The sequence below is a fragment of the Anaeromyxobacter soli genome (assembly GCF_022808855.1).
Classification (GTDB): domain Bacteria; phylum Myxococcota; class Myxococcia; order Myxococcales; family Anaeromyxobacteraceae; genus Anaeromyxobacter; species Anaeromyxobacter soli.
Map to the genome: position 1 here is coordinate 5,632 of NZ_JAKZLF010000023.1, position 57,671 is coordinate 63,302.

Sequence of the window (57,671 nt, forward strand, 5' to 3'; positions counted from 1 at the left end):
GGCGGGCGGGCCGCGGGTGCCGCGCCGGCGCCCGCCCCCCGCGGGGCCGCCCGCCTCGACCCCGCCCGCGTGCGGCGCGCGCGGCTCGTGGCGCTGTCGGTCCCGATGCACACCGCGCTCGTGCTCGGCCTCAAGGCCGCGGCGCGGATCCGCGCCCTCGCCCCCGGCGCCGTCCTCTGCTTCCACGGGGTCTACGCGCCCCTCAACGCCGACCTGCTCGTCGCCGCCGGCGCGGCGGCGGTGCTCGGCGGGGAGTCCGACGAGGAGCTCGTCTTGCTCGCGCGCGCGATCGAGCAGGGCGCGCCGCTCGACCGGTTCGTGGAGCGCGGCGGCGCGGCGGCGCTCCGGCGCCGGCTCGACTACCCCGTCCCGAGCCGCGAGGGGCTCCCGCCACCCGAGCGCTACGCGCGGCTCGCAGGGGCCGACGGCGCGCTCCGCCTCGCCGGCTACACGGAGGCGAGCCGCGGCTGCAAGCACCGCTGCCGGCACTGCCCGCTCCCGGCCGTCTACGACGGGCGCTTCTTCGCGGTCCCCGTCGAGGCGGTCGTGGAGGACGTCGCCCGCCAGGTGGCGCAGGGCGTGGAGCACGTCACCTTCGGCGATCCGGACTTCCTGAACGGCCCCGCGCACGCGCTCCGCGTCGCGAGCGCGATCCACGCCCGCTTCCCGGCGCTCACGTTCGACTTCACCGCCAAGGTCGAGCACCTCCTCGGCGCGCCGGCCGCGCTCCGCGAGCTCGCCGGACACGGGGCGCTGTTCGTGACCTCCGCGGTCGAGTCGTTCTCCGACGAGGTCCTCTCCAGGCTCGCGAAGGGCCACACCCGGGCCGACGCGCTCGCCGCGTTCGAGCTCGCGGCCGCGTCGGGCGTGCCGCTGCGCCCCTCGCTCCTCCCGTTCACCCCCTGGGCGACGCTCGACGACTACCTGGAGCTCCTCGATCTCCTCGAGGCGCGCGGGTGGATGCAGAACCTCGACCCCGTCCAGCTCTCGATCCGGCTGCTCGTCCCGCCGGGCTCGCTGCTCGAGGGCGAGCCGAGCATCCCGTTCGACGGGCTCGACGCCGCGGGGCTCACCTGGCGCTGGCGCCACCCCGACCCGCGCATGGACTCGCTGCAGGCGCGGGTGGCGGCGGAGGTGGCGGCCGGGTCGACCTCGGGCGAGCCTCCCCTCGCGACGGTCGCCCGGGTGAAGGCGCTCGCGCTCGCCTCGGCCGGGCGACCCCATGGCCACGTCCGCGTGCTCGCCCCGGACCAGCGGCGGGTGCCGCGCCTCACCGAGTCCTGGTTCTGTTGAGCTGAGCCCACCGCGGGGCAGTTGGCTCCGCTCGAGTGACCCTCTCCCACCGCGGCGCCGCACCCGCGCCGAGCTCCTCGACCGGGAGTCGCGCCTCCCCTGACGCCGTCGCGAGAGCAGGCGGGCTCGAGCCCTGCCGCCTGGGGCCCACCCGCCCGCCTGGGGCGGAGGATCCCGTTCCGGGCGCGTCTCCGTGACGCGCGGCGGCGCGCGCGTGACGCGGCGCGGCGCTCCTGCGGCCCCGTCCGGACCGCGCACGGGGTCGCCATTTCTTGGCATACCGATCAACCCGTGCGTACGACCGGACGCACGACGCGGAGCGCCGGTCGCCCACTTGCCGCGAGGCGGGGCGAACCGGAGGTGCTGGAGTCTCGAGACTCATGGCCGAGCGCAAGGACATCCGCACGTTGCCCGGGCCGTACCGGCGGCTCCACGACATCCTCGCCGTGCACCTCCCCGGCGATCGGATCATCGCCGATCCGCTCCGTTGCCTCGCGTTCGGCACGGACGCGAGCTTCTATCGGCTCATCCCGAAGCTCGTCGTGCAGCTCCGGTCCGCCGACGAGGTCGCCCGCCTCCTCTCCGAGACCGGCGCGCTCGGGCTGCCCGTGACCTTCCGCGCGGCGGGCACGAGCCTCTCGGGCCAGTCCATCTCCGACTCCGTGCTCGCGCTCGTCGCGGGGGGCTTCCGCGGCCTCTCCGTGCTGGACGGGGGCGCGCGCGTCGTCTGCGAGCCCGGCGTCATCGGCGCCGACGTGAACCTCGCGCTCGCGCCGTACGGGCGAAAGCTCGGCCCCGACCCCGCCTCGATCGGCGCGTGCATGGTGGGCGGCATCGCCGCGAACAACTCCTCCGGCATGTGCTGCGGGACGGCCCAGAACACCTACCGCACCGTGGAGAGCATGAAGGTGGTCCTGGCGGATGGGACCGCCCTCGACACCGCCGACCCCGAGTCGCGCGCGCGGCTCGCCCGTGCCCGCCCCGAGCTCGTGCGCGGCCTCGCGGAGATCCGCGACGAGATCCGCGCCGACCCCGCGCTCCGCGCGCGCATCGCCGAGAAGTTCCGCATCAAGAACACGACCGGCTACGCGCTCAACGCGTTCGTGGACTTCGAGGATCCGATCGACATCCTGCTGCACCTCCTCGTCGGCTCGGAGGGGACGCTCGCCTTCATCGCCGAGATCACCTACCGCACAGTCGAGGAGCAGCCGCACAAGGCCAGCGCGCTCGCCTTCTTCCCCGACATCGGCGAGGCCGCCCGCGCCACCCAGCTCCTCGCCGGCGGCCCGGTCGCTGCCGTCGAGCTCATGGATCGCGCGTCCCTGCGCGCCGTGGAGGGGAAGCCGGGGATGCCGCCCGAGCTGCGCGGCCTCGTGGAGGGCGCCGCCGCCCTGCTCATCGAGACGCGCGCCGGCTCCGCCGCCGCGCTCGAGGAGCAGATCGCCGCGTGCCAGCTGCGGATGGCGCCCGTCCCGGCGCTCTACCCGGTGAGGTTCACGCCGGTGAAGGCGGAGTACGAGCGGCTCTGGGACGTGCGGCGCGGCCTCTTCCCCGCGGTCGGCGCGGCGCGGCGCGTCGGCACGACCGTCGTGATCGAGGACGTGGCGTTCCCGATCGCGCGCATGGCGGAGGGCACGCTCGACCTGCGGCGGCTGCTCGGGGAGCACGGCTACGGGGACGCGATCATCTTCGGGCATGCCCTCGACGGGAACCTGCACTTCGTCTTCACGCCCGACTTCGGGGACGTCGAGGAGGTGACGCGCTACGCGCGCTTCATGGACGACGTCTGCCAGATGGTCGCGAGGAAGTACGACGGCTCGCTGAAAGCGGAGCACGGGACGGGCCGCAACATCGCGCCGTACGTCGAGCTCGAGTGGGGCGCGAAGGCGTACGGGCTCATGCGGCGCGTGAAGGCCCTCTTCGACCCCGGGACGCTCCTCAACCCCGGCGTGATCATCAACGGCGACCCGGGCGCCCACCTGAAGGCGCTGAAGCCGCTGCCGCGCGCGCACCCGATCATCGACCGGTGCATCGAGTGCGGGTTCTGCGAGCCGCGCTGCCCGTCGCGCGAGCTCACGACGACGCCGCGGCAGCGCATCGTGGTCCAGCGCGAGATCGCGCGGCTGCGCGTCACCGCCGAGGACCCCGAGCGGCTGCGGCGCCTCGAGGCGGACTACGCCTACATGGGCGAGGAGACCTGCGCGACCGACGGCCTGTGCGCCACCGCCTGCCCCGTCGCGATCGACACCGGCGCGCACACGAAGTGGCTCCGGGCGCAGCGGCACGCCGAGGACGGCGCGGCGGCGACCGCGGCCGCGGAGCACTTCGCGGTGGTGGGCTCGGTCGCGCGCGCGGCCCTCGGCGTCGCGAACGCGGCGCACGCGGTGCTCGGGACCACCGCGATGAGCGCCCTCGCGCGCGGGGCGCGGCGGGCGAGCCTGGGGAGGCTCCCGCTCTGGAGCACCGCGATGCCGCGGCCCGTCCGGCCGCGCCTCGCCCCCACCGCGACCGGCGCCGACCTCCGCGTCGTCTACTTCCCGAGCTGCGTCGCCCGGACCATGGGGCCCGCGCGCGGCGACGAGGCCCCGCCGGTCTACGCCGCGCTCTCCTCGCTCCTCGCCAAGGCCCGCTGCGACGTGGTCTTCCCGGACCGGATGGAGGACCTCTGCTGCGGCATGCCCTTCGAGTCGAAGGGCTTCCCCGCCCAGGCGGAGCGGAAGGGCCGCGAGCTCGAGGCGGCGCTCCTGGCCGCGAGCGAGGGCGGCGAGCTCCCGATCCTCTTCGACACGAGCCCCTGCGCCTACCGGATGAAGCACCTCGTCGCCGGATCGCTCGCCATCTTCGACCCGGTCGAGTTCATCGATCGCTTCCTCCTCCCCCGCCTCTCGCTCGCGCGCGAGCCCGGGCCCGTCGCGCTCCACGTCACGTGCAGCGCGGTCAAGGCGGGGCTCTCGGAGACCTACCGCCGCGTCGCCGCCGCGTGCGCGGAGCGGGTTGTGGTCCCCGCCGGCGTGGGGTGCTGCGGGTTCGCGGGAGATCGCGGCTTCACGCATCCGGAGCTGAACGCGTCCGCGCTCGCGGCGCTGCCCGCCGCGCTGCCCCCGGAGTGCCGGGCCGGGTACTCGTCCTCGCGCACCTGCGAGATCGGCCTCTCCGCGCACGCCGGCGTCCCCTACCGGTCGCTCGCCGTGCTCGTCGACCGCTGCGCGTCCACGCCGTCCGCGGCCCGACTCCCGGAGGCGCGCGGGCGCCTCGGCACCGCCGCCGCGCCGTCGGAGGAGACGCCCTCGTGACCCCGTCCTCCACCACGCCGCCCGGCGGCCTCGCGGCGGCCACCTCGATCGTCCCGGAGCTGCAAGCAGCCCTCGTCTGCACCCACCAGGCAGTCATCGCGCGGGAGGGAACCGCATGTACCACCAGAACTACAATCCGCTGGGGAACGCCTTCCTTTCCACGCTCGTGGCGGCGATCCCCATCCTGACCCTGCTGTACTTCATCGCGCTCCACCCGCACCGCGACGAGCTCGGGCGGCGCCACCTCGGCATCGCGGCGCCGTACGCCGCGCTCTACGGCGTCATCGCGGCCTTCCTCGTCTCGTGCCTCCCGTTCGGCATGCCGGTGACCTCGGCCGTCTCCGCGTTCGCGTACGGGTCGCTCTCGGGCTTCCTGGGGATCATCTGGATCGTGCTCGCGGCGATGTTCCTCTACACGATGACGGTGATCACCGGGAAGTTCGAGATCGTGAAGGAGTCGATCATCCACATCTCGTTCGACCGCCGCCTCCAGGTGCTCCTCATCGCCTTCTCCTTCGGCGCGATCATCGAGGGCACCTCCGGCTTCGGCACCCCGGTCGCGATCGCGGGCGCCGTCATGGTCGGCCTCGGCTTCTCCCCCTTCCAGTCCGCGGTGCTGAACCTCCTCGCGAACACCGCCCCCGTGGCGTGGGGCGCGATCGGCACGCCGATCGTCACGCTCGCGGCGGTGAGCGGCCTCGATCAGGTGACGCTCTCGGCGATGGCCGGCCACCAGCTCCCCTTCGCGTCGCTGCTCGTCCCGTTCTGGCTCGTCGTCACCTTCGTCAAGATGGAGGGCGGCACGTGGAAGGAGGCCTTCGAGGTCTGGCCGGCGACGCTCGTCTCCGGCGCCTCGTTCGCGATCATGCAGTACTTCGCCTCCGGCACGAACTCCTTCCACCTCATGACCGACGTCGTCTCCGGCGTCTTCTCCGTCGTCTGCACCGCGCTCTTCCTGCGCTTCGTGTGGCACCCGAAGACGCGCTTCCTCCTGCGCTCCGAGCGCGAGGCGCGCGCCCGCGCCGCCGCGGCGAGCGTCGGGGCGGCCGGCCGCGACACGACCGACCACTCGTGGGAGTACCCCTACACGGTCCGTCAGACCGTCTACGCGTGGCTGCCGTGGGCGATCCTCATCGCCGCGTGCGCGCTCTGGGGCATGCCGTCGTTCAAGGCGTTCCTCAACAACCTCCTCGCCGACGCGAAGTTCTCGACGACGCTCCTCGGGTCCAAGTTCAGCGGCACGCTCTCGCTCCCGGGCTGGGACATGCCCGCGCTCCACAACCTCGTGCAGCGCATGCCCCCCGTCGCCCTGCCGAACGCCAAGCCCGAGGCCGCGCGGTTCACCATCAACTGGCTCTCGGCCGCGGGCACCGGCGTGTTCGTCGCCGCCATCCTCTCCGGCCTCGCGCTCCGCATGACCGCGGCCCAGTGGAAGGACGCCACGAGCCGGACCCTCCACCGCATGAAGATCCCGGTCCTCGTCATCGGGCAGGTGCTCGGGCTCGGCTACCTCACGCGCTACTCGGGCACCGACGCGGTCCTCGGGCTCGCGTTCACGAAGGCGGGCTTCATGTACCCGTTCTTCGCCGCCTACCTCGGCTGGCTCGGCGTCTTCCTGACCGGCTCGGACACCGCCTCGAACGCGCTCTTCGGGAGCCTCCAGCGCATCACCGCCCAGCAGCTGAAGCTGAACGAGATCCTCATCGTGGCGACGAACTCGACGGGCGGCGTGATGGGCAAGATGATCGACGCGCAGTCGATCATGGTCGCGTGCGCCGCCTGCTACGAGAGCCCGAAGGAGCGGACGCACGCGCTCGGCCCGATCTTCCGCACCGTCTGGTGGCACTCGATCGCGCTCGCCGCGTTCATCGGGATCATCGCGATGCTGCAGGCCTACGTCTTCCCCGGGGTCATCCCGGTGCCGCCGCCGAAGTGACCCCCCACCGCCGAGGGGCGGCGCTCGCCGCCCCTCCGCCCGAGGCCACGTGAAGGTCGCCCTCTTCATCCCCTGCTACGTCGACCAGCTCTACCCGCAGGTCGGGCTCGCCACCGTGCGCGTGCTCGAGAAGCTCGGGGTGGACGTCGTCTACCCCGAGGAGCAGACCTGCTGCGGCCAGCCCATGGCGAACGCCGGCTTCGCCGCCGACGCGGCGCCGCTCGCGCGCCGCTTCCTCGAGGTGTTCGGCGGGTTCGAGCACGTCGTCTGCCCGTCCGGGAGCTGCGCGTCGATGGTGCGAAACCACTACGACGCGCTCGTCCCCGGCGCGCCCGGGCTCGAGGCCGTGAAGCGCGCGACCTACGAGCTCTGCGAGTTCATCACCGACGTGCTCGGGCTCGGGCGCATCGCCGGCCGGTACCCGCGCAAGGTCGGGCTGCACCAGAGCTGCCACGGCCTGCGTGAGCTCCGGCTCGGCAGCGCCAGCGAGCTGATGGAGGCGCGCTACAGCAAGGTCGCGAGCCTCCTCTCCTCGCTCGAGGGCATCGAGCTCGTGCCGCTCACGCGCGCCGACGAGTGCTGCGGGTTCGGGGGCACGTTCGCCGTCGTCGAGGAGGCGGTCTCCTGCATGATGGGGCGCGACCGGATCGCCGACCACGTGAGGGCGGGCGCCGAGATCGTCACCGGCACCGACGTGTCCTGCCTGATGCACATGGATGGCCTCGCGCGGCGGGCGAAGGCGCCCCTCGCGTTCCGGCACGTCGCCGAGGTCCTCGCGGAGGCCATGCCATGAGCGACTCGCTCCCGGTGCTCCGGTCGGGCGGGGCCGACCACGCGCAGCGCGCGGCCGCCTTCCTGCGGGACGAACCCCACGTCCACTGGCACGACCAGGCGGTCTGGTTCGTGCGGGCGAAGCGCGACCGCGCCGCGTCGGCCGTGCCCGAGTGGGAGCGGCTCCGCGAGGTGGCCTCGCGCATCAAGGCGCACACCCAGTCGAGGCTCGCCGACTACCTCGAGGAGTTCGAGCGGAACGCCACGGCGGCGGGCGCGGTCGTCCACTGGGCGCGCGACGCCGACGAGCACAACGCGATCGTCCACCGCCTCCTCGCCGAGCGCGGCGTGACCCGCCTCGTGAAGTCGAAGTCGATGCTCACCGAGGAGTGCCACCTGAACCCGTACCTCGAGGCCCGCGGGATCGAGGTGACGGACACGGATCTCGGCGAGCGCATCGTGCAGCTCGCGAAGGAGCCGCCGTCGCACATCGTGATGCCGGCGATCCACAAGAAGAAGGAGGAGATCGGGGAGCTGTTCCACGAGAAGATCGGCACGCCCGCGGGGCTCGCCGACCCGACCCGCCTCACCGAGGCCGCCCGCGGCCACCTGCGCCAGCGGTTCATGGCGGCGCAGGCGGGGCTCACCGGCGTGAACTTCGCGGTGGCCGAGACGGGCGGGATCGTCGTCTGCACGAACGAGGGCAACGCCGACATGGGCACCTCGCTCCCGCCCCTCCACATCGCGTCCATGGGCGTGGAGAAGGTCATCCCGCGGCTCGAGGACCTGGCCGTGTTCCTGCGGCTCCTCGCGCGGTCCGCGACCGGTCAGCCCTGCACCACCTACACCACCCATTTCCTCGGCCCGATGCGCGGCGGCGAGCTGCACGTCGTGGTCGTCGACAACGGGCGGAGCGCGCTCCTCGCCAGGGAGCAGTACCGCCGCGCGCTCCACTGCATCCGCTGCGCCGCGTGCATGAACACCTGCCCCGTGTACCGGCGGAGCGGTGGCTACAGCTACACGTACACGATCCCCGGGCCCATCGGGATCGTCCTCGCGAGCGCGCGCGGCGGCGACGCCCATGCGTCGCTCCCCTTCGCCTCCAGCCTCTGCGGCTCGTGCGACGACGTGTGCCCGGTGAAGATCCCGCTCCACGAGCAGATCCTCGGGAGCCGCCGCGATCTCGCCGAGCGCGGCGCACAGCCCGCCTCGAAGCGGCTCGGCATGCGGCTCGCCGCGTTCGTGCTGCGCACGAAGCTGGCCTACCTCGTCGCCGGCGCGGTGGCGCGCTTCCTCGGGCGACACCTGCCGCGCGGCGTCCTCTACGCCCGCTGGAACGTCTGGGGACGACAGCGCGAGCTGCCGCCGATGCCGGCGCAGAGCTTCCGGGAGCTCTACCGGAAGGAGCGGAGGCCGCGTGTCTAGCCGGGAAGAGATCCTGCAGAGGCTGCGCGCGGCGGCGCCGCCGCCGGCGGAGCGCGCGGAGACGGGGGGCCTCGCCGCCCCCTTCGCCGACCGGCGCGCGCAGTTCGAGGCCGCGGTCGTCGCCGTCGCCGGCGCCGCGGTGCGGGTCGCGACCGGCGCGGCGCTCGCCGCGGAGGTGGCGGCGCTCGCGGAGCGGCTCGGCGCGAAGCGCGTCGCCTCGGCAGTGACGGACGCCGGTCCGGGGAACGTGGCGCTCGACGCGCTCGGCGATCCCCACGAGCTCGAGGGCATCGACCTGGCGGTGCTGCCGGGCGTCTTCGGGGTGGCCGAGAACGGCGCGGTGTGGGTGTCCGGCGCGTCGCTCCACGACCGCGCCGTGTTCGTGGTGACGCAGCACCTCGCGCTCGTCGTCCCCGCGGCGGAGATCGTGAACGACATGCACGAGGCCTGCGCGCGGGTGGCGGCGCTGCCGCGCGGCTACGGCCTCTTCATCGCCGGCCCGTCGAAGACCGCCGACATCGAGCAGGCGCTCGTCATCGGCGCGCACGGCGCCCGCTCCTGCACCGTGTTCGTCGTCGGCTGAGGCGGGGTAGTCGTCGTCGGCCGGTGGTCGTCGTCAGTCGATGAGGCCCCGCGCCCGCGCGAGCCGCGCGAGCCGCTCCTTCAGCCGCTCGAACTTCTTCCGGAGCGTCGCGACGCTCCTCGGGTCGGCGTCTCCCAGCTGCACGAGCGACACCTCCTCCCACGGGAGCTGCTGATCCACCCGCAGCACGAGGAGCGACTGCTCCTCGGGGGAGAGCGCCTCGCGGAGCGCCTCGAGCGAGCGGAGCTGTCCCTCGAGGCGGGGCTCCGTCGTGTGGAGCTCGGCGGCGAGCGCCGAGGCCTCCCCCGTCTCGAGCCGCCGGCCGTGCCGCCGGTAGCTGTCGTTCCGGACGCGGAGGGCGGCGTGCCAGGCCACCCGGTAACACCAGCTTCGCAGGGGGGCCTCGAAGCGAAACTCCGGGAGCCCGCGCCAGAGGTCCTCGGCGAACACCGAGAACGCGTCGCGCGCGTCGTCCTCGTCCCGGATGATCGAGCGGAGATAGCGCAGGACGTGCGGCCCCAGCTCGCGCAGGACCTCGGTGGCGGCCCCCCGCACGTCGTCCGCGGCGAGCAGTTCCCGCGTCCTCTGCTCCAGCCGTCCCCCGGGTCCCACGCACCGTCGAGGATATGATGGCTGCCGTGCAGAGGAATCCGTGATGTCCCCGGCGCCCCGTCGGGGCGCACGGACCGCCGGGCGCTCAGACGGTCGGCAGGGGCGCGCGGATGTCGAGCTCCAGCCGGCGATGCCCCTCGCGCAGCGCCGCCTCCACCGCGGCCGGCGACTCGGCCTTGGCGAAGAGGAAGCCCAGGTACGCCTCGCCCTCGGGCAACGGCACCACCTCGCGCCCCACCTCGGCCGTCACGACGAGGTCGACGACGTCCGGCACCGCCCTCGCCGCCTCCAGGCCGCGCACGGCGTGGAGGATCCCGCGCCGGGGGATGGGGATCATCATCACGCCCGAGGCGCGCTGCTCGCGCCGGATCGACTGGAGCGGCAGCCCCACCGCGTGGGCGACGAGGACCTCCTCGAGCGTCAGCCCGGCCCCGAAGCGGAGCGTGCGCGAGCAGAGCCCGCCGATCGAGCGCGCCGCGATCTCGAGGACCACCGGGCCGGCCGGGGAGAGCCGCAGCTCCGCGTGCACCGGGCCCTCGCGGAGCCCGAGCGCCCGCGCTCCGTCCGCGACGACCCGCTCCACCTCGCGCTGGAGCGCGGCCGGGTGACGCGACGGCGTGACGTACAGGGTCTCCTCGAAGTACGGGCCGTCGAGCGGATCCGGCTTGTCGAAGAGCGCGAGCACCTCGAGCGTCCCGCCGCGCAGGAGCCCCTCGAGCGCGACCTCCGCGCCGGGGACGAACGCCTCCACGAGCACCTCGTGCGCCTCGTCCTCGCCGCGCGGGCGCCGCTCCGCCTTCGTGTCGCGCAGGAGCCGTGCGATCCGCCGCCAGGCCGCCACGAACCCGGCCGCATCGTCGGCGCGGATGACCCCGCGACTCGCCGAGAAGATGAGCGGCTTCAGGACGCACGGGTACGGGCTCGACCGCGCCGCCGCCTCCGGATCACCGTCGAGGTCGTGCAGGGCGAACTCCGGCACGGGTACGCCCGCCGCCCTGAGCGCCGCTCGCATCGCGTGCTTGTTCGCCGCCCGCCGCGCGGCCTCCGGCGGGTTGTGGGGCAGCCCGAGCCGCTCCGCCGCCAGCGCGGCGATGACGGCGGTGGGATCGCTCGCCGGCACGATCCCGCGGATCGGCCGCCGCGCCGCCGCCTCGACGATCTGCTCGGCCGCCCGCTCCGGCCGGCGGTAATCGAGCGGGATGAGATCCGGCTGGGCGCCGAAGGCGTCCTCGATCCGGTGGCACAGATCGCTTCCGACGACGAGCGGCACGCCCAGCCGGCGCGCGGCGGCCTGGAAGTCGTCGAGCCGGTAGCTCGTGGTGGGCACCAGGAGGAGGAGCTCGCCCGCGGGGGTCTTCATCGCGCGGAGTTATGCGACGGAGCGGGGCGGCGGGCAACCGGGAGAGGTGGTCCGGGTCGAGGTCGAGGTCGAGGTGCGAGTTTGCCCTCGGCCCTCGCTGCCGCCGTTCGGCTCGCCCTCAGCGCCTCCCCGCCGCCTCCCTCAGCTCCGCCCACACCCGCTCGACGTCGGCGCGCTCCGTGCCGGTCGCGCCGATCGACACGCGGATCATCTGCTTTCCCTTGAGCACGCTCGGCGTCACGTACGCGCGGCCACCGTCGTTCACCCGCCGCGCGATCCCCAGGTTGTGCTCGGCGAGCGCCCGCTCGTCCAGGGCGCCTCCGGGGACGTGGCGCAGGCACAGGGTCTGGAGCGGCACGGGCGCGAGCCGCTCCCAGCCGGTCGTGGCGTCCACCTGCTCCTTCAGCCACTGCGCGTTCGCGAGGTCGCGGCGGATGCGGGCCTGCATCGCGATGACGCCCTCGTCCACGAGGTGGAACCAGCCCTTGAGCGCGCGGAACCGGCGGCCGAGCGGGATGCCCCAGTCGCGGAAGTTGTTCACCACCGCGTCGTGCGCGGTCCGGAGGTACGACGGGTTCGTGCTCATGACGCGCACGAGGTGCTGCGGGTCGCGCACGAAGTAGGCGCTGAAGTCGAAGCCGATCCCCATCCACTTGTGCGGGTTGAACACGATCGAGTCCGCGCGCTCCACGCCCGCCCACATCCAGCGGCACTCCGGCAGCACCATCGCCGTGCCCGCGAGCGCGGCGTCCACGTGCAGCCACATCCCGTGGCGCGCGGCGAGGTCGGCCATCCCGGCCACCGGGTCGAGCGCGGTCGTGGACGTCGTGCCGGTCGCGGCCACGAGGGCGCACGGCCTGTTCCCCCTCGCGAGGTCCTCCGCGATGGCGCGCTCGAGGAGATCGAGCCGGAGCGCGTGCGCGTCGTCCGTCCCGACGAGCCGCAGGTGCGCCTTGCCGAAGCCGGCGAGCAGCGCCGCCTTCTCGATCGAGCTGTGCGCCTGGTCCGAGGCGTAGACGACGAGCGGCGCCGCTCCGGCCTGGAGGCCCGCCCCGTTCTGCGAGAAGCCGCTCGCCCGCTCCCGGGCGCAGAGGAGCGCCGTGAGCGTGGAGGTGGAGGCGGTGTCCTGCACGACGCCGACGAGCTCGGGCGGGAGCCCGATCATCCGGCGGATCCAGCCCATCACGACCTCCTCCACCTCGGTCGCCGCGGGAGAGGTCTGCCAGCTCATCCCCTGCGCGCCGAGGCCGGCCGCGACGAGATCGCCGAGGACGGAGGCGAGGCTCGTGTTCGAGGGGAAGTAGGCGAAGAAGGCGGGGTGATTCCAGTGAGTGATGCCGGGGAGGATGGCGTCGTCGAGCGCGGCGATCGCCTCGGCCAGCCGGCCACCTTCCGCGGGCGGCTCCGCCGGGAAGCGCGCGCGGATGGCGCCGGGCGCGACGGGGCTCATGACGGGCAGGGACGGCAGCCGTTCGCGGTAGTCGGCGACCCAGTCGACGAGCGCGTGGCCGAGCTTGCGGAACTCTTCGGGGGTCATGACCCCGAGTCTGCCCGATCGCGGGCGCCTCCGCGACGGCCGGGGGCGCTCCTCGGACGCGCAGTTTCCTTGACGCGAGCCCGCGGGCGGGGGCAGGTACGGGCGCGGAGGGACTGAAGCGTGGACGTCCTCGTCATCGGCGGCAACCGGTTCGTCGGCTGGCTCCTCGGCTTCCGCCTCCTCGCGGCGGGCCATCAGGTCACCCTCCTCAACCGCGGCCGCCTGGCGGATCCGTTCGGCGGGCGCGTGGACCGGATCGTCGCGGACCGCACCTCGCGCGATCTCGGCCGCCTCCTCCAGGGCCGCCGCTTCGACGCGGTCGTGGATCTCGCCGCGTTCACCGGCGAGGACGGCCGGCGCGCTACGGAGCTGTTCCGCGACTGCGGCCACTACGTCATGGTCTCGACGGGCCAGGTCTACCTCGTGCGCGAGGGGGCGCCCGCGCCCGCGCGCGAGGAGGACTACGACGGGCCGGTGATGGCGCGCCCGGCGGACCCGGCCGACCTCGCCGACTGGGACTACGGCCTCGGCAAGCGCGCCTGCGAGGACGCGCTCGTCGCGGCGAGCGCGTTCCCCGCGACGCGCGTGCGCATCCCGATGGTGAACGGCGAGCGCGACTACCACCGCCGGATGGAGTCGTACCTGTGGCGGCTCGTGGACGGCGGCCCGGTCATCCTGCCCGACGGCGGCGAGCACCGCGTCCGCCACGTCTACGGCGGCGAGGTGGCGCGCTTCCTCGTGGAGCTCCTCGGCCGCAAGGAGACCTTCGGGAAGGCCTACAACGTGGCGCAGCAGGAGACGCCCACGCTCGCCGAGCTCATGGCGCTCCTCCGCCACCACCTCGGCAGCGCCGCGGACGTGGTCGCGATCCCGTCGGAGCGAATCCGGGCCGCCGGCCTCGACCCGCTGCGGGTCTCGCCCTTCAGCGGCCGCTGGATGTCGTTCGTCGACCCGAGCCGCGCCTGGAACGAGCTCGGCTTCCGCCACGAGCCGCTCGAGATCTACCTCGGGAAGATCGTGGCGAGCTTCCTCTCCCACCCGCCGTCGGACAGGCCCGAGGGCTACTCGCGGCGCGACGTGGAGAGAGCGCTGGCCGCGCCCGGCGTCGGCCCCACCGCCTGACGCGCTCGAGTCCGCCCCTCGCGGGAGGGTCGGGCGGCGTCAGCCGGCCTGGCCCGCGGAGCGCTCGCCGGCCTGCGCGCGCGTCACGGCGCGGTGCCGCAGGATTCCCAGGCCGCCCGTCGCGACCTGACGCGCGCCGCCGCCCGCGCGCGCGACGGAGCGCGCCAGGCCGGGCCGCTCGGCCGCGACACGCCGGTAGAGCCGCTCGTGCTCGGCCACCATCCGCTCCACGGACAGCGCCTCCTCCACGAACCGCCGCCCCGCCTCGCCGAACGCGCTGGCACGGGCGGGCTCCGCGAGCACCTGCAGCATCGACGCCGCGAGCGCCGCGGGCGCACCCACCGGCACCACGAGCCCGCGCTCGCCGTGCCGGACGAGCTCCGCGTTCCCGCCGGCGTCGGTGACCACCATCGGCAGCCCCGCCGCCATCCCCTCGATCACCGCGTTCGAGAGCCCCTCCTGCGCGGACGACAGGACGCCGAGGGTCGCGCGGGCGAGCACGGCCGGGACGTCGGGGCGCCGGCCGAGGAAGAAGGCGTGACCGTCGAGCCCGAGCCGCGACGCGAGCGTCATGAGCCCGTCCACGCGGTCGCCCTCGCCCACGAGGAACGCGGCCAGGTCCGGGCGCTCGCGGCGCGCGATGGCGAGCGCCTCGAGGAAGTCCTCCTGCCGCTTCACCTCGTGGCGCATGTTCGCGACGATCACGGCGACCGGGCGGCCGCGCACGTCCGGCAAGGGCAGCGCGAGCCGCGCGGCGCGCGCCGCGTCGAACGCGTCGAGGTCGATCCCGTTCCGGACGAGCGAGACGCGGTCGGGCGGCACGCGCTCGTCGCCGATCACGAGGTCGAAGATCGCGCCGCAGTTCACGATCACCGCGTCGGCCGCGTGCGACAGCCCCGCGAGGACCGCGCGCTGCGCGGGGCTCTGGAGGTGGCCCAGGTCGAGCCGGCCGACGATCACGCCCGCGCCGGCGAGCCGCGCCGCGGGCACCGCGACGAACGCCGAGTAGAAGTCGTGGGCGTGGACGACCTGCACCCCGTCACGCCGGAACGCCCGCGCGAGCTCTCCGACCGCCCGGAGGGCCCTGCGGCTCGCGAGCGAGCCGCCGAGCGGATGCCCCTCCGGCGTGAGGCCGAGCCCCTGCACTCGCGGGAGGAGCGGTCCGCGGAGCTCGAGGGCGTGCACCGAGAGGCGATGCCTCTTCATGAGGCCCCGCACCAGCTCGAGCAGCTGCACCTCGCCGCCGCCGATGTCGAACGAGTTGATGATCTCAGCGATTCGCAACGGCGGTCCCCCTCACGGATGAATTCTCGGCACGCGATCCACGGCCTGCCCTTCCCGAAGATGGTCCTTCCTTTCGCGGCGTCAGCAGCCGAGCGTTCATGTCGGCAGACACATGCTCCGTGGAGAAGTCTACGCATCCCTGGAGGGGGAGGCCCCGTCGAGCGCGACCGCAGCGCCGCGGCCGGCGCCGCGCGTCGCGATCCTGACGAGCCTTTACCCTCCGTCCGTCGGCGGCATCCAGAGCCACACCTTCTCCCTCGCGCGGGCGCTCGCCGCGAGGGGCGCCGAGGTCCACGTCGTCACGCGGCGCTCGCCCGGTTGCCCGGCGCACGCCGTGGAGGGCCGCCTGCACGTCCACCGCGTCGGGGCGCCACCGGGAGCGCCGGGGCCGCTCGCGACCCTGGCCTACGTGGCCGCCGCGGCGCGCCGCGTCGCCTCGCTGCGGCCGCGCGTCGACGTCGTCCACGCGCACCAGCTCCTCTCGCCCTCCTCCGCCGCGCTCCTCCTCTCGGCGCTCACCGGTACGCCCATCCTCCTGAACCCCCACGCGTGCGGGGCCATCGGCGACGTGGGCGTCCTCTCCGCGACCGCGCTCGGCCGGCTGCGGCTCCGCGCGACCGTCGCGCGCGCCGACGCCTTCGTGGCGATCAGCGGCCCGATCCACGCGGAGCTCCGCGCGGCCGGCGTGCCGCCCGAGCGCATCCTCTCGATCCCGAACGGCGTGGACCTCGAGCGCTTCCGGCCCGCCGCGGCGGAGGAGCGCGCCGCGCTGCGCCGCGCGCTCGGGCTCCCCGCTGGACCGCTCGTCGTGTACGCCGGCCGGCTCTCCCCGGAGAAGGGCGTGGACGTGCTCGCCCGGGCGTGGCCGCGGGTCGTCGCGCGGCTGCCCGAGGCGCGGCTCTGGATGCTGGGCGACGGCGCCGAGCGCGCGCGCCTCGAGGAGCTCGCGCGGCGCGAGGGGGTGGAGACCTCGCTCGCGCTCCCGGGCCCTGTCGCCGACGTCGCGCCTTTCCTCCGCGCCGCCGACGCGGCGGTGCTGCCCTCGCGCACGGAGGGGATGCCGGTCGCGCTCCTCGAGGCGATGGCGTGCGCCGTTCCGGTCGTGGCCACCGCGGTGGGCGGGTCCGCGGAGGTGCTGCGCGACGGGGTGACCGGGCGGCTCGTGCCGCCGGAGCGTCCCGGGGCGCTCGCGGACGCGCTCGTGGAGGCGCTCCGCGATCCGGCAGCGCAGGAGCGCGCGCGCGCCGCCCGCGAGGAGGTCGCCGCCCGCTACGGGCTCGACCACGTCGCGGAGGTCTTCCTGGAGGTCTACTCGCGGCTTCGCCGGGATCCGGCCGCCGCCGGGGGATGAGAGAGCGGATGCCCCACACCGAGCCGAAGCCGCGGCGCCGCGGGCGCGTCGCGTACCTGATGTCCTGGTTCCCGGCGCCGACCGAGACCTTCATCCTGCACGAGATGCTCGAGCTCCGCCGCCGGGGGCTCGAGATCGACGTCTACCCGCTCCTCGGCGCCGCGCCCGGGCCCATGCACCCCGGCGCGGACGGGATGCTCGCGCACACGCGCTACCACCGCGGCCTCTCGCGTGAGGTCGCGGCGGCGCAGCTCCACTGGCTGCGCCGGAAGCCCCGCGCCTACCTGCGCGCCTGGGCGCGCGCGATCCGCGGCAACCTGCGCTCGCCGGGCTTCCTCGCCCGCGCCCTCGTGGTCGTGCCCCGCGCGGCGTTCATCGCGCGGGAGGTCGAGGCGGGCGGCCACGCGCACGTGCACGCCCACTGGGCGACGCACCCCGCGCTCGCGGCGCTCGTCGTGAAGGAGCTCACCGGGACGGGCTACAGCTTCACCGCCCACGCGCACGACCTCTACCTCGACCGCGCGATGCTGGAGGAGAAGGTCCGGGAGGCGCGCTTCGTCGTCACGATCTCCGAGTACAACCGCGCGCTCCTGCGCGAGCTGTACGGCGAGGAGGCCGCCGCCAAGACCTCCATCGTGCGCTGCGGCGTCGATCCCGCCCGCTTCCAGCCGCGCGCGCAGCCCGCGCGCCGGGGGCCGGCCGTCATCGCCTGCGTCGCGGGCCTGCGCGACTACAAGGGCCACCGGCACCTCGTGGACGCCTGCGCGCTCCTGCGCGAGCGCCGCGTCGCCTTCCGCTGCGTCCTCGTCGGCGACGGGCCCGAGCGCGCCGCCCTCGAGAGGCAGATCGCGGCGCTGAAGCTCGGGGAGGTCGAGCTCCTCGGCGGGCAGCCGCAGGACCAGGTGCGCGCGCTCCTCGCCTCGGCGGACGTGCTCGTGCACCCGAGCGTCGTCACCGCGGCCGGGATGATGGACGGGATCCCGGTGGCGCTCATGGAGGCGATGGCCGCCGGCTGCCCCGTCGTCTCGACGCGGGTCTCCGGCATCCCCGAGCTCGTCCGCGACGGGAAGACGGGCCTCGTGGTCGAGCCGGGCGACGCCGCGGCGCTCGCGGACGCGATCGAGCGGCTCGTCGGGGACCCGACCCTCGCGCGCAAGCTGGGGCTCGCCGGGCGCCGCGCGGTGCTCCGCGAGTTCACGCTCGCGCGGAACGGCGAGCGGCTCCTCCGCCTGTTCGCGCCGTTCGTCGGGGGCGCCGCGGCGCGGCGGCCGAGGAAGACCGTCCCGCGTCCCGCCGAGCCGAACGAGCCGATCTCCCTCGCCCGTCCCGCCGTCCGGGCGGAAGCGGGCGCCCCGCGCACCGTCACGCCCGGCGCCTAGGGCGTGGCGCGCTGCGGCGCGGGGATGCCGCGCGGCGTCGTGGGAAGGGCCGGCACCGGCTCGGCCAGAGCCGCCTTTCCGGCACGCCTGCGCCCGCCAGGGACGAGCCCGCGGGAGCGAGGTCGCTCGACCACGCGTGCGCCTCCACGGCCCGTAACGGGGCTCTAACGCGGCGGGGCAGCCCATCGGAGGATGCCCGCCCGGGAGAACCCGACCATGCCCGCACGCCGCTCGCCGTCGCCGCAGACGCTGATCTTCGAGAAGGGCTACGAGCCGCAGCGCTCCGAGGGCGCCGCGGTGCCGCCGCTCTTCCGCACCTCGACGTTCATCTTCAAGAAGGCGGTCGAGGGCAAGCGAGCCTTCGAGCTCGCCTACGGCCTGCGCCAGCGGGAGCAGGGCGAGAGCCCGGCGCTCATCTACACGCGGGTCAACAACCCCAACAGCGAGATCCTCGAGGACCGGGTCACGGCGTGGGACGGCGCCGAGTCGGCCGCGCTCTTCTCCTCGGGGATGGGAGCCATCTCCTCGACCTGCCTCACGCTGCTCCGCCCCGGAGACACCCTCCTCTTCTCCGACCCGATCTACGGCGGCACGGAGTACCTCTTCCGCAAGCTGCTCCCGGAGTTCGGCATCCGGACCGTGCCGTTCCCGGCCGGCGCGACCGAGGCCGAGCTGGCGGCGGTGGCGGAGTCTCACCCGAGCACCCGGGTCATCTACCTCGAGTCGCCCGCCAACCCGACCATGGAGCTCTGCGACGTGCCCGCGGCGCGGCGCGTGGCGGACCGCTGCTCCACGGGCGGACGGAAGGTGAAGGTGCTCATCGACAACACGTTCCTCGGGCCGATCTTCTCGCAGCCGCTCGGGCTGGGCGCCGACGTGGTGCTCTACTCGGCCACCAAGTTCTTCGGCGGCCACTCGGATCTCGTGGCCGGCCTGGCCATGGGGAGCGCCGACGTCATCAACGCCGTGCGGGCCACGCGGACCATCATGGGATCGATGTCCGATCCGGACACCGCCTGGCTCATCACCCGCTCGCTCGGCACGCTCCAGCTGCGCATGGAGCAGCAGCAGGCCAACACCCGACGGCTGGTGGAGCTGCTGCGGGGCCACGCCCAGGTGAAGCGGGTCTACTACCCGGGCCTCGAGGAGATGGGCGCGCGCCAGGTGGCGCTCTGGAAGCAGCAGTGCAGCGGCGCCGGCAGCGTGGTCAGCTTCGACGTCCACGGCGGCGAGGCCGAGGCCTACCGCGTGCTCGACGCCGTCCGGCACATGCGACTGGCGGTGAGCCTCGGAGGGATCGAGACGCTCATCGAGCATCCCTGGTCGATGACGCACGCCGACATGACGCCGGAGCAGAAGCTCCAGGCCGGCTTCGGCCCCGCCATGATCCGCCTCTCGGTGGGGCTGGAGGATCCGGCCGACCTCGTGGACGACCTCGCGCAAGCGCTCGAGCTGGCCTGAGCGACGCGGAAAAAGCGACGGGCCGTCAGGATGTCCTGACGGCCCGTCTCACTTCAGGGAGTTGGTGGACCCGACCGGGATCGAACCGGTGACCTTCTGAATGCCATTCAGACGCGCTCCCAGCTGCGCCACGGGCCCAAAGGTCTTCTATTTTCGTCGCGGGAACTCGGCCTCGAGCTCCGCGATCTCCTTCTCCTGCCCCGCGAGCTTCTCCTCGAGGAGTCGCACCGCGTCCAGGAACACCGTGAGCTCGCCGGGGACCTCCGCCCGACCCATCCGGACGAGCACCGCGAAGCGCTCGCCGAGCTCCCGAGAGGCCTGGTCCAGCGCTCGACGGGTAGCGGAGCGATCCAGCTTCCGCTTCCCGATCTGCGAGCGGAGGACGACCCGATCTCGCAGCGTCTCGAAGAACCTGACCGGCTGCACCTCTCGCCCCCCGCGGCCCTGGTGACCGCGAGGGAGCGCAGTCATTAGCGCGACGGCGCGGGCGGCGTCAAGGACGTCTTGACGCGTGACGCGCGGAGCCCTCCCGAGGCGGTGCGGGCGCCGGATTCACGCCGTGCCGCGGCAGCGTCACCTCGCGTCCGCGCGGCCCGGCGCGACCCTCCAGAACACGTCGATCCGCGGGCCCCCGGCGAGCGCTGCTCCGCCTCCCCGTGGCACCCCCGTTGCTACCCTGGGAGGCGAGGTGCCCATGCGCTCCCTCATCGCAGTGCTCGTCGCCGGACTGCTCTCCGCGCCCGCCCCCTCGAGGGCAGACGACCCGGCGCCCCCCCGCGCACGCCCTGCCCCGAGCCGCGCCGCCCCGGCGCGCGGCGCGGCCCAGCCCCGCCCCGCGCCCCCGCGGGCCGGCCAGCCTCGCGTCGGGCCCTCCGGCGCGCCCACCCGGGCGACCCAGTCCCCGTACTACGGCACCCGGCCCGCACCCCCGCGCGGCAGCGCCGCGGTCCGCCCCGCGCCGCCGCCCACCGGCACGGTGCCGCCGAGCCACCGCCCGGCGCCGGGGCCGTATTCTCCTCGCTACCCCTACTCCCCCTACTACCCATACTATCCGTCCTATCCATACTACCCGTACCCGGCGTACGCCCTCGGGATCGCGCCGTTCTGGTGGGGGCTCGGCTGGGGGTGGGGCTACTACCCCATGTACCGGCCCTACGTGCCCTATCCGCCGGAGGCCTATCTCCCACCGCCCGAGGGGAGCCCGGACCGCACGACGACGCTCCTGTCGCTCCAGGCGGCCGGCCACACGCGAGGCGGCGCCGGCGTGCTCGACCTCGTCATCGAGGGGCGTCACCTCGGGTTCCACGCCAGCATCGGCGCCGTGGGCCGCGACCGCCTGCGCGGCGCGATGACCAACGACGCGGCCACGCTGGGGTGGGGCACGATGCACGCAACCTGGTCGTTCCTGTCCGCGCCCTCCTACCGGATGCGGCTCGAGGTCGGCGCGTCGATGCTGTCGATGCCCGACTCGGGCGGGCTCGTCGGCGAGCCGTACGCGGGGACGATCGCGTTCGGGCCGGACGTGGGGGTGTCCGGCCACCTCGGCCTCGTCGGGCCGTTCGGCGTCGAGGGTCACGCCCGCGTGACGCCGACCCCGGTTCCCGTCACCGACGCCCGGCTCGCGGCGGCGTTCCGGGGCGGTCCGCTGGCGCTCACGCTCGGCTGGCGGGCGATCGACGTCTCGGGCGATCGGAAGGACGGCCCGCAGCTCCACTTCTCGGGGCCGGAGCTCGGGCTGGCGCTGCGGTTCTGATCGGGCGGACGGCCCGGACCGGGCAGGGAGCCGGAAAGCGCGACGGCGGGCACGGCCCGGAGGCCGCCCCGCCGCTCGTGAAGCGAGCGCCGTCGCGCGGCGCGCTACTTCTTCGCCTGGCCCTTGGAGGCCTTCTGGCGACGCTTGCGGGCCTTCCACTTCCGGCGCCGCTCGCTCTTCATCCGCATGTGCTTGCTCTTCGAGTTGGCCATGGGGCCTCCGTGGGTCGGGTCGTGTCGACCGATGGGGAAAAGTCGTCCCGGCGACGGTGTATCGCACGCCGGGGCCGGGCGCGCCAGAGCGTCAGCGGTCCGGCGTCTCGCCGCCGTCCGGGCGAGGGGCGCCCTCCCCCGTCGCTGCGCCCTCCGCCTTGGCCTCCTGCGAGTCGCTGCGCGCGTCCGCCCGCTCGATCCTCGCCGGCGGCGGCGCGCCCGCAGGCCGCGTCGGCCGCGGCATGCCCTCGGCGCCCCGAGCCGCGCTCGGCTTCGCGACGGCGGCGGGGATCCTCGGCGCCGCGCCCGGCTCTGGCTGCGGCCGGCGGCCAGCCGGAGCGGGCTCGGCGCCGTGACGCGACGTCCAGTGCTGCACGAGCTCCTTCACGTCGGCGAGCGGCAGCGCCCGGGAGACGTGGCCGTTCGCGCCGTCCATGTCGCGCGCCATGCAGAGGGAGTTGAGGATCGCCTCCTCGGTCGCCTCGATCACGGCCTCGTAGAGCGGATCGAGCCGCTGGTCGAGGAGGATCTTCACCCGGTAGACCATCTTGCGCGACTCGCGCGGCACCTTGTTGGCCGTCGAGAACGCGAGGACGATCTCGCCCGAGCCGTGCATCGCGGTCGAGCCGACGCGGCCGATGCCGAGCGCGGCCCGCTTGGCGAGCCGGTTGAGCTGGTGGGTGATGAGCGGCGCGTCCGTCGCGATCACCGCGATGATGGAGCCGTAGTTCTGGCTCCGGCGCGGGGCCGAGCGGTACCGCGCCTCGAGCACCTCGCCGACCGGGAGCCCGCCCACGCGGAGCTGCCGCATCACGCCGAAGTTCGACATGACGAGCACGCCCACGGTGTAGCCGCCGAGCACCTCCGGGAGCTTGCGGCTCGCGGTGCCGATCCCCGCCTTGAAGTCGCAGGTGATCATCCCCGTCCCGCCGCCCACGCTCCCCTCCGCGACCGGCCCGTCGCTCGCGGTCCGGAGCGCCTCGGTCACGTGCTCCTCGTGCACGTGCCGGCCGGCGATGTCGTTCAGCCAGGAGTCGTCGCACTCGCCGACGAGCGGGATGATGACGTCGTGCTCGTGCCCGATGCCCGGGAACCGGTCGATCATCCACTTCACGGCGGCGTCCGAGACCGCGCCGACGGAGAGCGTGTTGGTGAGGAAGATCGGCGTCTCGATGAGGCCCCACTCGAGGAGCTGGGTCATCCCCGAGACCTCGCCCGCCCCGTTCAGGATGAAGCCGCCGCCGACGACGCGCTCCTCGAACACGTTCGCCGGGTTCGGGAGGATCGCGGTGACGCCGGTGCGCACCGGCGCCTTCCCCACCTTGAGCGGCCCCGCGGCCCCGCGGATGATCGTCGCGTGGCCGACCTTCACGCCCGCGACGTCGGTGATCGCGTTCCAGCGCCCGGTCTTGTAGCGCCCGAGCGGGATCCCCAGCTCCCGCGCGCGGCGGCGCGGCTCGTTCGTCGGGCGGTCGTCGGGCATCGCCCGCGATTATACGGGCGGCGCGCCCTCGCCGGGCGTCCCGGAAGGCTTCTCCGAGCCGTTCGACCCGTTGGCGGCGCCCGCGACCGCCTGCGCGTGCGCGCCCCGCTCCGCCACGGCGCGCTCCGCGAGGGCCTCGCGCTCGGCCGCCGCCTGCGCCCGCCGGGCCCGCTCCCGCTCTCGCTCCCGCTCCTGGTAGCGCCGGATCGCGAACGCGAGGATCTCGCCGATGAGCCCGCGGTAGTCGATCCCGGCGGCCTGCGAGATGAGCACGAGGTCCGACCACCCGGGCGCGAGCCCCGGCAGCGGGTTGCACTCGATGAAGTAGATCCGGCCCTCCGCGTCCATGCGGAAGTCCACCCGCGCGATGTCGCGGCAGCCGAGCGCGGTGAAGCACTCGCGCGCAGCCTTCTCGAGCCGGTCGAGCTCGCGCGGCGCGAGCTTCGCGGGGACCTCGTAGCGGATGTGCTCGTTCCAGTCCTGCTTCATCTCGAACGAGTAGATGGGCGTGGGATCGCTCGCGTCGAGGAAGACGATCTCCATGGGCGGCAGCACGCGCGGGCGGCGCTCGCCGAGGAGCCCCACCGTGAACTCGCGCCCGGCGACGTACGCCTCGACGAGCGCCGGCTGGCGGTACTTCGCGATGAGCTCGCGCGCGACCTCGCGCAGCTCGACCTCGTCGCGCACGATGGACTTCTTCGTGACGCCCTTCGAGGTCCCCTCCGCGACGGGCTTCACGAGGAGCGGGAACGAGAGCTCGCGCGGGAGCCGCTCCTTCCCGGTGTGCATCACCACGTAGTCGGGCGTGAGCACCCCGTGCGTCCGGACCATGCGCTTCGCGAGCGCCTTGTCGAGCGAGACCGAGAGCGCGGCGGGATCCGACCCCGTGTACGGGATGTCGAGGAGCTCGAGGAGCGCCGGGACCGCCGACTCGCGGTTCCGGCCCCGGAACCCCTCGGCGATGTTGAACACGACGTCCACCGGCGTCGCCGCGAGGACGAAGGGCAGCTCGGTCGTCGCCTCGAGATCGACCACCTCGTGGCCGTAGCTCGCGATGGCCTCGCGGATCGCCTGGAGCGTCTTCGGGGAGTCGTACTCGGCCTCCTCGTCCCCCTCGCCCGACGGGTCCGGCGTGAGCCGCTTCACGTTGAAGGTGAAGCCGACCTTGAGCCGCTCGGTGCGCCTCGGGCGGCCGCGCCGTCCGCGCGGCTCGGCGATGTTGAAGCGGCGCGTCGCGCTCTGGATGACCGCGCCGAGCACGGCGTCGTCGTGGAGCCCCTCGAGCGCGGCGGAGGCGTAGATGCCCGCCCCGGGCTCGAGGGAGGGCAGCGCGTTGATCTCCAGGAAGTAGATCCCGCCGTCGTCGCCGAGGCGCAGGTCGATCCGGCCGAGATCGCGGATCCCGAGCTGGCGGTAGACGGTCTCGCAGAGCTGCTGGATCCGCTCGGCCTGGCTCCGCTTCACCTTCGCCGGCGCGCGCACGGACACGTACCGGTCGAGCTTGGTCTTGAGCTCGTAGTCGTAGATGGCGTACCGGCGGGAGGCGGTGGCCGCCTCGTCGATGACGTACTCGACCGGCTGCAGCACGCCGTGCCGCTCCGGCGCGGCCGCCTCGAGGAACGGCACCGTCACGTCCCGCCCGACGATGAACTCCTCCACGAGGAGCCCCGCGGGGTAGCGCCGGAGGGACTCGCGCACCACCTCGTGGAGCCGCAGGGCGTCCTCGACCACCGAGTCCTGCGTGATGCCCTTCGAGCTGCCCTCGAAGTTGGGCTTCACGATGACGGGGTAGCGCAGGGCGTTGGGCTGGAGCTTCTGCGCGTCCTCGAGGTACTGCCAGCGCGGCGTCGTGACCCCGTGCTGGGCGAGCACGAGCTTCGTGAGCTGCTTGTCGAGCGTGAGCGCGAGGGCGTAGGCGTCGGAGCCGGTGTACGGCATCCCGAGCTCGTCGAAGAGCGCCGGGAAGAACGCCTCGCGGAAGCGGCCGCGCCGCCCCTCGGCGGTGTTGAAGATGAGGTCCGGCCCGAACGCCTCGAGGCGCGCGACGGTGCGCGACGCCGGCCCGGAGACCTCGATCCGCTCGACGCGGTGGCCGAGGCGCTCGATGGCGGCCGCCAGGGCGTCGACGGTCTCGCGGGTGTCGAACTCGGCCTCCTCCTCGGAGTCGGAGAGTCGAAGGTTGTGCGTGAGCGCGATGCGCATCGTGGGCCGGCTCCTGGAAGGAACTAACGGGGGCTGCGCCTCCGCCGCGGCGGGCTCGCCTCGCTCGCTGGCGGTTCGCGGGTCATGCTCCTAGGCGGCCGACCGGGCCGCGCCGCCGCGCGTCGCGCTCGCGGAGGGCGGCGGCGCCGGCGTGGCGGCGAGGTCGGGCGCCACGGCCGCGTCCTTCGCCAGCACCTTCCCGTCGACCACCTGCGTGTCGGCGAAGATGTCGCCGATCCGGACGCCGAGCCGGTCCGTGTAGATCATGTACGCCTCGAAGGCGACGATCGGCACGCCGGCGACGAACAGCACGGGCCAGAGCAGCGGCACCGCGTAGAAGATGGCGACGAGCGCGAACGGCGCGTTGCGCAGCATGGACTCGCGGTAGCCGGCCGGCGCCCGGCGCGGCACCACGACCGTGCGCACGCCGAAGATCTTCTTGCCGATGGACTGCCCGGAGAGCAGGCCGTCGGCGACGAGCAGGTAGAGCGCGGCGAGGAGCGGCCCCACCTGCGGCGACGCCTGGGCGAGGACGAGCGCGAGGGTGAAGTCGGCGAGCCGCGCGAGCGCGCGGAGCGACAGGTCCGCCTTGGGGTACGGGCTGCCCTCTCGCCTCGCGTCGCGCATCTCGCTACGCGCTCCCCCGCACGAAGAACAGGTAGGCCATCGCCGGGCGGTGCGACCCCTCGCGCATGACGAAGTGCACCGACTCCAAGGCGAAGCCCTCCGCGGTCCAGCGGTTCAGCGCCCCCTCCAGGCTCTCCTCGCCGACGGGCGAGACCTCGACGACCTTGTACGAGGCCGCCCCGCCGGGCTCGTCGGGCTGGGACGCTCCGCGGGTCACCCGCGCTTCCCGGTGAGGAGGTGCGCGGCCTCCTTCGCGTAGTAGGTGAGGATGAGGTCGGCGCCGGCGCGGCGGCAGCAGAGCAGGGTCTCGAGCACGACCCGCGCCTCGTCGATCCAGCCGCGCTCGGCGGCGGCCTTGATCATCGCGTACTCGCCGGACACGTGGTACGCGGCGACCGGCAGCTCGAAGCGATCGCGGATGAGCCGCACGATGTCGAGGTACGGCACCGCGGGCTTCACCATCACCATGTCGGCGCCCTCGGCGACGTCGAGCGCCACCTCGCGGAGCGCCTCCCGCCAGTTGCCGGGGTCCATCTGGTAGCCCTTGCGATCCTTGGGGATGCCCGGCCCCTCGCGCGGCGCGCTCTCCGCGGCGTCGCGGAACGGGCCGTAGAACGCGCCGGCGAACTTCGCGGCGTAGGAGAGGACGGGCACGTCTCCGTACCCCTCGGCGTCGAGCGCCGCCCGGATCGCGGCGACGCGGCCGTCCATCATGTCCGACGGGGCGACGATGTCGGCGCCGGCGCGGGCGTGCGCGACCGCCTCCTTGGCGAGGAGCGGCAGGGTCGCGTCGTTGTCGACCGAGAGATCCTGCCCGGGGCCGCCGGCCTTCGGCGCCTTGAGGATGCCGCAGTGGCCGTGGTCCGTGTACTCGCACATGCACACGTCGGTCATCACGACGAGCCCGGGGACCTTTGCCTTGAGCGCGCGGATCGCCTGCGGGACGACGCCGTTCTCGTCGTAGGCCCCGCTGCCGATCTCGTCCTTGTGCTCGGGGATCCCGAACAGGATCACGGAGCGGACGCCCGCCTCGTACCCGGCCTGCGCCTCCGCGACGAGCTCGTCGACCGACAGCTGGAAGACGCCCGGCATCGACTTCACCGGGTTCCGCACGCGCTTGCCGGGGAGCACGAACAGCGGCCAGACGAGGTCGTCGGGCGCGAGGTGCGTCTCGCGGACGAGGCTGCGCAGCGCCTCGTTGCGGCGCAGGCGGCGGGGGCGGTCCTGGGGGAAGGGCATGACGGTTTTCTATCGCAGACTGCGGGTTTGGACAAAGAAGCGCGGCCTCGCCGGCTAGGGCCGCTCCCGGGGGTTCACCTGGCGCATCACGAGGCCGCTCTGGAGGCGCGGGTAGAAGAGCGTGCTCTTCTGCGGCATCGTCTCGCCCGCGTCGCCGATCGCCTCGACCTGCCACATCGGCGTGGGGTTCAGGAGGAACCCGAGCTGATGCTCGCCGGAGAGGACCCGGTTCACCGCCTCGCCCGCGTCGCGGACGTAGGTGAGGTTCTCCTGGTTCTCCTGCGCCCGCGGCGAGAGGCCGAGCAGGTGCTGGAAGACGATCGAGTGCAGCACCGTCACGTCGAGCGCCCGCAGCATCTGGTTCGCGGGCAGCTCCGCGTCGGAGAGGTCCACGTCGTCGCGCAGCGTGACCACGCGCGCCTTCTGGTCCTCGGCGGAGAGGAGGATGAAGGTGCTCGCCTTGCCCCCGTGCTCGGCGAGCTTGGAGATGGCCCAGGCGCGGCCCGCCGGGCGGCGGATGTCCTCGGGGAGCGTCTCCACCGTGAAGTAGCGCTCGAGCCGCTCGACGAAGCGCGGGAGGGAGAGGTCCTTCAGGCCGAACAGGAGCCGGTGCGTGGGGAACAGGAACAGGCCCGGGTCGTTCATCGGGCACAGGAACATGAGGATGTAGTGGTGCCCGCCGTCCGCGGGGAGGCCGGGGTTCGCCTCCTCGAGCTGGCGCTGGTACACGAGCGCCGTCTCGTAGCGGTGGTGCCCGTCGGCGATGAAGACGCGCTGCCGCGCGACGAGCTCGGTGAGCGCGGACACGAGCGCCGGGTCCTCGGTCCGCCACATGCGGTGGTGCACGCCGTCGTCGGAGTCGGTGTCCGCCACCGGCTCCGCCGCGGTCGCCGCGTCGAGCGTCCGCGCCGTGACCTGCGCCTCGTCCCGGTACAGGCCGAAGATGGGCGAGAGGTTCGCGCCCACGTGCCTCAGGATCTCGAGCCGGTCCGCCTTGGGCGCGACGAGCGTCTTCTCGTGCGGGACGATGATGCCCTCGCGGAACTCGTGCAGCCGCACGGCGGCCATGAAGCCGCGCCGCTTGAGGCGCCGCCCATCCGGCGACCAGAAGCTCTGCTCCAGCGGGTAGAGCGCCGGGGTGGGGTCGCGGCGCAGCACGCCCTCGGCGAGCCAGCGGCGGAAGTACTCCGCGGCGCGCGTGTAGCGGTTCTGCGCCGGCCCGTCGCCGGGGCGCTCCTCGCCGAGGGTGATGTGGACCACGTTCTCGGTGCTGCGCCGGAGCAGCTCGTCGCGCTGCTCCTGCGAGATGAGGTCGTAGGGCGGCGCGATGAGCTGTGCGAGCGCGCGGCCCTTCGAGGCGGCGTATCGGATTCCGTGAAACGGGGCGATCTCCGCCATGGGGGTGGGACGCTAGATCAGCGCCCCGCGGGGTGCAAGGCGCCCGAGGTGACCGCGCGCATCCGGAGCAGCCCCCTTGCGTCAGTCGGCCGCGGCGCGCACGGCGTCGAATGGGATGGCGCCCTCGCGCAGGAGGCGGACGCTGTCCCCCTCCACCTCCACGATCGTGCTCGGCAGCCCGCCCGGCGTGCGCCCGCCGTCGAGGACGTGGTCGATGCGCGAGAGGAGGTCCGCCGAGAGGTCTCCGGCGTCGGTCGGCGGCGCCTCGCCGGAGAGGTTCGCAGACGTCGACACGATGGCCCCGCCCGCCCGCCGGGCGAGGGCCCGCGCGACCTCGCTGCCGGGGACGCGGATGGCGACGGTCCCGGCGCCGGCCGTGACCGCGGGGTCGAGCCCCGGGAGCGCGGGGAGCACCAGCGTGAGCGGCCCGGGCCAGAAGCGCGCGGCGAGGCGGGCCGCGATGCCCGTGAGCCCGGCGACCGCCTCCACCTGGCCGACGTCCGCCGCGAGGAGCGGCAGGGGCTTGCCCTCCGGGCGGAGCTTCGCGCGGGCGAGCCTGCCGAGCGCGGCCTCGTCGCGGGCGAGCGCGCCGAGCCCGTAGAACGTCTCGGTGGGATAGGCCACGAGGCCGCCGCGCCGGAGCACGTCCGCGGCGGCGGTGACGCGAGCGTCGAGATCGGCGGGGAGCGGCGGCACGGCCTCGAAGGATAGTCGGGCCGGAGCGGCGCGTCAGCGCGCCCCGCGCCGGAGCAGGACGGCCGGGATCGTCTGGGCGACGATGCGCAGGTCCCGCCACAGCGACCAGCCGTCGATGTAGGCGAGGTCGAGCTCCATCCAGCGATCGAACTCGAGATCGGAGCGGCCCGAGATCTGCCAGGTGCAGGTGATCCCGGGCTTCATCGAGAGGCGCCGGCGCTGCCAGCGCTCGTAGCGGCGCACCTCCTCCGGGAGGGGCGGGCGCGGGCCGACGACGCTCATCTCGCCGCAGAGCACGTTCCAGAGCTGCGGGAGCTCGTCGAGCGAGGCCCGGCGGATGAAGCGGCCGACCGCCGTCACGCGCGGATCGTCGCGCATCTTGAAGACCGGCCCGTCCGCCTCGTTGTGCTGGCGCAGGGCGTGGAGCTCGTCCTCTGCGCCGACCCGCATCGAGCGGAGCTTGTACAGGGTGAACTCGCGGCCGTTGAGGCCGACGCGCCGCTGCCGGAACAGCACCGGGCCCGGGGAGTCGAGCCGCACGGCGAGCGCGACGAGCGCGAGGACGGGCGAGAGGACGAGGAGGCCGAGGGCGCTCAGGACGACGTCGAAGGCACGCTTCGCGAGGAGCGGCAGCACCTCCTGGGGACCGGACGCGAGGGAGAGGAGCGGGATCCCGTCGAGCTCCTCGATCTCGAGCTGCGCGTCGATCGCCGGGAAGAGGTCGAGGGCGATCTTCACCGGAACCCCCTGCTCCTCGCACAGCGCGATGGCCTCCTCGACGTCCCGGAGCCGATCGCGCCCCACCGCGACCACGACCAGATCCAGCACGTGCAGGTCGAGGATCTTCCCCATGTCCTCGATCGCGCCCAGCACCTGGGCCCCTCGACGAACCGCTCCGTCCGGCTCGACGATGTACCCGCAGAACCTGAGCCCCCACTCCCGCCGCGTCCCGAGCCGACGCGCCATCGCCACCGCGAGCGGCCCGCTGCCGACCACCGCGAACGCGCGGGTGTTCCGGCCCCGCCGGCGGACGGCGCGCGCGGTGGTCCGGAGCACCACCCGGCTCGCGGCGAAGAGCGCGAGCGCCGTCGCGAGCCAGATCCCGAAGAGCAGGCGCGAGAGCTGGTGGTCGTGCGCGATGAACGTCCCGGTGCCGAGGAGGAGCGCGAGGGTGACCGTGGCGCGGCCGAGGCGCAGCACCTCGACCCCGAGCGAGCGCGTCCTGTACGCGGCGTACACGTGGGAGGCCCCCGCGGCGGGGCTCCACAGGAGCAGCGCGGCCGCGACCCACGCCAGGTAGCGGTCGGGCGCGTAGAGATCCGGGAGGGTGCCGGGCAGCGCGCTGCGCACCCAGTACGCGAGGCCGAAGGCGAGCACCAGGAGCCCGAGATCGAGCCCCCGAAGCCCGGCAGCGACCGCTCGCGCGCGCTGCTTCAGCATCAGGCCACCCGCTCCGAGCCGGGTGGCTTTCCCCCGGGCGCGGGGCGGCGCTCCGCGAGCCGCGCCTCGAGCGGGATGCTGCGCGTGTGCTGCGTCGAGACCCAGTCGCGCTTCCCGATGCGCAAGAGCCCGCGCACGAGGATGGGCAGCCAGGTGGAGTTGAAGATCGCCGTGTACGCGTAGCGCACGAACGCGCGCGCCGGCATCCCCTCGGCGCGCATCGCCGCCATGGGGAACACCGCGTAGCACGCGAGGAGCGCGCCCCAGGCGGGGAGCGGAACGGAGAACGCCGCCGCGAGCGCCGAGCCCCGGAGCGCGGCCACCCCGTGCACCGCCGCGACGCCGGCCGCGAGCACCGCCACCGCGGAGCGCGAGGGCTGCACGCACGCGATGGCGCCGTCGAGCGCCGCCTGATCGCCGTGGCGGAGCGCCCGCGCGAGGAGCGGGAGGAGGTGCCGCCGCGCGACGTCCCAGCGGCCCTGCATCCAGCGCGTCCGCTGCGCGTTCGACGCCCTCATCGTGAGCGGCTTCTCGTCGAACGTGACGGCGTCGTGCGCCCACTCCACGCGGATGCCCTCGCGGAGGAGCCGCATCTGCAGCTCCGCGTCGTCCGTCACGCAGGCGGGATCCGGCGGGAAGGCGTGCAGCGTGGACGTCCGGATGCAGTAGCCCGTCCCGCCGAGCGCCGCGGACATGCCGAGGTTCTCGCGCGAGAGCTGGAAGAGGCGCGACGACACCGAGTAGCCGGTGGAGATCGCCTTCGTCACCCAGCTGTCGTCCGGGTTCTTCGTGTCGAGGTAGCCCTGCACGACGTGCGCGCCCGCGGCGAGCCGCGCGTTCATGACCGTGAGGAAGTTGGGGGACATGACGTTGTCGGCGTCGAACACGCAGATCGCGTCGGGGGTCCAGCGCGACGCGACGCGCTCGAGCGCCCACCGGAGGGCGTGACCCTTCCCCGTGCTCCCGGGCTCGTCGCGCTCGAGCACCTCGTCCGCGCCCGCGGTCCGCGCGCGCGCCGCGGTGTCGTCGCTACAGTTGTCGGCGACGACCACGACGCGGAACATGCGGCGGGGATAGTCGAGCTGCGTGAGCGCGCGGACCGCGTCGCCGATCACCGCCGCCTCGTCGTGCGCCGGGACGACGACGACGAAGCGGTGCAGCGGCTCGACGGCGGCGCTCTTCCGGCGCGGGAGGAAGCCACACAGCGCGACCGCAAAAGTGTAGACGCCCAGCACGAGCAGTCCCCACTCGAGCGCGTGCAGCAGGATCATCGTAAGTCTCCCTGGGGCGCCGCCCCGCGCTCACGCGGCCGGGCGCTCATCGCGACCGCCGGCGAGTGTGATCGAGAGCTGCCTCCACCGTCCCCAGGTCTTTATATCCACACGTCGCTACTCTTGGTAACGTTTGGCGAAATGCGCATCCTGATCGTCTTCGGAACCCGTCCCGAGGCGGTGAAGCTCGCTCCCCTCGTACACGATCTCCGGCAACGCCCCGGGGCCCACGTGGAGGTATGCCTCACGGGGCAACATCGGGAGATGGTTACCCAGGTGGTCTCCTTCTTCGGGGTTGACGTCGATCACGACCTCGAGATCATGCGCACGAACCAGACGCTGTCGGACGTGGCCGCCCGGACTCTCACGGGGGTGGATCGGCTGCTCGAGTCGCGCCGCCCGGACTGGGTGGTCGTCCAGGGCGACACGACCACGTGCTTCGCGACGGCGCTCGCCGCCTTTCACCGCAAGGTCCGGGTCGCACACGTCGAGGCGGGGCTGCGCAGCGGCGACCGCTGGGCGCCGTACCCCGAGGAGATGAACCGCGTGCTCACCGCGCGGCTCGCCGACCTGCACCTCGCGCCGACGGCGCGCGCGAAGGCGAGCCTCCTCGCGGAGGGGATCCCGGAGGACCGCATCCGGGTGGTCGGCAACACCGGGATCGACGCGCTCCTCCTCGCGATCGAGACCCTCCGTGAAAAGGGGCTCGACGAGATGTACGCGGCGCGGTTCCCGCTGCGCGCGGAGCGCCCCCTCGTGCTCGTCACCGGCCATCGGCGCGAGAGCTTCGGGCGACCGTTCGAGGAGCTGTGCGAGGCCATCCGGGACGTGGCGAGCGCGAACGACGTCGAGATCCTCTACCCGGTGCACCTCAACCCCAACGTCCGGGAACCGGTCTTCCGCATCCTCTCCGGGCTGCCGAACGTGCACCTCGTCGAGCCGGTCGAGTACCCGGCGCTCGTGTGGCTCGCGCGCCGGAGCCGCTTCATCCTGACGGACTCCGGCGGGATCCAGGAGGAGGCCTCCGCGCTCGGGAAGCCGGTGCTCGTCATGCGTGACGTCACGGAGCGGCAGGAGAGCGTCGAGGCCGGCGTGTCGCGGCTCGTCGGGACGAGCCGCGAGGTGATCCGCGAGGCCTGCACCTCCCTGCTCCGGGACGGCGCCGCCTACGCCCGGATGGCGCGCCGGGTCGATCTCTACGGCGACGGGCGCGCGAGCGCGCGGATCGGCGACGCGCTCGGGCTCTCGCCGTCGGGCGTTCCGGCCGAGTGGGCGGCGGCCTGAAGACGGCGATCCGCGAGCGAGCGCCCGTGCGCGTAGGCATCGACTTCACCTGGCTCCGCCCCGACCGCCTCGCCGGCCCCGAGCGCCACGCGATCGGCCTCGCCCGCGCGCTCGCGGCGCTGGCGCCGGGAGAGCTCGTCCTCTTCACCCGGCCGGACCCGCCGCCGAGCATCGCCGAGCTCGAGGTCGAGCAGCGCGCCGCGCCGCTCCGCACGCGCGTCGCGCTCGACCAGGCGTGGCTCCCGCTCGCCGCCGCCGGCGCGCGCGTGGACCTGCTCCACTCGCCAGGCTCCCCCACCCCGCTCCTCTGGCGCGGGCGCTCCGCCGTCACCGTCCACGACGCGACGCCGTGGCTCGAGCCCGACGCCCTGCCCGCCGAGCAGCGCTGGTACGCGCGGCCGCTGTACCCGCAGGCGCTCGCGCGCGCCGCCGCGGTGTTCACGCCGTCGGAGGCGGCGCGGGAGGAGCTCGTGCGCGCGACGGGGGTCCCGCGCGAGCGCGTGCACGTCACGCCGAACGGCGTCGACCCGGTCTTCTTCGAGGCGCGCGCGCCGGAAGGCCCCCGCGCGCCCTACCTGCTCGCGGTCGGCACCCTCGAGCCGCGCAAGAACCTGCCGGTCCTGCTCGACGTGCTCCGGCTCCTGCGCCGCGAGGGGCGCGACCTGCGCCTCGTCATCGCGGGGCGGCGCGGGCTCACCCAGTCGCTGCCGCTCGGCGATCTCGCCCCGCACGTGCAGCTCGCGGGGACGGTCCCGGACGACGAGCTGCCCGCGCTGTACGCGGGCGCCGCCTGCTTCGTCATGCCCTCGGTGCGGGAGGGGTTCGGGTTGCCCCTCGCGGAGGCGATGGCGGCCGGGACGCCCGCGGTCGCGAGCGACATCCCCGCGCTCCGCGAGGTCGGCGGCGAGACGGTGCGCTACGCCGCCCCGTCCGACCCCGAGGCCTTCGCCGCGGCGATCCGGACGGCCCTCGACGACCGCGAGGGCTCGCGGCTGCGCGCCGCGGCCGCGCGCGGGCGCGCGCGGCGGTTCCGCTGGGAGGACACGGCGCGGCTGACGCTGGAGGTGTACCGGAGGGTGACGGGGCGGCGGTGACTTGCCCGCGGAGCAGGTGCACGGGCGCCGAGCGACGCCGCCCCGACGTCCTCCCTATCAAGGGTCCCAAGGGATCGGGCACTCGTGGCAAAGTGCCCGCAGCATGAGCTCGACCGTGACCTCCCCCCCGCCACCAGGCCGTCGCGAGGAGCAGAGCGTGTCGCACGACGCCGAGCAGGCCTCGGCCATGGACCCCGGCGGCATCGAGAAGGAGCTCGCCGAGGCTCGGCTCGCGCTCGCCCGCGAGCGCGCCCGCACCTCCCGGCTCCGCGAGGACCTGGAGCGCACCGGGGAGCGGCTTCGCCGCACGGAGGCGGAGCTCGAGGGGATCCGGACCAGCACGGCCTGGCGCGCGGCGCGGGTCTACTACCGCGTCCGGGACGGGTTCTGGCCGCTGCGGGTGGCGCACGGCCTGGCCCGGAAGGCGAAGGCCCGCCTCGGCGGGATGCGAGCGGTCGGGGCGGCGGCGCGCTCGCTCCTGCCGGACGGCGGGGGACAGGTCGTCGGGCTCACCCTGGGGCGCCGCGGACGGGTGAGCGTGGTGCTCCCCGTCTACAACCAGGCGTCGATGCTCGCGGAGTCCATCGAGAGCGTCCTCGCCCAGACGTACCGCGATCTCGAGCTCATCGTGGTCAACGACGGGTCGACCGACGGCGTCGAGCCCATCCTCGAGCGCTTCGCGGACGACCCGCGCGTCGTCGTCGTGACCCAGCCGAACCAGAAGCTCCCGTCCGCCCTCAACAACGGGTTCGACTTCGCCACCGGCGAGTTCTACACCTGGACCTCGGCGGACAACGTGATGCTCCCGCGCCAGCTCGAGGTGCTCGTGGGGTACCTCCGCGCGCATCCGGAGCAGGCGATGGTCTTCTCCGATTACCAGGCCATCGACGATCGCGGCCGCCCGCTCGACGATCCGCTCTTCCGGCCGCAGAACCAGGACCCGCACGACCGCAGCCGGATGCGCCTGCCGCGCGAGGTCACGGTGGAGAACCTCCACCGGAGCGGCGACAACTTCATCGGTGCGAGCTTCCTCTACCGGCGCGACGCGGCCCGCGTGGTGGGCGCCTACGCCGAGGACACGTTCGGCGGCGAGGACTACGACTACTGGCTGCGGATCCACGCGCTGTTCGGGATCGGCCACGTGGAGGAGGTCCTCTACCGGTACCGCGTCCACGAGAACACGCTGAACGCGCGCGCCCGCGAGCTTCGCATCGCGGAGAGCGTGCACCGCCTGCTCGACCGGCACGGCGAGCGGCTGGCCGCGCTGGCCTCGAGCCCCGCCTGGCTCCAGCTGGGCGTCGAGATCCCGGGCGCGCGGAGCGTGGCGGCGGGGGCGACGCCGGACGTCGTCGCGTACGCCCTGTCGCGCGCAGGCGATCCCGCCGTGCGCGAGCGCGAGGACTCCGACGACGCGCTGCGGGTGTGCGTGGTCGACCTCCCGCTCGACCAGGTGGACGAGGCCGCGGCGAGGCGCGCCGAGCTGCTCTTCGCCGCCGACCCCCTGGTCGCGGCGCACCTCGATCGCGAGCTGCCCGGCGGCGTGTTCCTCCTCGATCCCCGGCGCGAGCCGGAGCTCGCCCGCCGCATCGCGCAGCTGCGCCTCTTCGAGAAGCGCTGCGCGCGCGCGCCTCGCCAGCCGCCGGCGCGGGTCCTCCCCGTGCGCGAGCCGCTGCGCGTCGGCTTCCAGGTCGACGGGATGGACCGCGGCGGCCTCGAGCAGATCGTCTCCGACCTCGTCCGCAACCTCGATCGCTCGCGTGTCCGTCCGACCGTCCTCGTGCACGCGACGGAGTGCGGCCTCACCGGCCGGGCGCTGCAGAAGGACGGCGTGGACGTGGTGGTCACGGGCGGCGTCGAGGGACGGCTGATCGCGGCGGCGCAGGAGCGTCAGCTCCAGGTGGTGAACCTGCACCACAGCGTCGCCGGGCTGACCGGTTATCGCGGCCTGGGTCTCTCGACCGTGTACACCGTGCACTCGAGCTACGTGTGGCTGGACCCGCAGGCGCGGAGCGCTCGTGCCGAGCGCCTGCGCGACGTGGATCTCCACCTCGCCGTGTCGCCGCAGGTGGGGCGCTTCTTCGAGGCGACCTTCGGGGTGGATCCGCGGCGCGTGCGGATCGTGCCGAACGGGCTCGACCCGCGCGCGCTCGAGGGCGCGTCCCGGGGCTCACGCGAGGAGCTCGGCCTTTCCGAGGGCGACTTCGTGTTCCTGCAGGTGGGGTCCTTCACGCCCAACAAGCTCCAGCGGACCACCGTCGAGGCGCTCGCGAGGGTCTCCGTCGATGTGCCGCGCGCGCGGCTCGTGCTCGTCGGCAATCCGCTGGACGCGCGCTACGCCCGCGAGGTCGACGAGGCCGTCCGCGCCGGCGGGCTCTCGGACCGGGTGCGCATCCTGCCCTGGGGCAGCCGCGACGCGATCGCGGGCCTCATCCGCGCCGCCGACTGCTTCGTGCTCCCGTCGCTCGTGGAGGGGTGGAGCATCGCGGTCATGGAGGCCATGTACTTCGGGCTCCCGCTGGTCGTCTCCGACGTGGGTTCGGCGCGGGAGGTGATCCACGAAGGCGACATCGGGATCGTGATCCCGTGCCCCTACGAGCGGCTGTCGGAGCTGACGCTCGAGCAGCTCGTCGCGCTCGGGGAGCGTCCCCCGGAGGAGTACGTCGAGGTGCTCGCCGCGGCGATGCGCGAGGTGGCGCTCCACCCGGACGCGTGGCGTGCCCGCGGCGCGCGCGGCCGCGAGAAGGTCATGGGGCCCTTCCACGTCCGCGCCATGGCCGACGCCTACGCGGGCGCCTACGTCGACGCGTACCGCTGGCTGCGGAAGACCGGGACGCGCCGGGCCTGAGCCCGGCGCGCGGCTCACTCCTGCGATGCCGCCACCGCGGCGCGGAGCGACGCCGCCCCGTCCGCGAGGGAATCCCACCCGCGCAGCCGCGCGTGCGCCGCCTCGACCCGGCCCGTGGTCCCGTCCCACGCGGCGACCGCGGCCGTGACGGGGTGCTCCCGCAAGGTCGCCACGGCACGCGCGAGCACGTACGAGCGGCGCGCCCGATCGGCCTCGAGGCGCTGCGCGCAATGGGCGGCCTCCGCGCGCAGCGACGCGAGCCGGGCGCGCGCGCCTTCGCCCTCGGCAGCGAGCGCATCGCGCTCGGCGCGGAGCGCGTCACGCTCCTGCGTCAGCGCGTGGCGGGCTTCCGCGAGGGCCGCCGCCCGCGCCACGCCCGCCGCGAGCGCGGGCTCGAGCCTCAGCGGTATCCCCTCGGCGCCCCGCCGGGCGTAGGTCGCGAGCGCCTGATCGCCCGCCCACCACGACCCTTCGACCCCCGCGCAGTGCGCGACGCGGAGATCGACGAGCTCGAAGCCGCCGACCTCCAGGGGGAAGCTCTCGAGCTCGAACGTGTAGGCGTGCTCCTCGATCCGCTCCCGCTCCTCGAACGGCACGAGCAGGAGGACGTAGCGGCCCACCCTGGGCAGGAGCGACGCGAGCACGCCCCACGGCGCGGCGAAGTGCTCGAGCGTGTTCGACGTGAAGAGCACGTCGTACTCCCGATCGAGACCCGCGCGCGACACGGCGAAGGAGACCCCGGCGTGCCGCCCGCTCGCGCGCTCCACCGCCGCGGGCGAGACGTCGAGGCCGGTGACGGGCGTCCCCCACGCGGCCGCGAGCGCGGCGGCGCCCTCGCCCTCCCCGCAGCCCCAGTCGCACACGCTCGCCCGGCGCGCGCGGAGGTCGTCCGCCACCGCCGGGGGCACGAGCGAGAGCGCCAGCTCCGCGAAGAAGCGGGACTGCGCCGGCCCGCCGCGCGCCCCCCAGTCTCCGCTCGCGAACCGCGCCTCCCAGTAGTCCGGCGAATTCACCGCTGGCCCCGTCATGCGCGCCTCCTCTCCGCCGGCGCCGTGGCTCCCGCGTCGAGCGCGGCGAGCACCCGATCCACGCGCTCTCCCCAGGTGTTCTGCTGCACCTCGCGGGAGAGGAGCGCCTGATACGCGGCGTCTCCCCGCCTGCCGACGGCCGCCCGCACCGCGGAGAGGAACTCCGCGGGCGTCGCGGCGGTGGTGACGGACCGGTACTTGCGGCACTCGTCCATCGGCGTCGTGACGATCGGAGCGCCGGCGGCCATGTACTCGAACAGCTTCACGGGCGAGGTGGAGCGCGTCACCTCGCTCACCTCGAACGGGATGATCGCGACGTCGAAGCGCCGCGAGTAGCGGGCGAGCTCGCCGTACGGGCGCTCGCCGAGCACGTGCACGTTCGGGCGCGATGCGATGCGTGCCGCGGAGCCGTCGTGATCCGGGCCGATGACGACGAAGCTCAGCTCCGCGCCGTCCTGCGTCACGCGGTTCAGCAGCTCGAAGTCGAGCCAGCGGGCGAGCGCGCCGTAGTAACCGACGATCGGGCGACCCAGGGCGACGATCCGCGCGAGGTCCTCGGGGGGCGCCTCGCCCTCCCTCCCGCGGAAGTCCGGAGCGTGCACGCCGTTCGGCGCGAGCACCGCGTCCGGTCGCGCTGCGCGGATGGCCGCGTGGAGCCGGTCGGCGCTCGCGACGACCACGTCGGCCCTGCGCACCAGCGCGTCGTGGTCCGCGTGCATGCGCCGGCAGTGCATGCTGAAGACCTCGAGCTCGTCGATGTACTCGTACACGACGCGCGGCTCGCGGAACGCGCGCAACCACGCCTCGTTCACGGTCCAGTTGAGCCACAGGATCGGCCGCGCGAGGTGCGCGACGAGCCGCGGATCCGCGCAGAGGAAGACGTTCGGCTCGACCTCGCGCAGCCCCTCGACCGCGTCCGCCGCGGGGTTGCAGGTGCAGAACACGCCGACGTAGCCGCGGCGGCCGAGCTCGCGCAGGAGCTGGTGCGGGCGCTGGTGGAGGTATCCCCAGTTGATCGTCGGGAGGTACACCACCACCCCGCGCGCCTCCGCGATCCGGGCGTCGAGCGCGGCGAGGGCGGCGGCGTGGCGCGCACGCAGCAGCGGCGCGGGCAGGCGCGCGCGGAGCGCGATGGCGCCCTTCTTCGCGGCGTACACGGCCTCCGGACCGCCGAGCGAGATCGCGGCGCGGACGGCGCGGCGGAGACCGACGCCCATCGCGCCCTCACCCCGCCCGCGTCGTCGCGTGCGGGACGAACCCCTGGAGCTCCCGGTAGCGCGCGATGGCGGGCGCCGGCGCGCCGTCGAACTCGACGCGGCCATGGTGCAGCACGATCACCCGCTCGCAGAGCTCCGCGACCGTCTCCATCGCGTGCGAGACGTAGAAGATGGTGCACCCGGATCCCTTGAGCTCGCGGATGCGGTCCATGCACTTGGCCTGGAAGCGCTCGTCGCCCACCGCGAGCACCTCGTCGATGATCAGGATCTCCGGCTCGACGTCCACCGCGATGGCGAACCCGAGCCGGGCGTACATACCGGAGCTGTAGTTCTTCACCGGCATGTCGATGAACTCGCCGAGCTCGCTGAACTCGACGATGCGGTCGAACTTCCGCTCCATCTCCTTGCGCGTGTGTCCCATGAGCGCGCCGTTCAGGAAGATGTTGTCGCGGCCGGTGAGCTCCGGATCGAAGCCTGCCGCGAGCTCGATCATGGGCGAGACGCGCCCCTCGACCTGCACCCGCCCCTCGGAGGCGCGGAGGACGCCCGCCGCGATCTTGAGGAGCGTGCTCTTGCCGGAGCCGTTGTGGCCGACGAGTCCGACCGACTCGCCGGGGCCGACGTGGAACGAGACGCCGCGGAGCGCCCAGAACTCGTCGGCGGTGCGCAGGTGCCGGAAGCGGCCGAGGACCGCCTCCTTCAGCGTGGTCACCCGCTCCCGGTACATCCGGAAGCGCATGCCGACGTTCTCGAAGGTGAGGGATCCGGGCATGTTCAGAAGTTGTGGATGTGGCGGTCCTCGGACCGCACGAAGAAGGCGCCGCCCGCGAGGAGCGAGACCGCGGCCGCGAGCGTCGCGAGCCCGACGAGCCCGGCGGGCGGGATCCGCCCCTCGTAGATGGTCACCTGGAACATCCGCACGATGGGCGCGGCCGGGTTGAGCGCCAGGGCCATGCGCAGCGCGGGGTGGAGGTTCTCGAGGAACGACACCGGGTAGATGACCGGCGTCACGTAGAACCAGATCTGGAAGAGCACGTCGATGAGGTGCCGGACGTCGCGGAAGAACACCGAGAGCGAGCTGAAGAGCAGCGCGAGCCCCGTCGTGAACGCTGCCGCGAGCAGGAACGCGAGCGGGACGAAGAGCCAGGACACGCCGGGCGGGCGGCCGAGCGCGATCGCCAGGATCGCCAGGGCGGGCAGCGAGAGGACCGCGTCCGTGAGCTTCGAGCCGACCGCGGCGAGCGGGTAGACCGCCTGCGGGACCGCCACCTTGCGGATGAGGCTCTGGTTGCCGAGGAGCGACATCGACGCGGAGACCGAGCCGACCGAGATGAGCGTCCAGGGCAGGAGGCCGGCGAGGAGGAACACCGGGTACCCCTCGATGCCGATCCGCATGATGGTCGAGAACACGAGCGTGTAGACGACCATCTGCAGGAGCGGGTTGAGGAGCGTCCACAGCATCCCCAGGGTGCTGCGCTTGTAGCGGACCTTGAGGTCGCGCGCGACGAGCAGCGCGAGCAGCTCCCGGTAGCGGAGCACCGCCTGGACCGATCCCACGAGCGCCATCATGCCTGCGATTCCCCTGCCTTGCCGTTCGACGCGCCCGGCCGCGGCCGCGCGAGCACCGCCGCGATCCCGATCGCGCAGCCGAACGCGAGCGCCGGCTCGGACGTCCAGAACACGTCGTGCACGGCGGAGTTCACGAGCAGCGCCGCGATCACCGCGAGCCCGCCCACGGCGCCGGCCCGGCCGAGCGCGTCCGCGCCGCGGCGCCACCGCGCGAACGCCACGGCGAGGAGCGCGAACCAGGCCACGACGGCGCCGCCGAGCAGCGGCCCGCCCTCGGCGACGGCCGAGAGGAGCGCGTCGTGACACCAGGCCTGCACGCCGAACTGCGGATCGCGACGCTCCCAGTAGGGCGCCGACCAGCGCGGCAGCGCGCCGTAGCCCACCCCGGTGAGCGGGTGGTCCCGGATGACGTCCGCGCACACGGCCCAGATCGTCTCGCGCCCGTTGCCGCCCCCCGTCGCGCGGGTCTCCTCCAGCCAGTGCCAGGCGGCGGGCAGGAGCGGGCTCACGGCGAGCGCCCCGGCGGCCGCGGTCGCGAGCGCGATCCGGCGAGTCCGGCGCGTCATGGCAGCAGCCGCGACGATCGCGGCGGCGACGGCGAGCCCGGCCCACGCGGAGCGCGCGCCCGTCAGGAACACCGCGGCGCCCGAGGCGACCGCGGCGAAGGCGAGGAACGCGCGAGCCCTCCGGGGAAGCGGCGCCCGCGCCGCGAGCGTCCCGGCGAGCACCGCGACCGGCGTGAGCGCGTGGGCGAGCCGCGTGTACCAGCTGAAGAACCCCACGACCGCGAAGCGCTCCGGCGCGCCCGGGGCGAACACCTGGCGGTACGCCGGAGGCAGGGACGTGCCGCGGAGCCCCAGCGCGTGCATCGGGTCGATCCCCGTGCGCACCTGGACCCAGGCGAAGAGGGCTGGCACGAGGGCGGCGGCGCTCCACACGGAGAGCACGAGGAGCGCCCGCCGCCGAGGCGCCTCGGGATCGTCGCCGGCCCCCGCCTCGAGCGCGAGGGCGACCACGAGCGGCGCGAGCAGGTAGCGCCAGTGGAACGCGGCGGAGGGCGAGCCCGGCGGCAGGCCCGCCGACCATGCGAGCGCGACCGACCCGGCCGCGCTCGCGGCGAGCACCAGCACGGGGACGGCGACGCGCGCGACGGGGGGCCGATCGCCGAGCACCCACAGCCCGGCCACGGCGACCGCGGCGACGGCGAGCCCGATCTGCATGCCCGCGATGGAGATGGGGAGGAACGCCGCGTGGACGGTCACGCCGGCGATGGCGGCGCGCGCGAGCAGGGAGCGCGCAAGCCCCCCATGCCGAGCCTCATCGCTCGGGCCGACGACCGCCTCCCCAGCACGCATGCCGCCCAACACTAATACACAACCGTCCGGAGCGCCTCCTGGCGTCGCCCCTCGGGTCACCGCGCCCGCCGCACCGCGACCGCGCCCACCACGAGGAACACGACGTTCGGCGCCCAGGCCGCGAGCCACGGCGCGACGTGCCCCGAGAGCCCCATCGCCCAGGTGACGCCCTGCGCTCCCCAGAACAGGAGCGACACCCCGACCGACTCGACGAGCGCCGCCGCGATGTGGCCCTTGCGGTTGCGGCGCAGCGCGAGCGCGAGCGCGAGCATCGCGCCGGGCGCGCCGGCGAACGGGTACGCGAGCCGGTTGTAGCGCTCGAGCTGGAACTCGGCGACCGGCAGGCCCAGCCGGCGGCGGATCGCGATCTGGGAGAGCAGCGTCTTCCAGCGCATCTGCGTGGGCCGCCCGGGGACCACCGCGAAGGCGTCGGGCGGCTCGGGGAACTCGTACCGGCGCGAGGCGGCCCGGTCGAGCCGCACGCTCCCGTCCGGCTGGAACGTCCGGTCCTCGACGTCCTCGAGCAGCCAGCCGCCCCCCTCGGGCCGCATCTTGTCGGCGTCGATCCGGCGCACCAGCCGGAAGGCGTCCGAGACCTCCATCACCGTCACGCGGGCGAACCCGCCGTCGGGCAGCGTCCCGCGGAGGTGGTACACCCGCCGTCCGTCCTTGCCGCGGAACCAGCGCTTCGGCTCGCGCGCCGCCTCGAAGCGGCGCCGGTCGCCGCCCCGCCCGAAGCGGAGCGCCTGGATCTCCTCGGCGCGCTCCGCGGCCTCCACGCCCCACAGGTCGTGGACGACGAGGAGCGCTCCGCCGGAGAGGATCGTCACCGCGATGACGGGCACGGCGAGCCGCCACGGTCCGAGCCCCACCGCGCGCATTGCGGTGTACTCGCGGGTCCGGCGGAACGTCGAGACCGCGATGGCCGCGCCCAGGATCATCGCCGCCGGCGCGACCTGCCGCACGACCACGGCGGCCTTGTACACGTAGAGCTCGAGCACCGCCCCGACCCAGCCCGGCCCGGTGAACGCGGCGGCGTTGTCGACGAAGTCGACCGCCAGGAAGATCGCGACGACGCCCGCGAGCGCGCCCAGGAACGCGGCGAGCGTCCGGCGCGCGACGTACCGGAACAGGATCACCGCACCGCCCCCGTGCCGCGGTGGACCTGGATCGCGATGAGCGCGAGCGCGAGGGCGGACAGGACCAGGGTCGGCAGCTCGAGCGCGAGCGCGGCCGGGAGCGCGCCGCGCTGCGCCATCACCTCGCCGGCGCGCAGGAGCAGGTAGTGGGCGACCACCACGAGGAAGGTCGACCCCACCCCGAACGCGCGGCCCGCCCGCCGGGAGGCGCCGAGCGGGACGGCGAGCAGCGCGAACGGGATCACCGCCAGGGCCGAGGCGATCCGCCGGTGCAGCGTCCCCTCCGCGCGCCGCGCGCCGACGACGTCTCCCTTGGCGCGCGCCTCCGCGGCGCGCGCGCGCAGCTCGGCCACGCCCTCGCGGCCGGTGCGGGACACGGCGTTGCGATCCGAGAGCGCGGTCCCGAGCCCGAGGACGACCTCGGCCCGCCGGAAGGTGGCGAGCACGTACTCGTCCGAGTCCACCTGCTCGCGGTGGACCTCGCCGTCGTCCAGGACGAGCCGCATCTCCTCCCCCGCGCCGACCGGCTCGAGCCGGCCGCCGTGGGCGAGCGCCAGCACCGGCGCGGAGGGATCGGAGCGGTCGCTGATGAGGACGTTCTCCCAGCGCCCCCCGTGGACCCGCTGCGCGTAGAGCGTGTACCCCGGGATCTGGTCGTAGAACGTGCCCGGGCGGACGTCGTTCATGACGTTGTGCTTCACGATCTCGTTGAGCCGCGTGCGGGCCGCGTCGAGGCTCGCCGGCACCGCCTCGAGCGACAGCCAGAGCCCCACGCCCGCGACGGCGACGCCGAGCGCGAGCGGGACGGGCACGAGGAACGCCGGCGAGAACCCCGCCGCGCCGAGCGCCACCACCTCGCGGTCCTCGGCGAGCCGCCCCACCCCGAGCACGGCGCCGAGCAGGAACGCGATCGGCAGGACGTACCCGAGGAAATACGGCAGGAGGAAGACGATCACCGCGCCCACGTCCACGAGCGACACGCCCGAGCCGAAGAGCACGTCGGCCTGCGCGAGGAGCTGCGTCGCGAGCAAAATCTGGGTGAGGAACAGGAGGCCCGCCGCGAAGGGGAGCAGGATCTCCTTGGCGAGGTACCGGTGGAGGAGCCGCAACCGGCTAGCCCTTCGGCGGCGCGAGCTTCGCCTGGAGGGCGGCGTCCTTCGCGAGGACCTCTTCGGCCATCTTGCGGCGCTGCGCCCGGACGCGCTCGGCGACCTCCGCGTCCGTGCGCGCGACGATGCGCGCCGCGAGGAGCCCGGCGTTCCGCGCCCCCGCCTTGCCGATGGCGAGCGTGCCGACGGGCACGCCCGCGGGCATCTGCGCGGTCGAGAGCAGCGCGTCGAGCCCCTTCAGATCGCTCGCCGCGAGCGGCACGCCGAGGACGGGGAGCTCGGTCTCCGCGGCGCAGACGCCGGCGAGGTGCGCGGCGGAGCCGGCGCCGCAGACGAGGACCTGGATGCCGCGGCCGGCGGCCTCGCGCGCGAGCTTGCCCGTGCGCTCCGGCGTGCGGTGCGCGGAGGAGACGTGGACCTCCGCCGGGATGCCCAGCTCGTCGAGCGCCTTCTTCGCCTCGGCCATGACCTCCCAGTCGGAGTCGGACCCCATGAGGATGAGTACCTTCGGCTCCATCACGCCCTCTTGCCGATGTCCCTGCGCAGCTGCATGCCGCGGAAGCGGATCCTGGCCGCCGCCTCATAAGCGCGGCGCGCGGCGTCGTCGAGGTCATCGCCGAGCGCGCACACCGTGAGCACGCGGCCGCCGGCGGTGACGATCCGTCCATCCCGGGCGCGCGCCGTCCCGGCGTGGAACACCTGCACGCCCTCCTCGAACGGGCCGGCGAGGCCGTCGATGGGATCCCCCGCGGCGGGCTTCGCCGGGTAGTGCTCCGCGGCGAGCACCACGCCGACTGCCGCCCGGCGGTCGAACTCGAGCGTCACGTTCGACAGGTCTCCCTCCGCCGCGCCGAGGAGCGCGGGGACGACGTCGCTCGTCATGCGCAGCAGGATGGGCTGCGTCTCCGGGTCGCCGAGCCGCGCGTTGAACTCCAGGACCCGCGGGCCGTCGGGCGTGAGCATGAGGCCCGCGTAGAGCGCGCCGCGGAACGGGCGGCCCCGGCGGGCGAGCTCGCGGACGGCGGGCAGGAGCACGTCCCGCTCGACCATCGCCGCCACCTCCGGCGTCACCGTGGGCGTCGGCGAGAACGCGCCCATGCCGCCCGTGTTCGGGCCGCGGTCGCCGTCGAAGATGCGCTTGTGGTCCTGCGCCGCGGCGAGCATGCGCACCCGCTCACCGTCCGTGAAGGCGATGCAGCTCGCCTCGGGCCCCTCGAGCCGGTCCTCGACCACGACGCGCGCGCCGGCGCCGCCGTGGACCTTCTGGACGAGCATCGCGCGGAGGGCCTCCTCCGCCTCGGGGAGCTCGCCGCACACCACGACGCCCTTGCCGGCGGCGAGCCCGTCCGCCTTCACGACCACCCGCCCACCGCGCGCGCGGGCGAAGGCGAGCGCGGGCTCGAGCGCGGTGAACGTGCCGTGGCCGGCGGTCGGGATCCCGGCCGCCTCCATGATCTCCTTCGCGAACGCCTTCGAGCCCTCGATCTCCGCGGCGGCCGCGCTCGGGCCGAACACCGGGATGCCCTCGCGCGCGATGCGGTCGGCGAGGCCGGCGACGAGCGGCGCCTCCGGGCCGATCACGACGAGGTCGATCTGGTTCTCGCGCGACCAGTGCGCGATGCCCTCGACGTCGGTCGCCTCGAGCGCCACGAGCGTCGCCACCTCGGCGATGCCGGGGTTGCCGGGGGCGGCGAACAGCTCGCGGACGAGGCGGCTCCGGGAGATCTTCCAGGCGAGGGCGTGCTCGCGCCCGCCCGATCCGACGACGAGTACGCGCATGGAGACCCGGGCTTATATCACGTCCCATCGGGCCACGGCGGGGGTCGGCGAGCCCTCCTCCACCCCGGCTCGGCGGCCTCCCTCCAGACCGGAAAGCCCCCCGGGAGGGCCTTTCCCGATGCGCCGGCCCGCCTCGCCAGGAGGCGTGCGAGCGCGAGGCCCGGCCGCGCCCCCGCCCTCGCCGTCACCCGCAGGAACGTGCCGCAGCGTCACATCGCAGGAACGTGCCGCAGCGTCACATCGCAGGAGTGCCGCGAGCGCCGCGCCAGCCCTGGCCGCAGCAGGGACGAGCCCGCGCGGGGAGCGCCCTCAGTGCCGGAAGTGCCGCATCCCCGTGGCGACCATCGCCACCCCGGCGGCGTCCGCCGCCTCGATCACCTCGGCGTCGCGGATCGAGCCGCCCGGCTGGATGATCGCGGTCGCGCCGGCCTTGATGATCTCCTCGACCCCGTCCTTGAACGGGAAGAACGCGTCCGAGCCGACCGCCGAGCCGGCGAGCTGGAGCTGCGCCTTCATGCGCGCGGTCTTCACCGACTCGACCCGGCTCGTCTGCCCACCGCCGATCCCGACCGTCCGGCGCTCCCGCGCGAACACGATCGCGTTCGACTTCACGTGCTTCACGACCTTCCACGCGAAGAGCAGATCCTGCCACTCCGCGTCGGTCGGCGCGCGCTTCGTCATCACCTTGCAGTCCTCGCGGCGGATCGCGCCCAGATCGCGGTCCATCACGAGCAGGCCGCCCGGGATCGAGCGGAGCTCGCGGAGCTCCTCCGGGCGGCGGGTCCAGCTCGCGCGCGGCGCGGCGAGGCGCGGCGCCTCGAGCAGCCGCAGGTTCTTCTTCGCGGCGAGCGCGGCGCGCGCCGCGGCGTCGTAGCCCGGCGCGATGACGCACTCGAGGAACAGGTCCGTGAGCTCCTTGGCGGCCGCGGCGTCCACCGGGCGGTTGAGCGCGACGATGCCGCCGAACGCGGAGACGGGATCGCACTCGCGCGCGCGGGCGAACGCCTCGGCGGGCGTCGCGCCGAGCGACACGCCGCACGGCGTGTTGTGCTTGATGACGACGCAGGCGACCTCGTCGTGCTCCTTGAGGGCGGCGAGCGAGGCCTCGAGATCGAGCAGGTTGTTGTAGCTGAGCTCCTTGCCCTGCAGCACCTTCGCGAACGAGACCGTCGGCTCGTCCGGCTCCCGGCCGGCGCGGTAGAACGCGCCCGCCTGGTGCGGGTTCTCGCCGTAGCGGAGATCCTGGGCCTTCGTGTAGACGGCGCCGAGCGTCGCGGGGAAGTGCGCCGGCGGCGCCTCCGGCGTCTCGCGCGCAGTGAGGTACTCGGAGATCGCGGCGTCGTACGCGGCGGTGTGCGCGAACGCCTTCTTCATGAGATCGAAGCGCGTCTGGCCGGAGAGGTCGCGCGAGGCCTCGAGCTCGGCCGCGACGCGCTCGTAGTCCGCGGGGTCCACGACGACGCCCACGTGCGCCGCGTTCTTCGCCGCGCTGCGGACCATGGTCGGCCCGCCGATGTCGATCTCCTCGACGCACTCCCAGAACGGCTTCCCCGCCGCGACCGCCTCGCGGAACGGGTAGAGGTTCACGACGACGAGGTCGATGGGCGGGATGTCCCGCGCCTTCACGTCCGCCTCGTCCGAGGCGAGCCCGCGGCGATAGAGGATCCCGCCGTGCACCCGCGGGTGGAGCGTCTTCACGCGGCCGCCCAGGATCTCGGGGGCCTGCGTGTAGTCGCCCACCGGGACCACCGGGATGCCCGCGTCTGCGAGCGCGCGCTGCGTGCCGCCGGTGGAGAGGATCTCGACCCCGAGCGCGGCGAGGCGCTTCGCGAACGGGACGAGGCCCGTCTTGTCGGAGACGGAGACGAGAGCGCGGCGGACCATTTTGAACACCTCCGGGAAGGGGTGCCCTTGTAGCCCGCGCCGCCGGAGGATTCAACGGGTGAGCGGCGGGGCCGCGCGCCGCACCCCCGCCGCCCGCCCGCCGCCGCTGCTGCCCGCCGGCGGCTGGCCGACCCGCGAATCAATCCAGGAGATCGTCCGCCCCGCAGCCGCCGGGCGAGCGCGGCTCGTCCTCGGCGATGGTCCGCAGCTTGGCGAGCCCCCGCGTCTCGACCTGACGGATGCGCTCGCGGGTCAGGTTCATGATCGACCCGACCTCCTCGAGCGTGATCCCGCCGCGGTCCGCGACGTCGAGCGCGCACGTCTCGTCGAGCTCCCAGACCTCGCGATCCGGGAAGTTCAGCTTGATCGACCCGGTGGCGGGGTTCACGTCCAGGTAGAGGTGGTGCTTGCAGGCGATGAACATGCAGGGGCGCGGACCGTTCGCGCACTCCGCCCGCGAGCGTGGCCGGCTCGCCTCGATCTCCCGCACCGTCGCCTCGAGCTCGGGATCGACGATCCCGAAGGCGCGCTGGCGCCGGAGCTCGCGCGCGATCTCCTTGCGCGACATCGTCTTCGACCGCCGGCGGCCGCGCTTGTCGTCGATGTCGCCTTCGAGGTCGAGGTCGCCGTCCTCCGGCGCGCCGCCCACCGGGCCCACCAGCAGCTCCTCCCCGTCCTCGCGCGCCTCGTCGCCGGCCTGGATCTGCGGCTCGCTCCGCTTCGCCTCGCTCATCCCCTGCCCTCCCTCTCCACCGTCCACCGCGGCCTGAGCGCCGCACCGTCCACCAGGCGCCGGGCCGGCGCCCACGATCGTCACGCCCCGGCGGCCTCCGCCGGGACGGTCGCGACCGCGCCTCCCACCTTCTCGAGCCTCCCGAGCGCGCTGCGCGCCTCGCGCTCCGCGCGGGAGAGCTCCTCCTCGAACTGCTTGCGGCGCGGGTGCGCCCGCGCCTTCTGCGACAGCTGCGCCACGAGCTCGTTGAGCCCCTTCTCGACGTCCTCGAGCTGGTTGCGAACCGTGACGAAGCTCCCGCGGATGTCCTCGACCGTGTAGCCCTCCGCCATCATCCGCTTGATGAGCGCGATCCGCCGCACGACCGAGACCGGGTAGAGCCCGGTCGACCCGGTGTGCTTGCCCTTCCGGCCGACGCGCCGGCTCCGGGGCAAGAGCCCCATCTGCACGTACTTCCGGAACGTCGAGGCGGAGAGCCGAGCGCCCTTCGACTCGAAGAGGCGCACCACCTCGCCGCTCGTGATTCCACCCGCACGCTCGCGCTCGACGCGGGCGATCTCTTCGGTGCGGAGGTACTCGGCTGGGTTCATGGATCGAAAATCTTCTTTTGGAAACTTGATTTGGAAGGTACTCCACTGAGTGGCAGAGGGTCAACCGAGACCGGTGGTCCCTGAGGGAGGGCGTCTTGTCGCAGGGTCAGCGGTGGCAGCGACCGCGCGTCACTGCGACCGGAGGCGGGCGATCCACCCGGGGTGCGCGGTGAGCGGGGACGGTCGCCGTCCGTCGAGGAACGGAGCGGCGATCAAAGGCGGGCTCGGATCGACCGGGGGCCGGGGCGATCGCGGCGGCAGCGCCGCCGGGCTCAGCGCGCGCCAGGCCGCGCGAGCACGACCGTTCGTCGGCCGGGCGTGATCGTGACCACTCGCACGTCCGCGCCCTTGGGATGGTCCACGCGGACCCGGTAGCGGCCCGCCGGCAGGCGAACGTCGAGCGGCGTCTCGCCGAGGCGCGCGCCGTTCACGTGGACCGTCCCCCACGGCACCGCGTTCACGCCGAGCACGCCCAGCCCCGACGACGCCGCGGGGAGGGCGAGGCCGTTGAGGCTCGGCGCGATCCGCAGCGCCTCGATCGCGGGGAGCGGCGAGAGCTGCAGCCCGCGCCCGCCCGGTGGCTCCGCCGCGGGCGCCGCGCGAGGCCCGGTCGGCTCCGCGGGCGGGGGCGCGTCTGACGCGACGCTCGCCTCGTGCGGCTCGTTCACGCCGGAAGGAGACGGCAGCCCGGAGGACCGGTCCGAGGGCGACGGGTGGGTGAGGGACGCGGGCGCCAGCGAGGCGCGAGCGGCGTCTCCGGGCGGAAGGGCCGCGGCAGCGCCCGCGCCGCGCGCGGGGTCCGAGGCCGCCGCGCGAACCGGCTGCAGCGCCACGGCCTCGCGCCTCGCTCCCCGCCGCAGGGCGAGGCCGGCAGCGAGCGCGAGGGCGACCGCGACCAGGGCGAGGACGAGCGCGCGCCGGGGCGTGCGACGGCGAGCCGACGGCGCGGCGGTGCGGGTGGCGGACTCCTCCCGCAGCTCGCCGCTCGGGACCGGGCGGGCGCTCGCCTCGGCCTCGAGGGTCGCCGCCGGCGGAGCGGACACCCGGGTCGCCCCACCCACCGGCTCCGCCGCGACGGGCACCGGCCTCACGCGCGTGCGCTCCGGCGCGGGCGCGGGGGCGGGCCCCTCCGGCCAGAGCGCCTGCATGAGCGCGCGCAGATCCACGTCCGCGGGCGAGCGCGTGATCCGCAGGAGCACGCGGGCGAGCGACTCCGCCAGCCCCTCCGCCGACGCCGTCCGCCGCTCCACGTCGCGCTCGAGGGCGCCCAGGACGACGGCGTCGAGCTCGGGCGGCACCTCCTCGTTCCACGCCGACGGCGGGGAGACGACCGCCTCGCCGAGCACCGCGCCGAAGGTCGCCGCCTCGGAGTCGCGCGCGAAGAGCCGGCGACCCGCGCAGAGCTCCCACAGCACGACCCCGAGCGCGAACACGTCCGCCCTCGCGTCCACGGGCTCGCCGCGCGCCTGCTCCGGCGCCATGTACGCGAGCTTGCCCTTGAGCGTTCCCGGCGCGGTGAGCCCCGCCCGGCCCATCGCGCGGGCGATGCCGAAGTCCGCGAGCTTCACCTCGCCCTCGAACGACACGAGCACGTTGTGCGGGGAGACGTCGCGGTGGACGAGGCCGAGCGGGCGGCCGCCGTCCCCGAGGCGGTGGGCGTAGGCGAGCCCCTTCGCGACCTCGGCGGCGACGTGGACCGCGCGCGGGAGCCCGAGCCGGACGCCGCGCTCGCGCGCCCGCTCCACGACGCGGCCGAGGTGGTGCCCGCGCACGAGCTCCATCGCGATGTAGTACCGGCCGTCGATCTGGTCGAACTCGAAGACCTGGACGACGTTCGCGTGGCCGAGGCGCGAGGCGAGCCGCGCCTCCTCGATGAACATGCGGACGAAGGCGCCCTCGGCCTCGTGCTCGCCGCGCACGAGCTTCAGCGCGACCTCCTTCACCACGCCGGCCGCGAGGGTGACCTCCGCGCGCCACACGTCCGCCATGCCGCCGGAGGCGAGCGGCTCGACGAGCCGGTACTTTCCGAACGCGCGCACGCGCGCCGGATTCTACGACCGCCGGACTGTGACGGAAAGGAAAGGGCGCGGCCGGACGGACCGGCCGCGCCCCTCTGCGCACACGTGACGGTGGGTACTACCTGCCCCGGCGGCGCCGCCGTGCCCAGGCCACGAGCGAAGGCAGCGAGAGGAGCGCGCCCGCGCCGAACCCGCCCGAGGAGCCGCAGCCGCCGCCCTGCACGAGCGGGAAGCTCGGCATGCCCGGCACGCCCCCCACCGAGGCGAGCTTCTTCCCCTGCACCGCGAGGATCTGCATCGCGAGCGCCTCGCGCGCCGCCATCACCCGCTGCGGGTCGACCTCGGTCTGCGAGGCGGAGGGGAAGAGGTCGCGCGCGATCTTGCGCGCGGCGTCGCCCTGGCCCGCGTCGGCGAGGAGCTTCAGGTACTCGTAGTCCTCCATGCCCTCGCGGATCATCTTGAGCCGGATCGAGGCGACGGGGATCTGGGTCGAGCCGCCGATCCGATCGGGCCGGCCGGGGTAGAAGAGCGTCCCGTCGCCGTTGCCGGAGAAGTCCCACTGGTTCGACCACGCGTCGTGGGTGAACGCGAACGCCGTCTCCCAGTACAGCTCGCCGGTCGCGCCCTCGAGGAAGGAGATCCACTCCATGGCGCGGTTCCGCACGGCGGACGCGTCGATCATGTAGGAGGGCCAGCCGGTGGTGTACTCGTCCCACTCCGACGGGCTGCCCATGTTCACCGTGCCGCCGCAGCCGTGGCTCATGCAGCTCTGGTAGAGCCAGAGCTCCTTGGCCTTCGACTGCGCGAGGAAGCCGTCGTACTTGGAGCGGTTGTCGCCGGGGTGCTCGCCGGTCGGCTTGTCGTCCATCCAGTTGATGACCGGCACCATGATGTCGATGTCGCTCGACACGCCGTGCGCGTCGGAGTCCCAGATCTGCGTCGTCACGAGCGTCTTGAACTCGGGGTCGGCGTCATGGACGGCCTGCGTGCGGGTGGGGATGTCGTCCCAGCTGCAGGTGAGGGGCGGCTCGTCGCAGGTGTAGTCGAAGAGGCGATCCATCCAGCCCTTCGCGCGGAAGTGCTCCGCCCAGCGGCGGTGCTCGTCGACGGAGGTCTGGTTGCCGACGTACTTCACGGTCGTGAGCTTCGCGCCGGGGAGGCGCGTCTGCGCCGTGCCGTCCACGAGCGCCGCGTAGTACTGGTCGAAGTGGTCGAAGTCGCCGTGGTGGCCGTCGTCGGCGACGCCCGAGAGCGAGATGCGGTGGTCGAGGCCGAGCGCGGCGTAGCGCGCGCGGATGGCGGCGTCGTCCTCGGGCGACACGCCGTGGCCGCCGGGGATGAGGCCGTACGACAGGCCGAAGTGCGTCTTGAGCGACGCCGTCGACGGCAGCTCGAAGTCCCAGGCCGTGAGCATCACGGGGATCTGCGCCTCGCCGGCGTCGGAGGTCACCGTCACCTTCCCGAAGTAGCTGCCGGGCTTCGCGTCGCGCGGTACCCGCACCTCGACCCAGATCGCCCGGCTCTCGCCCTCGGCGACGTCGAAGGGGAACGCGTTGCGCTTCTCGCCCACGACGTCGTCGACGTCGGGCACGAGCGCGTCCGGCCACCGGCCGGTGCCGCCGTCGAGGGCAGACGGCGTCTGCACGTCGATCGCGTCCTCGCGGTAGAGCTTCACGTCGTCGACGGTGCCGGGCCCCTGGAGGCTCGTGGCGCTCGCGGACACGCCGCGCGCCGGACCGGTCACCACCACCTGGAATGCCTCGAACTCGTTGCGGGCCGCCGCGATGCGCGCCTCGGTGCTCGGGCGCGGCTTTGCGTCGGGCCGGATCTTCTCCGTCGCAGGGGCCACCCACACGTCCGCCGCGGAGGCGAACATCGGGGCGATCGAGAGGGCGGCGGCGAAGAGGACGGCTCGGCGGGAAGTCATCGGGTGGGGCTCCTTTCCCGTTCGGGTTTGCGAACGAGGAACGGAGGCCCAAGCGAGCGAATTTCTCGCCCCCCGGTGAGCAGAGGTGCCGTGGAGAGGGTGAAGCTCGGCCGCGCACCCACGCCATCCGACGCCCGGCGCCAGGGTGAGCCGATTCGTACAGCGAGCTCGCCTGCTCGCGATCGGGGCTGGGGTTACTGGAAGATCCGCGCCGGCTCGGCGCCCCGGCGCGGGCGTGGGCTACGCCCTGCTCGCACGCCCGTCGTACGGGCGGCGCCCAGGCTGTGGCCAATTTGGGGATAGGCGCGGCGGGATGGGCGCGCGGCGGTCACGCGCGGCCGCGTGCCGGCGACGCACGGACGGCCAAAACGGCTCGCGCCGCACGGCGTGAGCCGCGCGGCGCGAGGGTGGGCGGCGGGAACCGCCCGATCAGGCTCTGCCCCGACCTCGGCTGCTACTCACCGCCGTGGGGCGCGGCGGGGAACGCCGGCAGCGGCGGAGGCCGCGCGGCCTGCCGCGCGCGCGCCGAGGGCAGCGGCGGAGGCCGCTGGAGGGCGGGCGCCGGCCGGGCCACCGGGCTGGCCGACGGCGCGCGCTCCAGGAGCTCGACCCGCGCGCGGACGCGATCCAGGCGCTCGAGCGACGCCGCGAGCGCCTCGTCGAGCCACTCGTCGACCGCGCGGCGCTCGTCCGCCGCGATGATTCGCCCCGAGGCGCGGAGCGTGTCCCAGACGGCGCGGTGCAGGAGCTTGAACTCCCGCGCGACGCGCGCCCCCTGGGCGCCCGAGCGGACGAGCACTGCGCAGCGCTGCAGCCCGTCCTCCATGGAGCGCGCGCGGGACGGCGGGGCGTCGCCCCGGAGGGCGAGCGCCATCTCCCGCAGCAGCGGCCCCACCGCGAACCCGATCGCCGGCTCTCCGCCGAGCTCGTGCTCGACCGTCCCCCGCCAAGCCGACGCGATCTCGCCCCGCTGTTCCTCGATCAGAAGTCCCACCGCCACCGCTCTCACGCCCCGCCTCCCCGTCCGCCTTCAGGACCCCGCGCCCGGCACCCCGGACCCACCGAAACGAGATAGCAACGGTCTTGCCAGCGCGCGCCTCCCCCCCGGCGACGCGCCGGCCGCGAGCTCGGCGAGCGGAGGGAGAAACGGATTTCCCAACCGGTGAACAGGGCGGGGCACGAGCGGCACCGCGCGGCTCCGCTCGCGCGCGTCTGCACGCTTCGCGGGACTCCGGAGCCGTGCACCGCCAGGCGAACGCACGCGCGGTGGGGGACGGGGCGAAAGCTCGCCCGGCCGGCCGCCGAGCCGCGGCCGCCCCGGAGGACGATCCGAGCCCGCGCCGCCCGGGGCCCCGTGCTAAGTCACGGGCGATGCTCGCCGCCGCCCTCGCCGCCGCCCTCGCGGTCGCCGCCGCACCCGCCCCCCCTCACCCGCCCGCGCAGGCGGTCGCCGACGAGCGGCTGGCCATCCTCGGCGCCATGCAGGCGGAGCTCTCCCGCTCGATGGAGCGGCTGCGGATCGAGGGCTACGACGCGCCGTACTTCATCGGCTACCAGGTGACGGACGTGGCGCGCCACCAGATCAGCGCGCGCTTCGGAGCGCTCTTCGAGGACGACGCGCGTCGCGACCGCAACCTGTTCGTCGATCTGCGCGTCGGCTCTTACGAGCTCGACTCGTCCGCGCCGGACGAGGGGCCGTTCCTCGTCATGGGCGAGGGGCCGAGCTGGTACGCGCCGAAGGAGGCGCCGCTCGACGGCGACACCACGGCGCTGCGCAACGCGCTGTGGCTCGCGACCGACGAGAAGCTCAAGGAGGCGCTGTCGTCGTACTTCAAGAAGCGCTCGCGCCAGGTGTACCGGCAGGACGATCCCGCGCGCGCCCCGAGCTTCACGCGCGAGGCGGCCTCGCGCCACGTCGACGCTCCCCTGCCCTTCCCCCTCGACCGCGAGCGCTGGAAGGCGCTCGCGCGCGAGGCCACGGCGCGCTTCCGGGCGCACCCCGCGATCTTCGACGCCTCCCTCCGGATCACCGCGGAGAGGCAGGTCCGCTGGTTCGCCTCGAGCGAGGGGTCCGCCCTCGTCACGGAGCGGACGCTCTACCTCGTCCACCTGCAGGCGGTGACCCGCGCGCCGGACGGCCAGCTCCTCGAGGACGGGCGCGACTTCTACGCGCGCACGGAGGCCGCGCTCCCATCGGAGGGCGAGGTCCGGGAGGCCGTCGACGCCGTCGCCGCGGAGCTCGAGGCCCTGCGCAAGGCGCCGGCCATCGATCCGTACACCGGGCCCGCGATCCTCGAGCCCGAGGCGGCGGGCGTGCTCTTCCACGAGGTGGTCGGACACCGGCTGGAGGGTGAGCGCGTCGACGACGACAAGGAGGGTCAGACGTTCAAGGGGCAGGTGGGGCAGCAGATCCTCCCCGCCTTCCTCTCGATCGTGGACGACCCGACGCTGGAGAGCGCCGCCGGCACGGCGCTCAACGGCAGCTACGCGTTCGACGATCAGGGCGTCGCCGCGCAGCGCACGGTGCTCGTGAAGGACGGCCGGCTCGTGACCTACCTGCTCTCGCGAAAGCCGGTGCGCCCGTTCGAGCGCTCGAACGGCCACGGCCGCAGCCAGGGCGGGCGGAGCCCCACCGCGCGGATGGCGAACCTCGTCGTCGAGTCGCGGCGGACGGTGTCGCACGACGAGCTGAAGCGCCTGCTCATGAAGGAGGCCCGCCGCCAGGGGAAGCCCTACGGGCTCGTCATCCGCGACGTCACGGGAGGCGACACGAACACGATGTCCTACGGTTACCAGGCGTTCAAGGGGACCCCGCGGCTCGTCTACCGGGTGGACGCGAGGACCGGCGAGGAGGTGCTCGTGCGCGGCGTGGAGCTCGTCGGGACGCCGCTCACCAGCGTGAACAAGGTGATGGCGACGACACGCGAGGTGAAGGTGTTCAACGGCTACTGCGGCGCGGAGAGCGGCTACGTGCCGGTGTCGACCGTGGCCCCTGCCGCGCTCGTCGGCGAGATCGAGCTGCAGCGGGTGGCCCGCGCGAGCGAGCGGAGCCCGATCCTGCCCGCGCCTTGGTCCGAGGCCCCCTCGGGCGCCTCCCCGCGCAGTCCGGGGGTGGCGCCGTGAGCCTGCCCCTCCCCGTCCCCACGCTCGACTCCGTCCTCCTCCAGCCGCGCCGCGGCGCCCTCGACGCGTTCCTCCGCGCGGGCTGGACGCCCTACGCGACGCCCATCGGGCTCGACGCCGAGCGGCGCCGCCTCCTCAACATCGATCTCTCCGAGCCGGACGTCTGCTTCCGGAAGGACGGCGAGCTCGCCGCCGTCGCCCACCTCGAGGCGGATCGCGAGGGGCTCGTGACGCTCATGGAGGTCGTCGGCGCCGAGCCGGCGGACCCGGTGCGTGTGTCCCTCGCGCTGCTGGGCGCCGAGGCCGGCCCGCCCCGCAGCGGCGGGGGCGCCGAGGCGCGCGAGTGGGTGTGGGGCCCCGAGTCGGGCGCGGCCCTCCAGGTGGCCGGCGAGCCGGTGCGGCTCTGGCTCTGCGCGGAGCGCGCCTACGGCGACAGGCTGTGGCTGGTCGCGAGCGTCGTGCGCCGGGCCTGAGCTCAGCGCTCGAAGCCGCGCCACGCGACGTAGCGCCGGAACTCCGCCTCGAACGCCTCGGGCTCGAGGCCGACGGCGGCGCGGAAGGCGGACGCGAACGAGAGCCCCGCGCCCATCCCGTCGAGCACGGCCCGCACGCGCGCGTCGCCGTAGCGCGCGACGAGGAATCCGAACGCGTGGTGCGCGGCGCCGTAGACGAGCTCCGCCTGGCGGAGGTACAGCGCCTCCGACTCGGAGAGCGGATCCGGGCCGCCAGCGCCCCCTGCCGCGGAGGGCGCCGCGCCGTCGTAGAAGCGCGCGAGGTCCGCGAGAGCCGCGTGGCGCCGCTCCTGCCCCGCCGCGACGCTCGCGAGCCCCTCGGTGAACCAGCGCGGGATGCCCTTGTAGAGCCAGGTCTGCGCGTCGCCCGCGCGCTGCCACATCGCGCAGTGGGCGAGCTCGTGCGCGAGGAGCTCGGCGACCCGGCCGCGGCGCGCGCCGACGAGCCCGCCGAGCCCTCCCCACGTGCGCGGGGACTGCAGCTCGATCGTGGCGTAGCGCGCCCAGGCCCTCAGCCAGGGGTAGCCCGGCCGCGACGCGGCGCGCTCGAGCGCCGCGTGGCTGGGGTGGAGGGTGATGGTCACCGGGACGGCGAGCGCCCCGAAGCGCTGCGCGCGCGGCGCCGCGAGGGCGAGCGCGTCCGCGACGCGCCGGGCCTCGCCGGCGTCCTCCGGGCCGAACACGATGCGGAAGCGCGCCCCGCCGGCGGAGACGTCGAGGGCGCGCTCGGCGCCGGC

47 protein-coding genes and 1 tRNA gene (1 of these 48 running past the window's edge) are annotated in these 57,671 nt (G+C 74.3%); 16 read left to right on the top strand and 32 right to left on the bottom strand.

Annotation, left to right across the window (positions count from 1 at the left end; genetic code table 11):
* The 6 genes from MLV88_RS15610 to MLV88_RS15635 all read left to right on the top strand — a co-directional run.
* Positions 1 to 1,293 (top strand): CUAEP/CCAEP-tail radical SAM (seleno)protein (locus tag MLV88_RS15610; RefSeq protein WP_243337930.1); only part of this gene is annotated, 1,293 nt, incomplete at its 5' end.
* Positions 1,294 to 1,673: 380 nt separating this feature from the next.
* Positions 1,674 to 4,586, top strand: a complete 2,913-nt coding sequence (locus tag MLV88_RS15615) for an FAD-binding and (Fe-S)-binding domain-containing protein (RefSeq protein WP_242340325.1) — start codon at positions 1,674 to 1,676, stop codon at positions 4,584 to 4,586.
* Positions 4,587 to 4,701: 115 nt separating this feature from the next.
* Positions 4,702 to 6,522: an L-lactate permease gene (locus tag MLV88_RS15620; protein ID WP_242340324.1), complete on the top strand. Its 1,821-nt coding sequence runs from the start codon at positions 4,702 to 4,704 to the stop codon at positions 6,520 to 6,522.
* A 49-nt stretch (positions 6,523 to 6,571) separates the two neighbouring features.
* Entirely contained in the window at positions 6,572 to 7,315 is a 744-nt protein-coding gene (locus MLV88_RS15625; protein ID WP_242340323.1) for a (Fe-S)-binding protein, read from the top strand.
* Positions 7,312 to 8,718: a lactate utilization protein B gene (locus MLV88_RS15630; RefSeq protein ID WP_243337931.1), complete on the top strand. Its 1,407-nt coding sequence runs from the start codon at positions 7,312 to 7,314 to the stop codon at positions 8,716 to 8,718. The genes MLV88_RS15625 and MLV88_RS15630 overlap by 4 nt, the downstream gene beginning before the upstream one ends.
* On the top strand, positions 8,711 to 9,301 hold the full coding sequence (locus tag MLV88_RS15635) for a LutC/YkgG family protein (protein WP_242340321.1): 591 nt from the start codon (positions 8,711 to 8,713) through the stop codon (positions 9,299 to 9,301). Before MLV88_RS15630 ends, MLV88_RS15635 begins: the two co-directional genes overlap by 8 nt.
* Positions 9,302 to 9,334: 33 nt before the next feature.
* On the opposite strand, the gene MLV88_RS15640 is transcribed toward MLV88_RS15635, so the two are convergent.
* The 3 genes from MLV88_RS15640 to MLV88_RS15650 all read right to left on the bottom strand — a co-directional run bounded on the left by MLV88_RS15640 (position 9,335) and on the right by MLV88_RS15650 (position 12,810).
* Positions 9,335 to 9,913 carry an RNA polymerase sigma factor gene (locus MLV88_RS15640; protein ID WP_242340320.1) on the bottom strand — a complete coding sequence of 193 codons (579 nt, stop codon included), beginning with the start codon at positions 9,911 to 9,913 and terminating at the stop codon, positions 9,335 to 9,337.
* A gap of 85 nt (positions 9,914 to 9,998) precedes the next feature.
* Entirely contained in the window at positions 9,999 to 11,273 is a 1,275-nt protein-coding gene (locus MLV88_RS15645; protein WP_242340319.1) for an ATP-grasp domain-containing protein, read from the bottom strand.
* Positions 11,274 to 11,391: 118 nt separating this feature from the next.
* Positions 11,392 to 12,810 carry a pyridoxal phosphate-dependent decarboxylase family protein gene (locus MLV88_RS15650; protein ID WP_243337932.1) on the bottom strand — a complete coding sequence of 473 codons (1,419 nt, stop codon included), beginning with the start codon at positions 12,808 to 12,810 and terminating at the stop codon, positions 11,392 to 11,394.
* 120 nt (positions 12,811 to 12,930) lie between these two features.
* On the opposite strand from MLV88_RS15650, the gene MLV88_RS15655 reads away from it, so the two are divergent.
* Positions 12,931 to 13,932 (top strand): NAD-dependent epimerase/dehydratase family protein, encoded by a 1,002-nt coding sequence (locus tag MLV88_RS15655; protein ID WP_242340317.1) that lies wholly within the window; start codon positions 12,931 to 12,933, stop codon positions 13,930 to 13,932.
* Positions 13,933 to 13,971: 39 nt separating this feature from the next.
* On the opposite strand, the gene MLV88_RS15660 is transcribed toward MLV88_RS15655, so the two are convergent.
* Positions 13,972 to 15,216 (bottom strand): glycosyltransferase, encoded by a 1,245-nt coding sequence (locus MLV88_RS15660; protein ID WP_242340316.1) that lies wholly within the window; start codon positions 15,214 to 15,216, stop codon positions 13,972 to 13,974.
* 112 nt (positions 15,217 to 15,328) lie between these two features.
* Between MLV88_RS15660 and MLV88_RS15665 the strand changes: the two genes are divergently transcribed.
* The 3 genes from MLV88_RS15665 (at position 15,329) to MLV88_RS15675 (ending at position 19,407) form a co-directional block, all read left to right on the top strand.
* Positions 15,329 to 16,567 carry a glycosyltransferase family 4 protein gene (locus tag MLV88_RS15665; RefSeq protein ID WP_243337933.1) on the top strand — a complete coding sequence of 413 codons (1,239 nt, stop codon included), beginning with the start codon at positions 15,329 to 15,331 and terminating at the stop codon, positions 16,565 to 16,567.
* Positions 16,568 to 16,575: 8 nt separating this feature from the next.
* Positions 16,576 to 17,946 carry a glycosyltransferase family 4 protein gene (locus tag MLV88_RS15670; RefSeq protein WP_243337934.1) on the top strand — a complete coding sequence of 457 codons (1,371 nt, stop codon included), beginning with the start codon at positions 16,576 to 16,578 and terminating at the stop codon, positions 17,944 to 17,946.
* Between the two features lie 216 nt (positions 17,947 to 18,162).
* Positions 18,163 to 19,407, top strand: coding sequence for a trans-sulfuration enzyme family protein (locus tag MLV88_RS15675; RefSeq protein WP_242340313.1), 1,245 nt, complete (start codon positions 18,163 to 18,165; stop codon positions 19,405 to 19,407).
* Between the two features lie 62 nt (positions 19,408 to 19,469).
* On the opposite strand, the gene MLV88_RS15680 is transcribed toward MLV88_RS15675, so the two are convergent.
* Positions 19,470 to 19,545: transfer RNA gene (locus MLV88_RS15680), tRNA-Ala, on the bottom strand.
* Between the two features lie 9 nt (positions 19,546 to 19,554).
* Positions 19,555 to 19,833 carry a hypothetical protein gene (locus MLV88_RS15685; RefSeq protein ID WP_242340312.1) on the bottom strand — a complete coding sequence of 93 codons (279 nt, stop codon included), beginning with the start codon at positions 19,831 to 19,833 and terminating at the stop codon, positions 19,555 to 19,557.
* Positions 19,834 to 20,101: 268 nt separating this feature from the next.
* On the opposite strand from MLV88_RS15685, the gene MLV88_RS15690 reads away from it, so the two are divergent.
* Positions 20,102 to 21,160 (top strand): hypothetical protein, encoded by a 1,059-nt coding sequence (locus tag MLV88_RS15690; RefSeq protein ID WP_243337935.1) that lies wholly within the window; start codon positions 20,102 to 20,104, stop codon positions 21,158 to 21,160.
* A gap of 104 nt (positions 21,161 to 21,264) precedes the next feature.
* Here the strand turns inward: MLV88_RS15690 and MLV88_RS15695 are convergent, their stop codons facing one another.
* From MLV88_RS15695 to MLV88_RS15740, 10 genes are all read right to left on the bottom strand, one after another.
* Positions 21,265 to 21,372, bottom strand: coding sequence for an aminopeptidase (locus MLV88_RS15695; RefSeq protein WP_242337490.1), 108 nt, complete (start codon positions 21,370 to 21,372; stop codon positions 21,265 to 21,267).
* 91 nt (positions 21,373 to 21,463) lie between these two features.
* On the bottom strand, positions 21,464 to 22,855 hold the full coding sequence (locus MLV88_RS15700; RefSeq protein ID WP_242337492.1) for a DmpA family aminopeptidase: 1,392 nt from the start codon (positions 22,853 to 22,855) through the stop codon (positions 21,464 to 21,466).
* Between the two features lie 9 nt (positions 22,856 to 22,864).
* A complete protein-coding gene (locus tag MLV88_RS15705) occupies positions 22,865 to 25,057 on the bottom strand; it encodes a D-alanine--D-alanine ligase family protein (RefSeq protein ID WP_242337494.1) in 2,193 nt (730 codons plus the stop codon).
* Between the two features lie 90 nt (positions 25,058 to 25,147).
* Entirely contained in the window at positions 25,148 to 25,684 is a 537-nt protein-coding gene (locus tag MLV88_RS15710; protein ID WP_242337496.1) for an RDD family protein, read from the bottom strand.
* Between the two features lie 4 nt (positions 25,685 to 25,688).
* Positions 25,689 to 25,901, bottom strand: coding sequence for a DUF4177 domain-containing protein (locus MLV88_RS15715; RefSeq protein WP_242337498.1), 213 nt, complete (start codon positions 25,899 to 25,901; stop codon positions 25,689 to 25,691).
* On the bottom strand, positions 25,898 to 26,923 hold the full coding sequence (gene hemB / locus MLV88_RS15720; protein ID WP_242337500.1) for a porphobilinogen synthase: 1,026 nt from the start codon (positions 26,921 to 26,923) through the stop codon (positions 25,898 to 25,900). The genes MLV88_RS15715 and hemB overlap by 4 nt, the downstream gene beginning before the upstream one ends.
* Positions 26,924 to 26,977: 54 nt before the next feature.
* Positions 26,978 to 28,321 carry a DUF1015 domain-containing protein gene (locus MLV88_RS15725; RefSeq protein ID WP_242337502.1) on the bottom strand — a complete coding sequence of 448 codons (1,344 nt, stop codon included), beginning with the start codon at positions 28,319 to 28,321 and terminating at the stop codon, positions 26,978 to 26,980.
* A gap of 81 nt (positions 28,322 to 28,402) precedes the next feature.
* A complete protein-coding gene (locus MLV88_RS15730; protein WP_242337504.1) occupies positions 28,403 to 29,017 on the bottom strand; it encodes an L-threonylcarbamoyladenylate synthase in 615 nt (204 codons plus the stop codon).
* A 33-nt stretch (positions 29,018 to 29,050) separates the two neighbouring features.
* A complete protein-coding gene (locus MLV88_RS15735) occupies positions 29,051 to 30,457 on the bottom strand; it encodes a sugar transferase (protein WP_242337507.1) in 1,407 nt (468 codons plus the stop codon).
* Complete coding sequence (locus MLV88_RS15740; protein ID WP_242361148.1) at positions 30,457 to 31,728, bottom strand: glycosyltransferase family 2 protein; 1,272 nt, start codon at positions 31,726 to 31,728, stop codon at positions 30,457 to 30,459. The genes MLV88_RS15735 and MLV88_RS15740 overlap by 1 nt, the downstream gene beginning before the upstream one ends.
* Positions 31,729 to 31,869: 141 nt before the next feature.
* Between MLV88_RS15740 and wecB the strand changes: the two genes are divergently transcribed.
* The 3 genes from wecB (at position 31,870) to MLV88_RS15755 (ending at position 36,951) form a co-directional block, all read left to right on the top strand.
* Positions 31,870 to 33,012 (top strand): non-hydrolyzing UDP-N-acetylglucosamine 2-epimerase, encoded by a 1,143-nt coding sequence (gene wecB / locus MLV88_RS15745; RefSeq protein ID WP_242337510.1) that lies wholly within the window; start codon positions 31,870 to 31,872, stop codon positions 33,010 to 33,012.
* Positions 33,013 to 33,038: 26 nt separating this feature from the next.
* The gene (locus MLV88_RS15750; protein WP_242337512.1) at positions 33,039 to 34,106 is read left to right on the top strand and encodes a glycosyltransferase family 4 protein; all 1,068 of its coding nucleotides are present in this window, start codon (positions 33,039 to 33,041) and stop codon (positions 34,104 to 34,106) included.
* Between the two features lie 157 nt (positions 34,107 to 34,263).
* Entirely contained in the window at positions 34,264 to 36,951 is a 2,688-nt protein-coding gene (locus tag MLV88_RS15755; protein WP_243337936.1) for a glycosyltransferase, read from the top strand.
* Positions 36,952 to 36,965: 14 nt separating this feature from the next.
* Here MLV88_RS15755 and MLV88_RS15760 read toward each other — a convergent pair whose 3' ends face one another.
* The 15 genes from MLV88_RS15760 to MLV88_RS15830 all read right to left on the bottom strand — a co-directional run bounded on the left by MLV88_RS15760 (position 36,966) and on the right by MLV88_RS15830 (position 54,293).
* The gene (locus MLV88_RS15760; RefSeq protein ID WP_243337938.1) at positions 36,966 to 37,979 is read right to left on the bottom strand and encodes a methyltransferase domain-containing protein; all 1,014 of its coding nucleotides are present in this window, start codon (positions 37,977 to 37,979) and stop codon (positions 36,966 to 36,968) included.
* A complete protein-coding gene (locus MLV88_RS15765) occupies positions 37,976 to 39,196 on the bottom strand; it encodes a glycosyltransferase (protein WP_242337517.1) in 1,221 nt (406 codons plus the stop codon). Before MLV88_RS15765 ends, MLV88_RS15760 begins: the two co-directional genes overlap by 4 nt.
* 7 nt (positions 39,197 to 39,203) lie before the next feature.
* Positions 39,204 to 39,968, bottom strand: coding sequence for an ABC transporter ATP-binding protein (locus tag MLV88_RS15770; protein WP_243337940.1), 765 nt, complete (start codon positions 39,966 to 39,968; stop codon positions 39,204 to 39,206).
* 2 nt (positions 39,969 to 39,970) lie between these two features.
* The gene (locus tag MLV88_RS15775) at positions 39,971 to 40,765 is read right to left on the bottom strand and encodes an ABC transporter permease (RefSeq protein WP_242337521.1); all 795 of its coding nucleotides are present in this window, start codon (positions 40,763 to 40,765) and stop codon (positions 39,971 to 39,973) included.
* Positions 40,762 to 42,027: an O-antigen ligase family protein gene (locus MLV88_RS15780; RefSeq protein ID WP_243337943.1), complete on the bottom strand. Its 1,266-nt coding sequence runs from the start codon at positions 42,025 to 42,027 to the stop codon at positions 40,762 to 40,764. Before MLV88_RS15780 ends, MLV88_RS15775 begins: the two co-directional genes overlap by 4 nt.
* Before the next feature lie 149 nt (positions 42,028 to 42,176).
* Positions 42,177 to 43,259 (bottom strand): LptF/LptG family permease, encoded by a 1,083-nt coding sequence (locus MLV88_RS15785; protein ID WP_242337525.1) that lies wholly within the window; start codon positions 43,257 to 43,259, stop codon positions 42,177 to 42,179.
* Positions 43,256 to 44,368 carry an LptF/LptG family permease gene (locus MLV88_RS15790; RefSeq protein WP_242337527.1) on the bottom strand — a complete coding sequence of 371 codons (1,113 nt, stop codon included), beginning with the start codon at positions 44,366 to 44,368 and terminating at the stop codon, positions 43,256 to 43,258. The genes MLV88_RS15785 and MLV88_RS15790 overlap by 4 nt, the downstream gene beginning before the upstream one ends.
* Before the next feature lie 4 nt (positions 44,369 to 44,372).
* Positions 44,373 to 44,888 carry a 5-(carboxyamino)imidazole ribonucleotide mutase gene (gene purE / locus MLV88_RS15795; RefSeq protein WP_242337530.1) on the bottom strand — a complete coding sequence of 172 codons (516 nt, stop codon included), beginning with the start codon at positions 44,886 to 44,888 and terminating at the stop codon, positions 44,373 to 44,375.
* The gene (gene purD / locus MLV88_RS15800; protein WP_242337532.1) at positions 44,885 to 46,147 is read right to left on the bottom strand and encodes a phosphoribosylamine--glycine ligase; all 1,263 of its coding nucleotides are present in this window, start codon (positions 46,145 to 46,147) and stop codon (positions 44,885 to 44,887) included. The genes purE and purD overlap by 4 nt, the downstream gene beginning before the upstream one ends.
* A 309-nt stretch (positions 46,148 to 46,456) precedes the next feature.
* Positions 46,457 to 48,031 (bottom strand): bifunctional phosphoribosylaminoimidazolecarboxamide formyltransferase/IMP cyclohydrolase, encoded by a 1,575-nt coding sequence (gene purH, locus MLV88_RS15805; protein ID WP_242337534.1) that lies wholly within the window; start codon positions 48,029 to 48,031, stop codon positions 46,457 to 46,459.
* A 139-nt stretch (positions 48,032 to 48,170) separates the two neighbouring features.
* Entirely contained in the window at positions 48,171 to 48,764 is a 594-nt protein-coding gene (locus MLV88_RS15810) for a sigma factor-like helix-turn-helix DNA-binding protein (RefSeq protein WP_242337536.1), read from the bottom strand.
* Between the two features lie 80 nt (positions 48,765 to 48,844).
* On the bottom strand, positions 48,845 to 49,354 hold the full coding sequence (locus MLV88_RS15815) for a MerR family transcriptional regulator (protein ID WP_242337538.1): 510 nt from the start codon (positions 49,352 to 49,354) through the stop codon (positions 48,845 to 48,847).
* Between the two features lie 272 nt (positions 49,355 to 49,626).
* A complete protein-coding gene (locus tag MLV88_RS24645; RefSeq protein ID WP_242337540.1) occupies positions 49,627 to 51,393 on the bottom strand; it encodes a protein kinase domain-containing protein in 1,767 nt (588 codons plus the stop codon).
* A gap of 97 nt (positions 51,394 to 51,490) precedes the next feature.
* Positions 51,491 to 53,299 carry a DUF4091 domain-containing protein gene (locus tag MLV88_RS15825; protein ID WP_242337542.1) on the bottom strand — a complete coding sequence of 603 codons (1,809 nt, stop codon included), beginning with the start codon at positions 53,297 to 53,299 and terminating at the stop codon, positions 51,491 to 51,493.
* A 454-nt stretch (positions 53,300 to 53,753) separates the two neighbouring features.
* Positions 53,754 to 54,293: a hypothetical protein gene (locus MLV88_RS15830; protein WP_242337543.1), complete on the bottom strand. Its 540-nt coding sequence runs from the start codon at positions 54,291 to 54,293 to the stop codon at positions 53,754 to 53,756.
* A 377-nt stretch (positions 54,294 to 54,670) separates the two neighbouring features.
* Here MLV88_RS15830 and MLV88_RS15835 point away from each other — a divergent pair, with 377 nt between their 5' ends.
* A complete protein-coding gene (locus tag MLV88_RS15835; protein WP_242337545.1) occupies positions 54,671 to 56,422 on the top strand; it encodes a TldD/PmbA family protein in 1,752 nt (583 codons plus the stop codon).
* Complete coding sequence (locus MLV88_RS15840; protein WP_242337547.1) at positions 56,419 to 56,895, top strand: hypothetical protein; 477 nt, start codon at positions 56,419 to 56,421, stop codon at positions 56,893 to 56,895. The genes MLV88_RS15835 and MLV88_RS15840 overlap by 4 nt, the downstream gene beginning before the upstream one ends.
* A 2-nt stretch (positions 56,896 to 56,897) precedes the next feature.
* On the opposite strand, the gene MLV88_RS15845 is transcribed toward MLV88_RS15840, so the two are convergent.
* Positions 56,898 to 57,671 carry the 3' portion of a hypothetical protein gene (locus tag MLV88_RS15845; RefSeq protein WP_242337549.1) on the bottom strand. The gene runs 72 nt beyond the window's last position, so the window shows 774 of its 846 coding nt (coding positions 73-846); its start codon lies off the right edge, out of view — the gene reads right to left on this strand; its stop codon occupies positions 56,898 to 56,900.

Coding starts and splice junctions, on each gene's coding strand:
- MLV88_RS15615 (WP_242340325.1), top strand. CDS start 1,674: ATGGCCGAGCGCAAGGACATCCGCACGTTGCCCGGGCCGTACCGGCGG.
- MLV88_RS15620 (WP_242340324.1), top strand. CDS start 4,702: ATGTACCACCAGAACTACAATCCGCTGGGGAACGCCTTCCTTTCCACG.
- MLV88_RS15630 (WP_243337931.1), top strand. CDS start 7,312: ATGAGCGACTCGCTCCCGGTGCTCCGGTCGGGCGGGGCCGACCACGCG.
- MLV88_RS15645 (WP_242340319.1), bottom strand. CDS start 11,273: ATGAAGACCCCCGCGGGCGAGCTCCTCCTCCTGGTGCCCACCACGAGC.
- MLV88_RS15650 (WP_243337932.1), bottom strand. CDS start 12,810: ATGACCCCCGAAGAGTTCCGCAAGCTCGGCCACGCGCTCGTCGACTGG.
- MLV88_RS15665 (WP_243337933.1), top strand. CDS start 15,329: ATGCTCCGTGGAGAAGTCTACGCATCCCTGGAGGGGGAGGCCCCGTCG.
- MLV88_RS15670 (WP_243337934.1), top strand. CDS start 16,576: ATGCCCCACACCGAGCCGAAGCCGCGGCGCCGCGGGCGCGTCGCGTAC.
- MLV88_RS15675 (WP_242340313.1), top strand. CDS start 18,163: ATGCCCGCACGCCGCTCGCCGTCGCCGCAGACGCTGATCTTCGAGAAG.
- MLV88_RS15690 (WP_243337935.1), top strand. CDS start 20,102: ATGCGCTCCCTCATCGCAGTGCTCGTCGCCGGACTGCTCTCCGCGCCC.
- MLV88_RS15695 (WP_242337490.1), bottom strand. CDS start 21,372: ATGGCCAACTCGAAGAGCAAGCACATGCGGATGAAGAGCGAGCGGCGC.
- MLV88_RS15700 (WP_242337492.1), bottom strand. CDS start 22,855: ATGCCCGACGACCGCCCGACGAACGAGCCGCGCCGCCGCGCGCGGGAG.
- MLV88_RS15705 (WP_242337494.1), bottom strand. CDS start 25,057: ATGCGCATCGCGCTCACGCACAACCTTCGACTCTCCGACTCCGAGGAG.
- MLV88_RS15710 (WP_242337496.1), bottom strand. CDS start 25,684: ATGCGCGACGCGAGGCGAGAGGGCAGCCCGTACCCCAAGGCGGACCTG.
- hemB (WP_242337500.1), bottom strand. CDS start 26,923: ATGCCCTTCCCCCAGGACCGCCCCCGCCGCCTGCGCCGCAACGAGGCG.
- MLV88_RS15725 (WP_242337502.1), bottom strand. CDS start 28,321: ATGGCGGAGATCGCCCCGTTTCACGGAATCCGATACGCCGCCTCGAAG.
- MLV88_RS15735 (WP_242337507.1), bottom strand. CDS start 30,457: ATGCTGAAGCAGCGCGCGCGAGCGGTCGCTGCCGGGCTTCGGGGGCTC.
- MLV88_RS15740 (WP_242361148.1), bottom strand. CDS start 31,728: ATGATCCTGCTGCACGCGCTCGAGTGGGGACTGCTCGTGCTGGGCGTC.
- wecB (WP_242337510.1), top strand. CDS start 31,870: ATGCGCATCCTGATCGTCTTCGGAACCCGTCCCGAGGCGGTGAAGCTC.
- MLV88_RS15760 (WP_243337938.1), bottom strand. CDS start 37,979: ATGACGGGGCCAGCGGTGAATTCGCCGGACTACTGGGAGGCGCGGTTC.
- MLV88_RS15765 (WP_242337517.1), bottom strand. CDS start 39,196: ATGGGCGTCGGTCTCCGCCGCGCCGTCCGCGCCGCGATCTCGCTCGGC.
- MLV88_RS15770 (WP_243337940.1), bottom strand. CDS start 39,968: ATGCCCGGATCCCTCACCTTCGAGAACGTCGGCATGCGCTTCCGGATG.
- MLV88_RS15775 (WP_242337521.1), bottom strand. CDS start 40,765: ATGATGGCGCTCGTGGGATCGGTCCAGGCGGTGCTCCGCTACCGGGAG.
- purD (WP_242337532.1), bottom strand. CDS start 46,147: ATGCGCGTACTCGTCGTCGGATCGGGCGGGCGCGAGCACGCCCTCGCC.
- purH (WP_242337534.1), bottom strand. CDS start 48,031: ATGGTCCGCCGCGCTCTCGTCTCCGTCTCCGACAAGACGGGCCTCGTC.
- MLV88_RS15810 (WP_242337536.1), bottom strand. CDS start 48,764: ATGAGCGAGGCGAAGCGGAGCGAGCCGCAGATCCAGGCCGGCGACGAG.
- MLV88_RS15815 (WP_242337538.1), bottom strand. CDS start 49,354: ATGAACCCAGCCGAGTACCTCCGCACCGAAGAGATCGCCCGCGTCGAG.
- MLV88_RS15825 (WP_242337542.1), bottom strand. CDS start 53,299: ATGACTTCCCGCCGAGCCGTCCTCTTCGCCGCCGCCCTCTCGATCGCC.
- MLV88_RS15835 (WP_242337545.1), top strand. CDS start 54,671: ATGCTCGCCGCCGCCCTCGCCGCCGCCCTCGCGGTCGCCGCCGCACCC.